This window comes from Congregibacter sp., assembly GCF_965660375.1.
GTDB lineage: Bacteria > Pseudomonadota > Gammaproteobacteria > Pseudomonadales > Halieaceae > Congregibacter.
This window is the reverse complement of record NZ_CBFHZO010000118.1, coordinates 114,316-161,096: the sequence shown is the minus strand read 5'-3', so window position 1 is coordinate 161,096 and position 46,781 is coordinate 114,316. Positions and strand designations below refer to the sequence as shown.

Genomic DNA, 46,781 nt, shown 5'->3' with positions numbered 1-46,781 from the left:
AAAGCAGCTTATCGGGTACCTCCTCGCGCACGTGTAGACGCAAACGCGTGAACTTTTTATGAATGAAGGGCAGCAGGGTCGGCAACAGATAGGGACCCAATGTAGGTGGCACACCCAACCTATACGTTGAGTAGGTATGGTCACCAAGCAAATGGGCAGACTCGATGAGATTACGCCATTGATTCAAGAGTTCCCGTGCATTGGGCAAAAGCTCGCGCCCTGCTGGCGTCAGATAAGTGGCACTGCGGCTTCGCTCCAGCAGTACAACGCCCAACGCTTCTTCTAAACTGCGAAGTTGAACGGTAAGAGTCGGCTGAGTAACCCCTAAGCGCGTAGCCGCCTGTCTCAACGAGCCCGCCTCGGAAACTTCAAGAAAATACTCTAGCTGTCGCAATGAACGCACGGCGGATTCCAAAGATATTCATGTGATAGATTAAATCTATACCCTATAGCGATTAATGTCTATATATTTTGCAACGCATTTAGATCATTGTATGCCCCAAACTTAAATGGAAGGGTGCCGTGTTGTCTGCTTTTAAATTTGACCTATCCCATCTACGCGGTGACATCTACGGGGGCCTCACGGCCGGTGTAGTGGCAATCCCTCTTGCACTCGCCTTCGGTTTAGCCTCGGGCCTAGGCCCCATTGCGGGTATGTACGGCGCAATTATAGTAGGATTTTTTGCCGCCTGGTTCGGGGGAACACCTACTAACGTATCCGGACCAACAGGCCCCATGGTCGTGGTACTCGCGGGATTGTTCGCGAGTCTCTCTGGAGATGTTGGGCTTATCTTGACTGCGGTCATGCTCGCAGGTCTCATACAGATTGCTCTCGGGGTTTTTAAACTCGGCGACTTGATCCGCTTGGTACCCTACCCCGTTGTATCCGGCTTTATGAGCGGAATTGGAGTGATCATTATTATCCTCCAGCTTGATGCGACGTTAGGGCATGCAGCACCTGCAGGCACCGTTCCAGGACTGGCCTATCTACCCACTGCCCTGGCAAGTATCAACTGGTCTGCGCTGTCCGTTGCTGCACTAACGCTTGTGGTTGTCTACAGCTGGCCCACCGCTTGGGGCAAATACCTCCCTGCGCCGCTGGCAGCACTCACAGCCGGTACTGTTCTATCGCTGTTTGTTGGCGCCATGCCAATTCTTGGCGATATACCCAGTGGCTTACCCTCATTGCATCTACCGGTCTTTGACCAATCGGCATTCGCGCTGGTCTTAGAAGCCGCGGTTATATTGGCAGTTCTTGGCTCGATCGATAGTTTATTGACCTCACTTGTTGCCGACAACATGACACGCACGCGTCACGATTCTAACCAAGAGCTCATAGGCCAAGGTATTGGTAACGCGGTCGCGGGCTTATTTGGAGGCATTGCCGGCGCAGGTGCCACTATGCGTACGGTTGTTAATGTCCGCTCAGGTGGTGTCACTAGACTCTCCGGAATGATCCACTCACTGGTGCTCGCAGCCGTTGTTCTAGGTGTCGGACCCGTGGCCGCATATATACCCCACGCTGCACTCGCGGGTGTTCTCATCAAAGTGGGACTAGACATTATTGATTTTAGCTACCTCAAGAATGCCCATCGCGGACCTCGCTGGGATCTAGCCTTGATGGTTATGGTTCTCGGCTTGACCGTGTTTATTGACCTCATAACCGCTGTAGCGGCCGGGGTAGTACTTGCCGCTTTAGCCTACGTACGCCAAGTGGCTGCAAGTCAGCTCGATGACTTGCTATCTCGACCGCTTACACCAACAAGCGAAGAAGAGCGCGAATTACTACATGATATTAAAGATCGAGTCACCATTTTCGAATTCGGGGGTCCCTTGAGTTTTGGTGCCGCTGCTGATGTTGGCCATCATGTCCGAGAGCGCTACCGCGATGGCATGCGCGCTATTGTGCTCGACTTCCAGCGAGTACCCTTTCTCGATGTTTCCGCGGCACGGGCCGTCGAGACAATCGCCTGTGATGCGAAACGTGCGGGCAAGCGAACTTTTGTTACAGGGATGTCCGATGAGATCGCTGAAACACTCGTTGGGCTAGAAGCGGACTGCTGCTTTGACATCGAAAAAGACCGCTATAAAGAACGCATAGAGATATTGCGGATGCTTAAGCAAGAATTCCCTGCCCATTGACGTCTCCAACCGATCCCGCGGCAATCGGGAGTGGGCGCAACGACAACCAGTAACACATTGTCAGGAAACGCAGTTCCGATCTTCGTAAAGGAATGCCACAGACAAACCGTTACTCAAACGCTAAGTATTGGAACCTCGCTCAAGCGGGGTTTTTTTATTCTCCGCGTTCCGGTTGCTGACTACTAGCAAGCAGTCACCGCGAGACGAATTGTACTCGTCTATCCGAGATATGATGGAGCATGCTCTTAGGGTTAAACTAGCCCTTGACTACCGGTGGACTACTCACATGCACCTTGCCCTACTCGCCCTTTTTGGATGCCAACTAGCTGGCGATCTCCTTGCAGCGCAATTTGGCATACCCATTCCTGGGCCCGTGATGGGGATGATGCTAATGCTTGCCTACCTTGTGTTGACCGGCGGCGTATCGGAAAGCATGCAGACAATCGCGAGCCCGCTTCTTCGACATATGTCGCTACTCTTCATTCCGGCAGGTTCGGGGATACTGCTCTATCTCGAGTTAATCAAGGACGAATGGCTACCGATCGCCGTGGCCATTTCTGTCAGTACGCTAGTCACCCTGTTAGTGAGTGCAAGTGTCATGCGCTTGGGCCTGTCCGACCATGACATAGAGCAGCGAGAGCCGTGAGCATGCTCGTCGATAATCTAGCGGGGCTCCCAGAGCTGGCGGCGCTCGCGCAAAATGCTGCTTGGAGTGTTCCTCTAACGGTGGCGTTTTACCTTATAGCGCTTTGGTTATTTAGGCGTTCGGGGCAGTCCCCGCTTGTCAACCCAGTGTTGCTCGGCATGGCCGGCGTGATGACAACGCTCCACCTAACAGATACGCGCTATGAGGACTATTTTAACGGTTCTCAAGCTCTACACTTTTTGTTGGGAACCGCCACGGTTGCCTTAGCAATTCCTCTCCATCAACAGTTACAGCATCTGCGACGCACCGCGCTACCGCTCATATTGAGCGTTGGCGCAGGTTCACTCACTGCAGCCCTGAGCACCTTATTCTGCATTAGCTGGCTTGGCGGTTCAGAGCTGACAATGCGCTCGCTGGCCGCTAAGTCTACGACCACCCCTGTTGCTATGGCTATCGCCGAGCAGCTAGAAGGGCTGCCGGCGCTTGCGGCTGTTACTGTCATCATTACTGGGATTTTGGGTGCCATCTTTGGTTTGGGCATCCTCCGCCTAACGGGCATTGTCGATCCACGTGCGCAGGGAATAGCTATAGGTATTGCTGCGCACGGCATCGGTACAGCCCGTGCTTTGCAAGTCAGTCACGCTTTGGGAGCCTATGCGGGGCTCGGGATGGGCTTGAGCGCATTGTTCACCGCGATATTAGTGCCGCCAGTGTGGTATGTATTGGGGCCTTATTTAGTCACAGGATAATAAAGAAGAGGGTTACGACTTCGACACTCGCTGATTGACTTAGTGTCGAAGTCGATTCAGCTAAAACTCACACGGAACATTTCAGCTGCGTTTCCAGGGTGATTAGCCTTTCATTTTGACCATCATATCGATCATCTTATTAGCGAAATTGCTGTAAGGCGGCGTCATAAATTTCATCGCCGTAGTTTTGGCTTGATAAAACACGGGCCGCATTTTGGAGCACGCCGTAAAGCCCTCATAGCCGTGGTAATGCCCCATACCCGAGGGTCCGACACCACCAAAAGGCAAGTCGTGCTGCGCAACGTGGAATAACGCATCATTCACCGTTACACCACCCGACATAATATTCTCGATATAACGGTCAACCAATGCGCTGTCATTACTAAACGGATACAGTGCGAGCGGGCGGTCATGGCTATTTACATAATCAATAACTTCTTGGGGCTGCTCATAAGGCAAAACCATCAGCAAAGGACCAAAGGTCTCCCGCTGGCGGATGATCATCTCAGGCTGCGTATCGAGTACCAAATGCAAAGGCATTTTGCGTGCTGCGGGGTTGGCTTCTTGCTCACTCAACTTAACAATGCGCGCGCCTTTTTCTTGGCAATCTACTAGCGTGTCTTGCAATCGCTTAAATGACAGGTCGTCAATAATCGACGTGTAATCATCGGCATTGATATCGGCACAGTGCTTAGCTGCCCACTCCTTACAGAGGGTAACAAACTCCTCGATCTGCGTTTTGTGCACAAACACATAATCGACGTTAGTGCAGATTTGACCGGCGTTGAAGCGCTTAACAAATAAAATGCGTTCTACTGCTTTTTGCAGCGAGAACGACTTGTCGATGACCGCAGGCGCTTTACCGCCTAGCTCGAGAATGACGGGCGTCAGATTCTGTGCCGCGGAAGCCATGACTTTACGACCCGTTTGGCCCGAGCCTGTGAAAATAATGAGATCGAAAGGAATCTGTGAAAACTCGATCCCTACACCGCCTGTCTCCTCAAAAAACTCGAGTTTTTCCAACGGGAAATAGTTTGGCGAAATTTTGCGTAAGACGCGGGTAAGCGCAACCGAGTTCTCCGACATTTTAACCATGGCGCGATTACCGGCAGCAAAAGCGGCAACGAGCTGAGTGACGGAGAGCATGATCGGAAAATTCCAAGGCACGATAAGGCCCGTAACACCCAAGGGCTGAGGAATCACCCGATTTTTGGCCCCGAAATACATCGTCAAGTCGATGCTTCGACGCTGGGGCTTCATCCATCCCTTTAACTGCTTAATAGTGTGCCCGATGGTGTCAGTCGCAGTAACGATTTCAGCAAATTTACTCTCAAAGCTGGAGCGATTGCCATAGTCTTCACAGATAGCCTGAATAATCTCATCTCGGTTTTCAGAGATCATACGTTTTAGCGCCAGTAAATCTTGCTTGCGCTGAGCAAAATCGGGATAGGGGTTTGCTAGATACGCAGCGCGTTGGCGCTGAAAAGCAGCGTTTAGCTCAAGTTTCGTCGCTTCGACAGATGCAGCCAACTGTCCTGCATCTAGGGTTGCAGCCTGATTCATTATGGGTACTCTCCTTGGGCAACGCCCAAACTAATGTCGCTATTTGCTTTGAAACTACCACAACGAGTGCACGAGATCACTCAGCGACTACATTGCTTTGAAGCGCTATTTGGGCGTGTAGTACGAGAAACTGGCCTGTAACTGACCTGTAAAAGAGCACCGTAATGCCTAATGTAACTCTACTATTAACCGCTCAGCCTCACGGCGAACCTCGTCCGCATCCGGACCAATTAACGTAAGGTGACCCAACTTGCGCCCTTTGCGTATGCCTTTTCCGTAGGTCTGAATGAGCGTCCGAATCGGGCCTTCCGGCATCGTTTTAGGAAGCGCGTCATCGAGAAGATTAACCATTGCCGCGCCCCCTTGCAGTACAGGCTCCACCACGGGCGCACCCAGTACCAAGCGCACATGCTGAATGAATTGGTCTGCGCCTAAGGCACCCATCGACCAGTGCCCGGTATTGTGGACCCTAGGAGCGATTTCATTGACGATTAGTTGCCCTTCAGTGACGAAGAATTCAATCGCGAGCACACCAACGTAACCCATACGTTCAACGAGGCGCCGCGCGTACTCTTGCGCTTGCGCTGCCATTTCCTCATCCACCCTTGCAGGCACAAAACTGCCGATCAGAATACCGTCGCGCATTGCGTTCTCAGTCATGGGGTAACACTGAATAGCACCTTGCTCATCGCGACCCACAATGATCGCGAGCTCGCGCTCAATCGCAATCTCAGCCTCCGCGATCAGCGGGTAGCCGCCTTCCGGTATAGCGTCAATCGAATACTCCCCACCGACACGCCACTGACCGCCACCGTCATAACCCCCCAAAATTCGCTTGCAACGAACATGCGCGCTGGGGAACGTCGCTAGGAGTTGTGCGAGAGCGTCCGAGTCTGGCGCTGTTCCCCAGGGAGATGTGGGAATAGCCAGTTCGTCGAGCATCGCTTTCTGCGTATCTCGCTGGCGTAATATAACGAGCGCTTCATAGCTCGGCGCCAAACCGACTTCATTGGCTGCTCGACGAAGAATAGGATCAGGAATGCTTTCACGTTCAACGGTAATCGCATCGCAGGCAGCGAGAAAGGTATCCAATTCATCTTCAGAGTAAACTCGTCCCAGTCCCGCAACAACGGGCGTCTCATCGAGACAAAGAAATGAGACCTGTATCCCAAGACGGTTGGCCGCTTCACCCAGCATCTGACTGAGCTGACCACACCCAATTATTCCAAGACGCTGCTTCACCGTGCTCTCCTTAATTTTTAATCAAAGGGGGTTCTCTGGGACTTCGTCGGTTTGCGCAGCGCGAAAGCTATCGAGAGCCTTGCGTATATCACGGTCATCATTGGCAAGCATCGCCGCTGCAAACAAGGCCGCATTGACCGCGCCAGGCTTACCCACTGCAAACGTGGCCACTGGCACGCCTTTGGGCATTTGCACAATAGACATTAGCGCATCAATACCATTCAGCACGGTGGCATCCACAGGCACACCCAGCACTGGCACAGGCGTCATAGCCGCCGTCATACCGGGCAGATGGGCCGCACCGCCGGCACCAGCAATAATCGCCTTCAAGCCGCGGTCACGCGCACTGCGCGCGTAGTCATAGAGTCGATCAGGCGTTCGGTGAGCTGAAACAACCTTCGCCTCGTAGGGTATGCCCAGCTGCTCAAGCATGAGAGCGGCACCTTCCATTACGTCCCAATCGGAACGTGATCCCATGATAATTCCAACCGCGATGTCTGACATAGCCACCTCCAGTGGCGGAGAGCAGATCGTATCATTCTCTGCCCGGAACCTTGAATGAAAAAGGGCCCCTTCAGGGCCCCTCTAAAACGCGTTTAGTTTACCACCTAATTCCCTTTTCCGCGTCGAACGCAGACGGGAAAAAATGGCGGAGAAGGAGGGATTCGAACCCTCGATACGCTATTAACGTATACGCCCTTAGCAGGGGCGCGCCTTCAGCCACTCGGCCACTTCTCCATAAGGCGCGGGATGATACCACCGTCTTCTAGCGGGTCAAACCCGTATTACCCGTCTCCGGGGAGTCTTCGCTCCCATCCACAAAAAAACTCGCGATTTCTTCAAGCGGCTTTTTTTGAAGCGCTGCTGCCGGCACCGTGGCATCTTCTGCAGGATGCCCCACCACAATCAGCATGTAGGGACGCTCGGTAGCCGGCCGCTTCAGGATGTTGCTGAGAAACTTCATAGGGTTGGGTGTATGCGTCAGGGTGCCCAATCCAGCGCTGTGCAGCGCATTCAACAGAAAGCCCGTAGCGATACCCACGGACTCTGACATGTAATAGTTCTTACGTTTCTTACCCTTTTCGTCCGTGCCCTGACGCTCCACAAAAATCGCGATAAGCCAGGGGGCGGTCTCCAGAAACGGCTTGAACTGATCCGTACCGAGTTTGCTAAGGTTTTTAAGCCACTCATCTCCGCCACGGCCGCCGTAAAACTCGGCCTCCTCAATTTCTGCGGCCTCCCGAATCTCACGTTTGACACGGGGGTCGCTAATGCAGGCAAAGTGCCAGGGTTGGTGGTTGGCGCCGCTCGGAGCTGTGCCCGCCGCGCGAACGCAGGCTTCTATGATGTCTTTAGGGACCGGTGTGGCAGCAAAGTCACGCACCGAGTGCCTCTTGCGGACATGCTCAAGATAACTTAAGGCATGCTCCCGCGATTCTTTGTCTGACAGTTTCTGAACATGGGGCAACGGTATCGCTTCGTAATCATCGCTCATGAGAGATACCGGCGCACTCCAGACTAGCTATTGTCGCTAACGGGGGACTCGGTGCCGGCGTCGCCTCCAGCGATCTTGTCGTAGATCTCCTCGCGATGCACCGCCAGATCGCGGGGGGCGTTGATACCAATGCGTACATTACCGCCTTTCACGCTGACCACGGTGACCGTGATGTCGTCACCCAGCCTCAACGATTCGCCCTCTTTCCGTGTCAGGATTAGCATGTATTCCGTCCTATGTTGGCGCCGGCCTTACGCTGCGCTCCCAGAACTTAGGCAGCGGACTCTTCCTGAGGTTCCGCATCCAGTCCAAAGGATGAGTGGAGGGCACGCACGGCAAGTTCCAGAAACTTCTCTTCGATAATCACCGAGATTTTAATCTCCGAGGTGGTAATCATCTGGATATTGATTCCCACGTCGGCCAAAGCCTCAAACATCTGACTGGCCACACCGGCGTGAGATCGCATGCCGACCCCCACGACAGAAATTTTCGCGATGCGGCTGTCGGAACGGACTTCCCGGGCACCCAGTTCCGCAGCGATCTGTTTGAGAATCTCTTCACCCCGCGCCAACTCACTGCGGGACACGGTAAAGGTAAAGTCCGTGCTGTTGTCCTCGGCGACGTTCTGAACAATTACGTCGACCTCAATGTTTGCATGACCAATGGGGCCCAGAATCTTGAAAGCGACCCCGGGCATATCGGGTACGCCGAGAATAGTGAGCTTGGCCTCGTCACGATTGAATGCGATGCCGGCGATTGTAGGGGTTTCCATAGGGTCTTCCTCTTCTTCAAGGCTGATAAGGGTGCCCGGCCCATCCTGAAAGCTGTGCAGCACCCGCAGGGGCACGTTGTACTTCCCCGCGAATTCCACAGCCCGAATCTGCAACACCTTGGATCCCATGCTGGCCATTTCCAGCATTTCTTCAAAGGTGATTTTGTCCAGACGCTTTGCACCGTCCACGACCCGGGGATCCGTGGTGTAAACCCCATCCACATCGGTGTAGATCTGACACTCATCGGCCTTTAAAGCCGCTGCCAGGGCCACGGCCGTCGTATCTGAACCACCCCGACCCAGGGTTGTGATATTGCCGTGCTCATCCACACCCTGGAACCCGGCAACCACCACGACGTTACCGGCGTCGAGATCCGCGTGGAGCCTGACGTCGTCGATTTCCCGAATTCGCGCCTTGGTATGCGCGTCATCCGTGAGAATGCGTACCTGGGAACCGTTGTAGCTTTTTGCCGCCTTGCCGCGCTTTTGCAGCGCCATCGCCAGGAGAGCGGTGGTCACCTGCTCGCCCGTGGACACAAGCACGTCCATTTCCCGGGGCACGGGCTGATCCTGTATCTGCTGCGCCAGGTCGATGAGACGGTTGGTCTCGCCACTCATCGCCGAGACCACAACTACAATGTCATGACCCTGATCCCGAAAACGGGCCACCTTGTCAGCCACCTGCTCGATACGTTCCACACAACCTACGGAGGTGCCGCCGAATTTTTGAACGATCAGCGCCATCTCAAGCCTTCAGGTTCTCAGACACCCACGCGGGCACCGCTTCCAGAGCGGCGGGCAACAAGGCGGGCTCGGTGCCGCCGCCCTGGGCCATATCGGGCCGACCGCCGCCCTTGCCGCCCAGGCGTCCTGCGAACTCCCGCATGAGATCGCCGGCGCGCACGCGGTCCGTGAGGTCTTTTGTCACTCCCGCCACCAGGGCCACCTTCTCGTCATTCACCGCGGCCAGCAGAATCACGCCGCTACCCAGCTTGTTCTTGCACTGATCCATAATCCCGCGTAACGCACCGGGATCGGCACCGTCGACTGCCGCCGCAAGGACCTTCACGCCGTCCACATCGATCGCCGAGGCGGTAATGTCGCTGCCCGCTGATGAGGCCAATTTCTGCTTCAGGCGCGCGAGTTCCTTTTCCAGGTCACGATTTTGGCTCCTTAGGGCCGCCACCTTGTCACTGACGTTGTCTGTGGTTGCGCGAATCACCTCACAAACCCCCGCGAGAGCGTCATCAACGGCACGTATTTCACGAAGGGCGTGCTCTCCCGTCACGGCTTCAATACGGCGGACACCGGAGGCAAGACCGCCCTCTGACACAATGCGAAACAGGCCGATGTCGCCGGTTCGCCCCACGTGGGTACCTCCACAGAGCTCTACAGAAAATTCGTTCTCGCCCATGGTCAGCACCCGAACTTCGTCGCCGTATTTCTCTCCGAATAGCGCCATGGCACCCGCGTCGCGGGCCTCATCCATGGACATGACCTGCGTAGTGACCTCGGCATTGGCACGGATTTGGGCGTTGACGCTGTCCTCCACCGCCCGCAGCTGCGCTGAAGTCATTGCCTCGGGGTTGGAGAAGTCAAAACGCAGGCGCTGCCCGTCCACCAAAGACCCCTTCTGGGCCACATGCTCTCCCAGTTCATAGCGCAAGGCGGCGTGGAGCAGATGCGTCGCCGAGTGATTCAGGCGTGTCTTGTGGCGCAGCGCGTTGTCGATTTCGCAGTGCAACGAGTCACCCACAGCGATGGTGCCCTCAAGCACCTCGCCGTGGTGGAGATGATGCCCCTGAGCTTTGGTGGTATCGCTCACTTCGAAGCGAAGTCCGTCGCTGCTGAGATATCCACTATCCCCGGCCTGTCCGCCGGACTCACCGTAAAAGGGTGTGCGATCAAGGATGACTACGCCGCTATCACCGGCATTCAGGGCCGTAACCTCCTCGCCGTCACGTAGCAGCGCAACAACTTCCCCGCTGCCGGTGCTTTGGTCATAACCGGTAAACAGCGTTTCCCCCGCCAAGGTAAGCGTGGTGTTGTAATCGACGGCAAAAGCACCGCCTTCTTTGGAGCGCGCGCGCTGAGCCTGCATGGCGGCTTCATAGCCCTGCATATCCAGACTGAAGTCACGCTCCCTGGCAATATCATTGGTGAGATCCACGGGGAATCCATAGGTGTCATAGAGCTTGAACACCACATCGCCGGGAATAACGGTCCCGTCCATGGCGGCCAATGCTTCATCGAGTATCACCATGCCCTGCTCGAGGGTGCGGGCAAATTGCTCTTCCTCACCCCGGATCACGTCTTCAATACGCGTCTTCTGCTCGCGCAGCTCGGGATAGAAATCGCCCATTTGTACGACCAGCGACGAAACAAGCTTGTGGAAAAACAGAGAGTCGGCACCCAGCTTGTTACCGTGGCGGATTGCCCGGCGCATGATGCGACGGAGCACGTAGGACCGGCCCTCGTTGCCCGGGAGCACGCCATCGATAATGAGGAAAGCACTGGATCGGATATGGTCCGCAATAACCCGTAGCGAGGATGCCTTCAGGTCATCGGTGCCCACCACCTCAGCGGCAGATTGAATCAGCGCCTGGAACAGATCGATCTCGTAGTTGCTGTGCACGCCCTGGAGAATCGCGGCAATACGCTCCAAACCCATCCCGGTGTCCACGGAGGGCTTGGGCAGCGGCGCCATCTCGCCGTCGGCACTGCGGTTGTACTGCATGAAGACCAGGTTCCAGATCTCAATGTAACGATCGAGATCATCATCGGCACTGCCGGGAGGCCCCCCGGGCACATCCTCACCATGGTCATAGAACACCTCGGAGCTCGGTCCGCAGGGTCCCGTATCCCCCATCTGCCAGAAATTGTCTTCATCCAGCCGGGAGATACGCTCAGCGGGAAAGCCGATATCCTCTATCCAGATTTTCTCAGCCTCGTCATCGGTGATATGCACCGTGACCCACAGCTTTTCCCTGGGAAGGCCCAACTGCACCGTAAGAAAGTCCCAGGCAAAGCGAATCGCCTCCCGTTTGAAGTAATCGCCAAAGCTGAAGTTGCCCAACATCTCGAAGAACGTGTGGTGTCGTGCGGTGTAGCCCACATTCTCCAGATCGTTGTGCTTTCCGCCCGCACGGACGCAGCGCTGGGCACTCACCGCCCGGCTGTAAGGTCGGGACTCAGCGCCCAGGAACACGTCCTTGAACTGGTTCATGCCCGCATTGGTAAACAGCAGCGTCGGGTCATCAGCGGGCACCAGAGAGCTACTGGGTACACGCTGGTGTTCGTGGGACTCAAAATAGGCGAGAAACGCCTCGCGGATTTCTCCGGTTTTCATGACTTGCTCTCTCTGATAGCACTCCGGGGCTGCCGGATGGCAAATGTAGTATTAGTTGTCGGTGCGATTGCTTGCGCCGACTCAGGAACAAAGGTGTGGCGGATTCAACCCACCATTTTACCTTCACTGAGGGTGCTGCCTGCAATAATGTGCATATGGAGATGGTGTACCGTCATCCCCACGCCCTCACCGTTGTTGATGATCAGTCGGAAAGCATCAGCGACGCCCAACTGTCGGGCCACGTTCCCCGCCGCCAGCATCAGGTGTCCCAGAAGTGCCTGATCAGAATCTTCAGCGTCAGACAGCTTTTCGATAATCTTTTTAGGGATGAGCAGCACGTGTACCGGCGCCTGGGGATTGATGTCGTAGATGGCGATGCAGTGTTCATCCTCGTAGATTTTTTCTGCGGGAATCTCACCGTTGATGATTTTTGTGAAAATACTGTCCGCCATAACTAATATCTACCTCCTTCCATAGGGTACTTTCGTGAAAATGTAGAAAATGTAATAGCCGCGCAACTCGGCGCGAGTGGGCCTGCACCCGCGCTTCCCCGGGCCCTTATCTCAACCGAGTTTTTCGTCTGCGGTGAGTTGACGCGCTTCCTCTTCGAGCATGACAGGTATGCCATCACGTACCGGATAAGCCAGACCGCTGGCTTTGCAAAACAGCTCCTCGCTTGCCTCGTTGTACTCCAGAGGAGCCTTGCTCACGGGGCATACCAGGATGCTCAAAAGCTTCTTGTCGAGCACGGGGATTTTTCCTTCTGGATAAAAAAGCGCCAGTATACGGTTTTTTGGGCGCTTACTGGAGTACCGAAGAGGGTTTCTCTTGTGTTTGCCGGCGGGTTGCAGGACATTTTTCGTCCTTTCAAACCCTGCGAGTAAAGACCACGTCAATCAACAAGATGATCTCCGCCGTGTTCCTGGCTGGGAGCCTCGCAACTGCGCCCTTTGCGAGGGCCGGAAGGCTATAGCGGGCAAGTCAACATCGCGCTCTCTCGGGGTTTCCTCTGCAAGATAGCGTTACTTGGCTGCGGGAGTCTCGTCGTCCAGGGCCATGGGCGGCACCAGTCTCTGGGGATCCACCCGCCGGTCCTGCCAGCTCATACGCCAGTCCAGATGGGGCCCCGTTGCCCGACCCGTGGCCCCGACCTCTCCGATCTTGTCGCCCTGGGCAAGTTCGTCACCTACCTTTGCGGTCACCGCGCTCATGTGCAGGAAAGACGAGGAGAGACCGTAACCGTGATCGAGAATGACGGTGCCCCCTGAGTAAAAGAGATCGGCCTCGGCCAGTGTCACCTGTCCCGCCGCCGGCGCATAGACCGCGGTCCCTGTCGGTACAGCAATGTCCACGCCATAGTGAGGACTCCCCGGCTTACCGTTGTATACACGCTGGCTCCCGTAAACGCCGGAAATCGGTCCTTCGACGGGCCACACAAAGCCCCCATCGATCTGCATGAGCCAATCGGGGCGTTCCACAAGCTTCGCTTTCGCAGCGGCCACGCGCTGACGCTCCCTTCGAATACGCTCCAATTGCTCTTTTGGCGGCGTTACGGTGCGCTGGGGAACGCCTTCCACTCTTTGTATGCGGTACTCGCGTTGCGCGACGCGCAGCTCAAGCTCGCAGTCTGCGCCCACTTTCAAAACGCTGAGCGCCGGTGAATCACGATGAAATCCCGCGACCACGTAACCATTGGGAAGCACGGGCAGGGACCTATCATCAAGCCTGACTGTTTCACCCGGGCTCACCTTTGCCCAGATCAGCCCCCCCTCCACCGGGTCTCCCTGCACCGTAACGCACTGTCCCCAGGCCGACGCGTTCAGTGATAATGCAGCCGCGGCTGCAATAGCCCCTGGCATTGTTCTGTATTTTTTCATTGAGTCAGTTTAGTGCGCCCTCAATACCGCGGGCAATAGATAGCGCCTTCTTAACGCTGACGGGGCCTCGCAGCCGCCTTCCCTAACCGCCAGAGCATTCAGGCGCGTTAGAATAAGGCTCATGGGACGCTATAGAGCACCACGCCCGAAAGGGACGCCACTGATCACTGCTGCCGGTGAGGCGCGGCTGCGGGCGGAGCTTGATCGGCTATGGCGCCAGGAGCGCCCGGTGGTTGCCCTGGCGGTGCAGGATGCCGCCAGGAACGGCGACCGCTCAGAAAACGGTGACTACATCTATGGCAAGAAGCGACTTCGGGAGATCGACGGGCGCGTGCGTTTTATCTCCAAGCGCCTCGAAGTGCTGCAGGTAGTGCGGGAGCCCCCGGCGGACACCGCGCGCGTTTTCTTTGGCGCCACGGTCGAGGTCGAAGATCAACATGCCATCTCCCAGACCGTTACGATCCTGGGACCCGACGAATTTGAATCCGCCCGCGGCGAGGTGTCCATCGACTCCCCCATTGCCCGTGCGCTGCTGGGAAAGAGCGCAGGCGACTGCGTCAACCTTGAGAGTCCCGGAGGGCTCAGGGAACTCGAGATACTGGATGTGCGCTATTCCCGGGACTGACTAATCCCTAGTTCAGCGCCGCATATACCAGGGCTTCCAGCTGCCCCCGAAAATTGAAGGTACTTGAAGGTATGAGCTGCGTCATGAAGACCACGGCAAGCTCTTCGGCGGGATCCACCCAGAAGAGCGTGCTGGCCATGCCCCCCCAGTAGTAACTACCCCGGGAGGCAGGATAACCATTCTTTACCGGGTCAACTTTGGACGCAAAGCCCAACCCGAAACCAACGCCCTCGTGGTCCGTCTCGGTAAAGCCTGCCATGGCAACGCTGGCCAGGTCGGCACCGCCCGGCAAATGATTCGCCACCATGAGCTCCAGTGTTTTGCGGCCAATGATTCGCTGACCGTTCGCCGCACCGCCGCCAAGGAGCATCTGACAGAAACGCAGATAGTCCTCAACCGTGGATACCAAACCGCCGCCTCCGGAATAAAAACTTCTATCCATGTAGCGGGACGCCTGGGCATCGTCCTGAAGCACCACGCGCTTTTGCGCATCTCGCGTATAGCAGGAAGCGAAGCGGTCCAATTGATCCTCCCGGGGACTGAAGGCCGTATCGCGCATTCCCAGGGGTTCAAAAATCACCGCGCGAAGATACTCCGGCAGACTTTGTCCGCTGATGCGCTCAATGAGGAAACCCACCACATCGGTGGCAACAGAATAGTTCCAGCGTTCCCCGGGGGAGAATTCCAGCGGCAGCGTCGCCAGCTGTTCGATCATGTCATCCAGCGTGTAATTTTTGCTCGGCCATGCCACCTTCATCTTTCGATAGGCGCGATCGATTTCCGTGGTCTGCATAAAATCATAGGTAAGACCTGACTGATGGGTCAGCAGATCGCGGATACGCATGGGACGATCGACCTGCCGCGTTTGAAACTCGGGCCAGGCGCCCCCTTCACGGACCCGAAGGTCTTTCCAGGCGGGGATAAAGCGATGGACGGGATCATCGAGGGTGAATAGCCCCCGCTCCCACAGGGTCATCAGCGCCAGCGAGACAATGGGCTTGGTCATGGAATAAATGCGGAACAGCGTGTCTGTGGTCATGGGAAGCTGACGCTCCCTGTCACGGTCACCCAGGCCCTGTAGGTAGGCGAGCTGCCCTCCCCGCAATACCGCGGTCAGACAGCCAGTAATCTTTCCTGGCTTAACGTAGCTACGATCAAGATGTTCGCCGACACGCGCCAGCCGCTTTTCACACAGTCCCGCCGCTACGGCATCAATGTTCCCCAGATCCATCCGCTATTGCTCCAAAGTCACTCCTGTCAGCAGTCCGAAAGTGTAATGGAGCCTCGTAATAAGATATACAAAACTGCCACGTGAATTGCTGCCCTGTTGGCGACGCTGCTAAAATGACCAGCTTTTCTGCCACGCTTCTCCCCCAACTCCGGAAACCCGATATGAGCATGGATCGCCTGACAAATCTTGAAGGTCACGATGAATTCATCGCGCGGCACATAGGCCCCAACGAAGCGCAGCAAAGCGAAATGGCGCTGGCGGTGGGTTATGCCAGCGTTGACGCGCTCATCGATGCCACGGTCCCCACGAACATTCGCCTGAACGCTGCCATGAACCTGGACGGCCCGCAGCGGGAGGTAGATGTTATTGCCCGACTGAAAGCCATGGCGGAGAAAAACCACCTCTGCAAGAATTTTATCGGCATGGGTTATTACGGGACGCACACGCCGGCGGTCATTCAAAGAAACGTTCTCGAGAATCCAGGCTGGTACACCGCTTACACACCCTATCAGGCAGAAATATCCCAGGGTCGTCTGGAAGCACTGCTCAGCTACCAACAGGTCATCATGGACCTCACCGGTATGGAGCTGGCCAACGCCTCCATGCTGGACGAGGCAAGCGCAGCCGCAGAGGCCATGACGCTCACTCAACGGGTAAACAAAAAGAACAAAAGCACACGTTTTATCGTGGACAGCGATTGTCACCCGCAGACCCTGGCGGTACTAAAAACCAGAGCGGAACCCCTGGGTATAGAAATTGTGCATGGCGACGCAGAGTCCGAATTGCAGGAGGGCGACGCATTCGGACTGTTTGTGCAGTATCCGGGCAGCAGTGGGCAGGTGAGAGATCCCAGCGCATTGATCGAAAGCGCCCACGCAAAAAACACCCTCGTTGTGGTCGCCAGTGATCTTCTAGCGTTGTTATTGCTCAAAGCACCGGGAGAATTGGGAGCCGATGTTGTTGTAGGCAACAGCCAGCGCTTTGGTGTGCCCATGGGCTATGGAGGCCCTCACGCTGCATTTTTTGCTACGCGGGATGCCTACAAGCGCTCCACCCCCGGGCGCATTATCGGCGTGTCGGTAGATCGCGACGGCCGCCCGGCCCTGCGCATGGCCATGCAAACCCGAGAGCAACACATACGCCGGGAAAAGGCCACGAGCAACATTTGCACCGCGCAGGCCCTGCTGGCGGTGATGGCCGCCTTCTATGCCATGTATCACGGTCCGGAAGGTTTGCGTCGCATTGCCGAACGCGTGCAACTATTGACTGCAGGTCTTGCGAGCGCCCTGCGCGAAAGCGGTATCTCTGTTGAGAACAGCCATTTCATCGACACCCTGACCATCAACCCCAAAGACCAGCGAGAGGCCATCCTCGCCCGTGCTGCAGCGAACGACGTCAATCTCCGTTGCGACAAGGATGACACTCTGGGGATTTCCCTGGACGAGACCACCACCCGGGCGGACCTCGCACTGCTGATTGACGTCATTACAGGTGAGTCAGTAAACGTGGACGCGCTCGGCACCGAGAGCGGCATACCCGCTGATTTACAGCGGGATGTGGATTACCTCCAGCATCCCCTGTTCAACGAATACCACTCAGAAACAGAGATGCTGCGCTACATGCGTCGCCTGGAGAGCAAGGACATTGCCCTCAATCGCTCCATGATTGCTCTGGGTAGCTGCACTATGAAGCTCAATGCCACGACGGAAATGCTGCCAGTCACCTGGGAAGGCTTTGGGGCCATGCATCCCTTCGCCCCCGCTGATCAAGCCAAGGGCTATGGACAATTACTCACCGATCTGGAGCGCATGCTCACCGAGTGTACTGGTTATGACGCAGTGTCGCTGCAACCTAACGCCGGCTCCCAGGGGGAATATGCGGGTTTGCTGGTGATCAAGCGCTACCACGAAAGCCGCGGTGATCATGATCGCAATATCTGCCTGATACCCTCCTCCGCCCACGGTACAAACCCGGCTAGCGCTGTACTTGCCGGCATGCGCGTGGTGATCGTGGAGTGCGATGCGCTGGGCAATGTGGATATCGCTGACCTGCGCCAAAAGGCAGAAAAGCACAGCACAGAATTGGCGGCGATCATGGTCACCTATCCCTCTACCCACGGCGTATTTGAAGAGGGCATCGTCGAAGTCTGCACCATCGTTCACGAGCATGGCGGACAGGTATACGTCGACGGCGCCAATCTCAATGCCCTGGTCGGGCTCGCCGCCCCCGGTAAGTTTGGTGCTGACGTTTCACACTTGAACCTGCACAAAACCTTCTGCATACCCCACGGTGGTGGCGGGCCGGGCATGGGGCCCATCGGCGTAGGAGCTCATCTCCAACCTTTCCTTCCCTCCAACCCTGTAATGCCCGTGCCGGGCCTGTCCGCCGACAACGACGTAGTCTGTGCTACGCCTTATGGAAGTGCATCCATCCTGCCGATATCCTGGGCTTATATTGCGCTCATGGGTGCCTACGGTCTGACCCATGCGAGCAAGGTTGCCATCGTGTCGGCCAACTACATTGCCCATCGCCTGCGCGATCATTACGCCGTGCTCTACACCGGTAGCAGCGGCACCGTGGCCCATGAGTGCATTATTGATATCAGGCCCATCAAGGAAGGGAGCGGTATCGGCGAAGAAGACATCGCAAAGCGCCTTATGGATTTTGGCTTCCATGCGCCGACCATGTCCTTCCCCGTGGCGGGCACCCTGATGATCGAGCCCACAGAGTCGGAGTCCCTCGCAGAAATCGATCGCTTCTGTGACGCCCTGATTACGATTCGGGAGGAGATCCGCGAAGTGGAAAACGGCCGCTGGTCTCTTGAAGACAACCCACTGGTAAACGCTCCGCACACGCTTCGGGACCTCACCGCCGAAGAATGGCTCCATAGTTACAGCCGCCAACAGGCCGCCTTCGCCATGGATTCCTTACAGCAGGATAAATACTGGCCGCCCGTCAGTCGTATTGACAACGTCTATGGCGACCGCAATCTGTTCTGCGCCTGCCCATCCATCGACAGCTTCCGGGAAAGCAGCAGGGATGATGTGAAAGACAAAACAAGTTAGTAAAAGGGAAAACCAGTTAGTCACTTGCACCGCCGATCGACAAAGCCATTTGTAAAATTCTCAACGCATCTTCTGTAGTCGTCATGTGTTTGGAGATGGGGAGTAAACTCCGGTCGCTTCGAAGGACCTTCGACATAAACTGCACCCTGCGGCACGGCCCAAGTCAACCGGGGTAGTAAAGCCAGCGCCGAAGAGCGCTGTCGAGTCCTTGGACCCCGCCGGGGTAGCCGGCGGGCGACCAGCGCTGTTTTGCATTGCTTGGTGCACATCGTGCTTTCTGGGCCCTCTGCGCCAGTGCCATCAACCCGTCACGCCCTGGATCCGTAGTCATCATAAATGCGACGAGAGCACCGGCAGTCAGGTAACGCGACTGGATGTCACCCGCAAACCATCGCCTGGAATCAAGCGCAATGAGCTGTGGAAGCGGCATGACCCCACTACGCTCTGCACGCTCACTCCATTCACTGCGCGTTCGAAATTTCGCGGACTGCCATTGCACCTGCATAGACTCAAAATATTCAGCCAGACCTTCTCCGTACCAAGGCGGTAGTACACCGACCTGCCAGGTCGATATTAGGTGTGCAACTTCGTGAAAGATTACTTCAAGCAAACGGGCTTCGCTCATCTTGCGAGGATCATAAAATGCTACGGCCTCGTTTCGCGCAAGGCTATAAAAACCTGACGGCATTGGTCCATTGGCATCACCGCCCCAAGCGTCAAGAAAGCGTTTGCGATCACCGGTGATACGCAGGGCCACTTGGCTACGCACCAGACGATCTCGGCCGATCCATTGACCCCATTGTTCGTAGATGCGCATTGCGCCTCCGCGTAATCGCCCCTCAAGCGCACGATTGGGCGTCACGCCATCCCAGATCACCTGAGTCTCAAAGTCACGGTTGCCCTCATCCACACCCAACGTATCAGCGGTGAGTTCGGAGGGTGGCTCATCGCCAAAATTCCGAACACCGGTCTCGTCCACCCAGGTATAAGTGGTGCGGGCAGACCAGACTGGAACCGTGGATACATCCGGTGCTCCGCAGAGGAGGCTCATATCGTCGGCTGGCTGGTGCCATGCGCCTCGGCCAGCCTTAGCGACGGCATTCTGTACGGTCTGGATTCCACTCCGATCAACCAAATCGCTCAGTCCCTTCTCCGTCATTCGTTCAATAAACGCTGGCAATGGAGGCAGTAGGGATACAGCTCTATCGACCACCGGCCGCAGCGGGCTATCGACCCCCAGGTAAGTGTTGATTAGGCCCACCGTGGTCACCGCGATGAAGAACGCTGAGGTAAGGTAAAGGACGAGGAGCTTCAGGAGCCGCAGCTTCATACTAGTCTTGACTCCGACTGCTACTGCAATATGTGAAGATCATATCGATAGGGATCGTGATGGTTTGTTCGATTATCAATATTACAAATTGACCCACTGGGTCGATTTTGAATGCAATTTAACATCATCTATAAAGGACGAAACCACGATCGAATAGCCTCGGCGGCGGACGGCCCGCTCCCTGCGCCCCGTGTAACAAAACTGTCATACGCGCAAATGGCGCTCCCCTCAAAAGGCATCTACACTCGACAGTGTGAATTCTGACGAGGCGGTAGCGGTGGTAAGCACAACGCACCTATTGCCCCAGAGCGAGGCGGTATTTCTGGAGGCCGGCATTGGCACCTGGCGCTGGGATGCGACCAGCGGGGCATTTCAGCTGTCGGACGATGGCATTGAGATGCTCCAGGTGCGCGATGATGAGTTACCCCTCAGCATCGACACCATCATCACACAGATTCTCAATGAGGACGCTGCCGAGTTTCAGGCGGCAATGAGCGAGCTTGTAAGCGCCCCGGGACTCATCAAGGTCGATTTTCGTGCTCTATTGGAGGACGGCGGCATTCGCTGGTACCGCGCCATTGGGCAGAGCTACGCGTCCGCTGACGCTACTGTCACCCACGCCGCGGGTGTGTTGCTTGACGTGACCTCCCAGCGCAGCGCCGAGCAGTACTATGACGCTTTTTTCCAACAACCGAATGGCCTGCATCTGGTGGCCTCCATTGACGGAGAGATACGCCTGACCAACAGCGCCTGGCAGCTGGTGCTGGGCTACACCGAAGCCGAGCTAAGAGCCAAAAAAATTCTTGATCTTGTCCACCCTCAGGACCTGGAAGTCACCTTCAAGGAAATGGGCAAGCTCTCGAAGGGAATGAACGTCCTGTACTTTGAGAATCGCGTGCGACACAAGGATGGCAGCTATCGCGTTATCGCCTGGTCCGCGGCTACCGCAGAGCGTGAATCCGTTATCTGTGCGCTAGGGCAGGATATTTCTCAGGAGCACGCCGCCCGGCGCGGACTGTTCCAAGCGGCTGCGGTGTTCAAGAACAGCGGAGAAGGCATCCTCATCTCTGATACGGACGGGCGTATCCGTGACGTTAATGTCGCGTTTTCTCGCATTACCGGTTACAGCCGTGAAGAAGCCATTGGTCAATCGACAAACCTCCTTCGTTCTGGTCGCCACGATGCAGACTTTTACGCGGACATGTGGCGGACCATGCAAAAAGACGGCGTGTGGCGAGGAGAGATATGGAACCGTCGAAAATCTGGCACCGTCTTCCCCGAGCTTCTCACCATCAGCAAAATCGATGGACCCGACGGGGGCTACATGGCGATTTTCACAGACATCAGTCAGCTCAAGGAAACGGAAGAACAGTTGCAGAAGCTGGCGCATTACGACCCGCTCACCAACCTCCCCAATCGTTTCCTCATTAATGAACGGCTGGAGCACGGCGTCCGTAGAGCCCAGAGACGCTCAGACCGTCTCGCGGTTTTTTTCCTGGACATCGACGGATTCAAGAACATCAATGACAGCCTGGGTCACCTCGCGGGCGACAGACTTCTGCGGGCAACCGCCGATCGCCTACGGAATGTGCTGCGGGACGACGACAGTGTGGGGCGCATCGGCGGCGATGAATTCCTCATGGTACTGGACGATATTAGAACTTACGACGACGCCACTACTATTGCCGAGAAAATTATAGGTGTCCTGCGCAAACCCATGATTTTGGAAGGTCGCAGCATCTCCGTGAGCGCCAGCATAGGTATCAGCATTTATCCCGATGACGGGCAAACCGCTGAAACGCTCATGAGTAACGCCGATGCAGCCATGTACAACGCCAAGGATCAGGGGCGGGACACCTTTCGCTTTTACTCCGAGCACCTCACCCGTCAGGCGTTTCAGAATGTGCTCATTGACTCCGCGCTACGTGAAGCTATCGCTCGCAAGGAGTTCCGTCTCGCATTCCAGCCCCAGGTCAACACGGAGGATCAGTCGCTCCTGGGTCTCGAAGTACTCCTGCGCTGGCATCACCCCCCGCTTGGCACTGTCTCCCCCACACAGTTTATTCCCCAGGCGGAACGCACAGGACTTATCCGGGATATCGGTCATTGGGTGCTCGAGCAATCCTGCAAGCAAGGCAGCCAGTGGATTGCCGACGGACTGCAGTTCGGTCACCTGGCGGTTAACGTCTCAGCGCCGCAGTTTCGCGAAGAGGATTTTGTGGACCGGGTTCATCAAGTTCTCGCAGACACGGGGTTCCCCCCGGAAAAACTCGAGCTTGAGCTCACCGAAAGCGTATTGGTAAGAGACACGGAGAGACTCATTGAGAGCATGCACAAATTGCGCGCCCTCGGCGTGATGTTTGCCATCGACGACTTCGGCACGGGCTATTCCTCTCTCTCCTACCTCAAGCGCATGCCCATTGATCGACTCAAGCTGGACAAATCCTTCGTGGATCACATCACCAGCGACGACAGCGATCGCAGCATTGCCGGCGCTGTTCTCGCTCTGGGCGAGGCCATGGGCCTACCAGTCATTGCCGAAGGTATCGAACATGAGGAACAGGCGCGTGTTCTGCAAAGCCTTGGCTGCAAGCAATTTCAGGGCTATCTATACGGCATGCCCATGTATGGCCCGCGTGTTGAGGTGTTGCTCCGCGCCCACAAAGAAGGCGACAACTAGTCAGGCGGAAAACACCCCGCAAAAAAAAGGCGCCCGCAGGCGCCTTATCACTGTTGAATCACTACAGCTGCAGCTAGAAGCTGTAGCGGAAGTCTACCCCGTAGCTTCGCAGGGCCGAGGGATGCAAAAAGCTGCCCCCGAACTCTGGCGTAGGAATGACTTCCTGCAGATATTCCTCGTCGGTAATGTTACGACCCCACGCGGTCACCGCCCAGTTATCACCCTCAAGTCCTACCCGCAAGTCCACGGTGCTGAAGGCATCGCGGGAGGACTTGGAGAAGTTCTGGTTGAACCCGGGACCGAAGAAGGCGTTCCAGATCGTCGGCGTTTCTTCACCCTGGAGCGTGTGGAACCACATCTCTCCGGTGTATTGCCAGTCGACACGGCTCACCAGTTGCATATTGCCGCCCACGGGGAAGCTCAGCTCGGCACCCAGATTTCCCGTGGTCTCCGGCGCCTGGGGCACATCATTGCCCTCAGACAGGGGACGGTGCTCGTTCTTCTCGATCTCCGAGTCCATGAAGCCAACACCGCCATAAACGGTGAGGTATTCGGTGGCCACAAAGGTGAAGTCTGCCTCGATGCCCTGAATATACAGATCATCGATGGTCGTTACCGTTCGCAGAATACCGAAGGGACCTGCGTAGAACTCGAAGAACTGATTGTCCTCGACATCGGTGCGGAATGCAGCAGCATTCAAACGAAGACGTCTATCCATCCACTCGGACTTGAAGCCCACTTCGAAGGCCGTGGAGACTTCCTTGTCGTAATCATCGGTAACCTGAAGCTGAGCATCCACCACCTCACCCGGGCCGCCAAAGCCGGCGTTAAACCAGAAATTGAGAAGGTCCTCGGTACCGATGGCATTAAAACCACCACTGCGGAATCCCAGACCATAGCTAGCGTAAACATTCACCGCATCGCTAGCAGCCCAGTTCCAGGTCGCTTTGGGCTGAAACTGGCTGAAGTCCCGGGCACGATCCGGTATGCCGTTGGGGTTGTTGCCAAAGGCAGGGTTGATCGGCAGGGGCGCACCGGTTGCAGGGTCAAGAAGGTTAACGTTCAGACCGGAGTTGAGAACGTTGGGCACCTTGTTACTGACTTCCCGCTCTTCCCGGTCGTAGCGCAGGGCAAAGGCCAGCTCCATGGTGTCAGAGAGATCAAACTCCAGCTGACCATAAATAGCATAAACCTCAGTGTTGAATTCATCCCAAAACAGGAGGTCCGTAGGGTTCGGCCCGGTAGGATCGACGTAGGGCTGCTTGAGGAAGCCCTGTCCCTGATCTGCTCCGTAGCCCACCAGCGATTCCCGATCGATATCCGCGTAGTACACACCGGCAATCCAGCGAATAGCATCATCCTCAGGTCCCACCAGGCGGGCATCGATGCTGATGTCTTCCTGGTTCCGCTCCTGGTATTGATAGCCATCGCAGGTAAGGGGATTGTAGGGACCGTAGACGCCCAGGAAGTCGGCGCCGGGCGGCAGTACACCAAAGGGATTGAAAGGCTCGCCGAAAAGATCGGGGCGGGTAGAACTGTTCAGTTCTCCCCGACCGGCCTGACAGGAGGGTGTCAGCTCGTAGCCATAGAACGTGGCGGCGGTTCCGTCAGAAAGCAACGATTCCTCGAGGTCGCTGTAAGCGACATTGGCCACCAGGTCTGCAAAATCGAGGGCCCAATCGAGCTTGACGGCAAAGTCGGTAGTGGTCTGCTCGTTCTCACCGGGCGTGTTAAAGACAAAACGGAAATCAACATCGTTAACATCCTGGTTGTAGTTAGGCGCACCAAAAGCCTCTACGAAGGCAGGTATGGCGAAACCCGCATTGAAGTTAATAGCCCCCGCTGAGACATCAGAGTAACCACCGCGGAAGTCCAGACTCAGGTTATCCGTCACGTTCCACTTGAGACGGCCGCGGACACTGGTGTCTTCCAGGTAATCCACCACATCGTCCTGATTGGTGAATATGTTCTCGTAGAACCCGTCGGTTTCGCTGGTGCTGATGGCAATACGACCGAGCAACTTGTCCTCTACGATGGGGCCGCTGAACATGGCATTTGCCCGCACGGTACCGACATTACCAACGGTGCCACCCACCCGCGCTTCAAATTCGTTGGTGGGCTCTTTGGTGGTTACCAGGATGGCGCCGGCAACCGCGTTGCGACCATAGAGCGCGCCCTGGGGACCTTTGAGCACTTCAATCTGCTGTACATCAAAGAGCTCTTCGTTAAAACTGTTGGGGTTTGTGCTGAGTACGCCGTCCACCACATAGGCAAAGGTCGATTCGGCATCACGCGTTGAAATGATGCCGCGAATGCTCAACTGGGTATCACCCACGTTGGCTGAATCCACGAGGGTCACGTTGGGCACCAGCCCGACATAATCACCGGCGCGTTGAATACCCGCCCGCTGTATCGTGTCCTCATCGATAGCAGAAATCGCAATGGGCACTTCCTGAAGGTTCTCAGAACGTTTCCGCGCGGTCACCACAACCTCTTCAATGGACAGGTTATTACCCTGCGCCATCACCCATTGCGTCGCTGGTAGCAACAGTGTCGCTGCCAGAGCCTGCACTAGCGGTTTCTTCATGCTTTGCATTGCTGTTCTCCTACCCTCGTGAGTAATATTTGCCTTTTTTATTGCCGACGCCATCGGCGTCAATACCTTCGCTCCAGTCCATTTCCTTGAGGCGTCGCCACAAGGTGGTAGGACTGATACCTAACTCTTTACTGACCGCCGTTTTGTCACCGCCCCGGCGTCGCATGGCGTCAGCGATAGCCCGACATTCCTGCTCCTTAAGCAATCCCGCGGGCATAGCCTCTCCCGGCTGGGGCTGAGACAGCTCCGGAAGCAATTCATCGAGGCTGAGCTCGTCTATGGCAGTGTTGTGGGCTGCATTCACCGCAAGGCGCTCTGCGAAATTTTGCAGCTCACGAACGTTACCCGGCCATCGGTAGTGCTTGAACGGAGTTTTAAGCTTCGCCATGAGCGCCGGGATATCAAGCTCTACCGCGTATTGTCGCGCGTACTCCATTAGATAATGCGCGGCAATGGCAGACACATCCTCGGGCCGCTCGCGCAGGGGAGGAAGTCGTAAGGTAAATACGTTGAGACGGTAGTAAAGATCATCTCGAAACTGCCCGGCCTCAACGGCCTCCTGCAAATCGCTGTTGGTGGCCGCTATCACCTTAAAATCCAGCGGCAGTTCCCGGGTCCCTCCCACGGGACGCACGCTGTGCTCCTGCAGCACCCGCAGCAGTTTGACCTGCTGGGAAAGAGGCATTTCTCCCACCTCATCCAGATACAGCACGCCGCCGTTAGCCTGCTCCACAAGGCCGACGCGTCCGCCGCGCCGGGAGCTGGTAAAGGCGCCATCAACGTAGCCAAAGAGTTCGCTTTCAAACAGTTCGTTGGGAATACTTCCGCAGTTGATGGCCACCAACGCGCCATCACGGTAATCCGAGGCCTGATGGATTTCCCGGGCGATATGCTCCTTACCCGTGCCACTCTCTCCCTGAAGCAACACCGCCGCACTCCCTCGGGCGTAGGTGCGCGCCAGCTCGGCAACACGGGACATCTGCGGCGAGTCGATCACAAAGCGCCCGGGAGAACCGACGGACTCTCTCTCCACGGAGCGCGCTCGTGCCTGTTGCAGCGCCTCATCCAGCATCGCTCGTGCCGACTCCCGACTATAAATCAGTACCGCCGGCAAGCCGCGACGGCTGGCCAATTCGCAAATATAGCTGGGCCCCACAACGACGTCGGTGTTCCCCGCCGAGACCATGGCCAGCAGCTTTTCTGATGCCTCGTCGGTCGTTGTGTAGCTCTCGTGTTGCAAGCTCTCTCCCAGCAGGGAGGGCAGCGCACTGAAGAGGCGTCCCTCGGATTCCGCTTTAGCGGCATAGGTAAACACGTGGACACGTTCGCCGATGCGCCGAGCCCGGGCGACGGCATCCACGACATCAGTATCGGTGACGGGCTGGGCGATAACCGGCAGCTTGAGTGAGTTTTGCAAAAATGCCGCATTGGAGCCCGCACTGGCCACCACATCCGGGTTGTGCTCTTTCACCAGAGCGTGATAATCCACGCTGCCCGAGGCCACCGACTCTACAATGATAATCTCCGCCTCATCCTGATAATCAGGAAGCACGGCATTAATAAGCTCACTGAATTTGCGGTAACCGATAAGGAGGATGCGGGCTTTGTTACTCATGATGGGCCTTTGAGTGCATTGACCACATCAGCGACCGAAACCACCTCAGCATACTTGGCGTGCATGTCATGAAGATTTGCGGCGTGGGCTTCGCTGTTGCGGTCACCTACCGCCTCCCGGGGCACCCAGACCACGAAGTCGTGTTGCAGCCCATCAACAACCGAGGCGCGGACGCAGCCGCTAGTGGTCAGTCCCACGACCACCAGTGAGTCGACGGATTGATCCTTCAGCCATTCGTCCAACCCGGTACCAAAGAAGGCACTGGCGTGGTGCTTCGCAAAAACCGGCTCCGACCCCTGGGGGCGCAGCCGCTCGTCCACTGTCGATGCAGCACTGCCCTCGACCAGCATGTTCAGCGTCGGCAAGCGCGCGCGAAAGACCGCGGCCTGCGCATCATCTGAATACGCCACGGTGGTGAAACACACAGGCAACCGCCGTTCCCGAAAGGACTCCTGGAGCTTTGCACAGGCCTGCACCACCGCATCGCTTTCTGAACCCAAAGGGCTGGCAGCATCCGTGAATGCGTTGATCATATCGATCAACAGCAATGCCGGACGCGCTCCCAGGGGCTGCGATTGACGGGCGAGATCAGCCATGAATCAGGCGTGGGAGTCCGAAGGAAACTGCGGCGCAATGGGCGGCGGCAGATGAGTCTCCTCCTCGCAGCGGGCCTTGATTTCCTCAATGGTGCCGCCGCGGTTGAAAAGCGGCTGCTCATCACTGCGTGCGGCCCGAAGCTCTCTGCGAAGCGCTTCTGTGGCATCGCTATCTACACTGCCGTCGGCCGCGATCACCACGCCGTAGCGCCTGGCGCCTTCAACACTGACCAGGCGCCGCGCAACATCGGCGCGCACCAGCTCCGGATCCCGGGCGAAGGGATCACCCCAGCCACCGCCACCCCAGGTGTTGAAGTAAAGCAAGTCACCCGCTTTCACCTTGATGCCCTCGACCTTGGCAGGAAGCCACTGTTCGCTCCCATCCACACGCACCAGACGCTTGGTGGAGCGCTGCCCTGTATCGCCGCCGAGCACTCCCCAGGGGTGGGTCAACCAGCGCTCATCGTGGATACCGATCTCGCCGTCGGCCAGAAAACGATAGGCGACGGAGAGCCCGTTGCCGCCGCGGTGTAAGCCCGCGCCCCCGGAGTCCCGAATAGTCTCGTAACGTTCAATACGCAGGGGGAAGTAAGACTCGATGAATTCATTGGGTACATTGGTAAAGCCCGGCCACAGGGAGTGACCATCGGGGCCGTCACCGACGGGACGGCCGGGGATACCACCAAAGCCAATCTGGAACAGCTGAAACCATTCGCCGTCCTTGCCCGGGCGATGATCATAGCCCGAGTAAAACAGGTGGGGTGAGTCAGAAAAGCCAGCCGCGTTGAGCATCTGCTCCGGCGCGCCCATCCCCAGCAATGCGCCCAGAAGATCAAAGATGCGGCCTAGAGCGTGCGTTCGTCCGGACAGCGCCGCGGGAAACCTGGGCTTGAGGAGCGTGCCCTCGGGAATGCGCACATCCACCAGATCGTAGAACCCATCGTTGAACACGATCTGGGGGTCCACGACGTTAATAGTGAAGGACCCGAAGAACATCTTGAACATGTCTTCGTTGAGGAAAAAATTCACCGAGCTTTGGGCCTGGGGATCCGTACCATCAAAATCAAAAATCGCGGTAGACCCCTCGCGCCACATGCGGCACTTGATGCGATAGGGCCCCATGCCCATACCGTCATCACAGAGATAATCCTCAAACTCCCGGGGTTCTTCCGGGATAAACATTTCAATGATGTGCTTCATCGCGGCATGGTTACGATCAAGCATCACATCCATAGTGGACGAGAGAATATCGTCGCCAAATCGTTCTGCCAGTTCCACACAGCGTTTGGCTGCGGTGTTGCAGGCCGCCACCAGGGCATTGAGATCGAAGCGATTCCACTGGGGCGTGCGCACGTTGTGCAGGATCAGTTCCAGAAGATCCGTTTGGAGCTCTCCCCGCTTATACAACTTGGTCGGCGGTATGCGGATACCTTCCTGATAAATGGTGGTGGCCTCGATGGGGATGGAACCCGGCACCATGCCACCATTGTCTGACATATGACCGAACATGGCGGACCAGGCGATGTGACGCCCGCCCTTGAAGACCGGTACCAGCACTACCCAGTCCGGTAGATGCGATACCGCAGCATTACACATGTAGGGATCATTGGTAAGAATAATGTCCCCTTCCTCGATCTCGGCGTCATAGGCTTCCAGGAAGGGGCCAATGAAAGATCCAAACTGCCCCACCACCATTTTGCCTTCCCGGTTGGCGATCATGGGGAAGCAATCGCCCTGCTCGCGAATACCCGGTGACATGGCGGTTCGAAACAATACCGCGTCCATTTCTTCGCGGGCGTTGCGCAGGGCGTTTTCAATAATATCGACAGTGACGCCATCGACCTCGACGCTCTGAAGCGCGGCGCTGTTACTCTCTTTAATTGTCGCGGGCATATCAGGCGCCTCCCTCTGTAGACTTGCTTGAGCTGGGATTGATTAACAGGTTACCGACGGCATCGACCCTGGCTGTGTAGCCCGGTAGGACTACGGTCGTGGAGTCCATCTCGGCGACGACGCAGGGCCCTGCCACATCCAGGCTTTCATGAAGGCCACCGCGATCGTAGATCGGCGCCGGATGCCAGGCCCCCTCAAAGTAAAATCGGCTGTCGTGGATCTTGCACTGCTCAAGAGAGTTTTCGCTCACGCCGATGCGCTTGTCCGCAATCTTGCGCGCCGCCGCTTTCACCACAGCGCGAATCATGAGTATTTCGTGGCCGTCACCCAGCTTGAAGGTGAAGAGCTGCTCATGCTCGGCATCAAAGGCTTCCGTGAGCAGCGACACGCCTTTGTCCACCAAATCTTTCTCGTCAAAATCCACGGTGATCTGGAAAGCCTGTCCCGCGTAGCGCAGATCGGCCTGGTAAGATACTTCCTGCTCGTCGTCCGGTATGCCATCGGCGCGGAGGGACTCCCCGGCGCGATCGCGCAGTTCGTGCAGGTCAATGAGCATCTGCTCATCACTAAGGTCACCGGCCATCATGAGATAAGTCCGCGCCGCTTCGTCCTGCACCTGGGTGGTGGCGTCACCATAGGCGCAGAGCACACCGGGGCCGGGAGGGACGATCACCGGCCAGGCATCCGTGAGAATCCCCAGCGCATTGGCATGGAGAGGACCCGCGCCGCCAAAACCCACAAGGGCAAAATCCCGCGGGTCATAGCCCTGCTCCACCGATACCAATCGCAGGGCACCGAACATGGATTCGTTGACGATCTTGATAATCCCTTCGGCCGCCTCCATGAGATCAATACCCATGGCGTCAGCAACCTTCTGCACCGCTTTTTCCGAGGCATCGCGGTTGATGTCCATCTTCCCGCCGAGCTGTACGTCCGAAGGGAGATAACCCAGGACCACGTTAGCATCGCAGACCGTTGGCTCCTCACCACCCTTCATGTAGCAGGCAGGACCGGGTACCGCACCCGCGGACTCGGGCCCCACGCGCAGGGCTTTGGTCAATTCCGGTACGAAGGCGATGGAACCGCCACCGGCACCCACGGTACGCACATCCACGGAGGGCGCACGGACACGCACATCACCCACAATGGTCTCCCGGCGAACTCGCGCCCGAGCGTCCTGAATCAACGCCACGTCCGTGGAGGTGCCGCCCATGTCAAAGGTGAGAATATCCCGGTAACCCGCCCGCTCGCAGAAGTAAATAGCACCCGCCACACCGCCGGCAGGTCCACTCATCAGAAGATTCACCGGTGAATCCGCGGCGGCACGCGCTGAAGCCAGGCCGCCGTCTGAGCGCAAGATAGAGAGCTGCGCGCCTTCCCCAAGCCGCTCATCCAGGGCCCCCTGGAGATTGTTGACGTAGCGCGCCACCTCGGGTCGCACATAGGAGTTAACGACAGTGGTTTCCGTGCGCTCATACTCCTGCATCTCTGGCACGACATCGCTGGACACTGAAATGGGCGTGTCGCCAAAAATCTCCGCCGCTATCTTGGCCACCTGACGCTCGTGCTCTGAATTGATGTAAGCGTTGATGAGGCAGATGGTGAGAGCTTCGACTTCACCGCGATCACGCAGAGTTTGAAGATCCCGTCGCAGCGCATCCTCATCCACGGGCTCCACTACCGCGCCGTCGGCAGCGATGCGTCCTGTGGCACCAATGGTCAGTTCCAGCGGTGCCAGCAGCGGACTTTTTACAAAGCTGACCCAGCCACCGAGCCCCCCGGGGCAATAGGACCTCGCAACCTGCAAGGTGTCCTCAAAACCGGCGGTGGTCACCAGGCCTACGCGAGCGCCCCGCCCGGTGAGCACCGCATTGGTGGCAACGGTCGTGCCGTGCATCACCAATTCTATTTCCCGGGGGTCCACACCGGACTCCTCGCAGATACGCGCGATGCCGTTGAGCACACCGATGGACGAATCCTCCGGCGTTGATGGAACTTTCGCCGTAAAAGTTTCGCCGCTCTCTTCATTGAGCAGCAGAAAATCTGTGAAGGTTCCGCCTACATCTACGCCTAATCGGTAACTCATTCCTCGTCCTTCTTCCACTGTCTGCCTGTTAAAATTTGCTGTCGGACTCGCCGACCATCGTCACCTACCTGAACCGTACTCAAGCCGCATTGCGACTGAGCCAGTAGTGTGCCCTTCCACCCTGGGGCCGGCCGAGCATATCGCTCACTAGATCCACCACGCCCAAAAGCGCCGACATATCCACCCCCGTCGGACACCCCATTTGCTCACACATCATCACCACGTCTTCCGTCGCTACATTGCCCTTTGCGCCTGGCGCAAAGGGACAGCCACCGAGTCCGCCGACAGACGCGTCAAAGCGCCGAATTCCACTCTCCATCGCTGCGAAGACGTTGGCCAGACCCAGAGCCCGGGTGTCATGAAAATGACAGGCAAGCTGTGCGCTGTCGTGCTCCTGACAAAGGGCAGACATCAAAGCTTTGACCTGTGCGGGGTTGGCCGCGCCGATGGTATCGGCGATGACCAGCTCAGTTGCGCCCGCCTCCAAGAGCTGTGCCGCCAGGCTGCGGACATAGCCCGGATCCACCGGCCCCTCAAAGGGACACTCGAAGGCCACCGCCAGGTAGGCCTGCACCCGATTGCCGTCACCATCGCCACGGTCAATCACCGCCCGGGCCACCTCCATGGTCTGGTCCATGCTCAGATTGATGTTCTTCTGATTCATAGTCTCCGTGGCCGACACCACCACGGCCATGGTTTCTACCCCCGCATCACGGGCCAGTTCGTAGCCTTTCATGTTGGGTACCAGAGCACTGAGCTCCACACCCTCACGATGTCCCAGCCGACGCGCGAGATCTCCGGTACCGGCCATCTGCGGAACCGCTTTGGGTGATACAAAACTGCCCATCTCCACATGCCGGATGCCGGCATCGAGCACTGCCTCAACAAAAGCAAAGCGCTGATCCAGAGTCAGCGATCCCTCCTGACTCTGCAGCCCGTCGCGGGGTCCTACCTCGTTAATGATGATGCGATCGTTCATGCCACGGCTCCCGTCTGGCGCAGATCCGCCAGCTGACCGTCGCTGTATCCAAGGAGGTCTTTCAGAACCGTCTCCGTATGCTGTCCAAGGAGCGGCGCTGGAGAAAAGCTTTCCTCGTCGGTACGTGAAAGCTTGATGGGGTTACCCGGGCCACGAGTGCTTCCACCCTCGGGATGCTTGAGTTCCACCACCATGTTTCTAGACAGTACCTGCTCATCTGCCAGTGCCTCATCGAGAGTGTTTACGCGAGCGCAGGGAATGCGTTTTTCTGTAAGCCGTTCAAGCCAGTACTCGGAGTCCCGGGTAATGAGAATCTCGCTCAGGCGTCGGTCGATAAACTCCTTGTCCGCCAGGCGCGCCGGCTGGGTTCGATACTTCTCTTCCCGAAACGCCGGCTCGTCAATGACGTCCAGAAGATTGTCCCAGAAGCTATCGAAGATCACCGCGATAATGATATGACCGGTGGCCGTGGGATAGCTGTTGTAGGGCACATGGACAAAATGACTGTTGCCGATAGGATGGGGGACCTCGCCGGAAAGAAAATACATGGTGGCCATGTAATTGAGCATGGAAATCTGGCAATCAAGCATGGAGATATCGACATGCTGACCAATACCACTCTGCTCTCGCTCGTAGAGCGCTGCGAGGACACCCATGACGCCGAACATGCCCCCCCCGAGATCACCGATGGGGATGCCGGCCCGGGTCGGCTGCCCCGCGTCCTGCCCGGTGATGGACATGCCGCCACCAATGGCCTGTACAACCTGATCAAAGGCGGGTCGCTGATAATTGGGGCCGCCGGAACCGAACCCCGATATGGAGCAGGTGATGATGCGCGGATTGATTTCTTTCAGGTGGGCAAAATCGATTTTCAACTTCGCCGCAACACCGGCGCTAAAATTCTCCACAACGATGTCGCTGTTGCGAACGAGATCGTAAAACACTTCAAGGCCCGCCTCGCTCTTGAGGTCCAGCGCTACGCTCTGTTTGTTGCGGTTCAGGGTCACGTAATAGGCGCCCTGCCCCTTGAGCGAATTCCTGGGGTCACTCGCCAGTAGCTTGCGCGTCCCCTCACCCTTGAGAGGCTCTACCTTGATCGTTTCGGCACCCAGGTCCGCAAGAATCATCGCGCCATAGGGTCCCGACAGCATGTGCGTGAGATCCAGCACTCTTACGCCTCGAAGGGGTTTTGCCATACGGTCGCTCCTCTTGTTCTTCTTCGGTGGTACACGCCCAAGGTTCGCGGCTGCTTTGCAGCACTTGCGACCTTTCCACTTGCTGTTGTCACTTTTCCTATTCTTCTATCGCAAGAATTAGTCCAACACCGCTCTAAAGACCAGAGTTATTGAGAATTCACATATTTTTCAATGCGTTAAGTACGCGAACGTCACTTCCGTGGGCTAAGCTAAGCGTCCAGTTGCCAGCAAATTTCATTTAAAACGAAACAGTATTTCATTTTGAAAAATAGTGCGAGACCTTTGATGGTCGGGCATTGCGACCAAGCGACGGCGTACAGCGATAGACCGCGTTGCCAGATCCTCGCTATCGCAAGATACTGTGCACGCGTTTTTACCTACTGCACTTTTTAACTAGTGCATCTTTTACCATTGCATCAGGGGAATATAATGAGGGCAAAACTGCTGAAGTTGAGCGGACCCGTACTGGTACTCGCAACCGCCGTCGGTGTTGTTTTGCTCCTCAAGGCGACCGCGCCAGAGCCTCAGACCGACGAAGCGCCCCCTCGCCCGGTAACGGTTTATACCCATCTCGCAGAGCGCAGTGATGCGGTGCTGAATGTGCAGACTCAGGGTGAAGTTCGGGCCCGCACTATGATTAATCTCACAGCGCAGGTGGGCGGACGTGTTATCTCCGTTTCACCGGAGTACGTCGAAGGAGGACGTTTTGATCCCGAGACCGTACTGCTAAAAATAGATGACAGCGATTATCGCCTCGCCCTGCGGGAAGCCGAGGCAGCGGTGGCGGCGGCGGAGCTCTCCGTAGAGCAGGCGCTCGCCGACGCCGACGTAGCTCGAAAACAACTGCGCGACATCCCAAACGCCTCCAGCCTGTCCCTCAAAAAACCGCAAATTGCCGAAGCAAAAGCCCGCCGGGAAGCGGCGCTTGCCGCACTGGAACTGGCCAGACTGAACCTGGAGCGCACGAATATCCGCCTGCCCTTCGAGGGCCGGGTCGCAAGCACGAGTGTGCATATCGGCGAGGTGATTACCAAGGGCTCGATGCTGGCCGAGGTATTTTCCACGGACCGCGTGCAGGTTCGCCTGCCGCTGAACAATCGTCAGCTTTCGGCGCTGGGTTTACCCATCGGTTTTGCCGCAGCTGTGGATGCTGCACCCAAGGTAGCGTTCACTGCCGACGTCGCGGGTACCACCCAACACTGGACCGGTCACCTGCGGCGCATAGACGCCGCGGTGGATCCGGGCACCCGCCTGATCTACGCCACCGCAGAGGTGGAAGACCCCTACGGTCTTGGGCGGTCTGAGGAGGGTATGCCTCTCGCCGTGGGACTGTTTGTCGAGGCAGAGGTCGTGGGACGAAGCCTTGAGAAAACCGTACGCATACCCAGTAAGGGCCTCCGTCCGGGCAATCAGCTGTTCGTTGTGGACTCCAGCGGACTGCTGGACATTCGCACTGCGGAAGTCGCCCACAGCAGCTCCGAGTACGCGATCATCAGTAAAGGCCTTCGCCCCGGGGAGCGCCTCGTGGTTTCCGCTCTCCGAAATCCCATTTCAGGCATGGCATTGTCGACCATCGATGAGCGCCGGTTCGCGGCCCGGGAAGACTGATTATGGAACGCCTTATCTCCTGGTGGGTACACAACCCCGTCGCCTCGAACCTGCTCATGGTCGGCATTTTGCTGGCCGGACTCATCGGTTTTATCTCCATGGAGCGGGAGGCGTTCCCCCAGGTAAAGCCCTACCAGGCCAATATCGAGGTCATCTGGCCCGGCGCAGCGCCCCAGGAAGTGGAAGAGCAAATCATCTCGCGCATCGAGGACAGGCTCAAAGATCTCGATCAAATCAACCACATTTATTCCACGGCCGTGGAGAGCATGGCTGAGATCACCGTCTCTACTTTCCCGGGCGTAGACATTAACGGTTTTCTCAATGACGTGAAGAATGCCGTGGATTCGGTCACCTCCCTACCTCGGGACATTGAGAATCCCCGCGTACGGCGCAGCCAGTTCAAACAGGAAATGCTGCGGGTTGCGGTCCACGGTGATGTCAGTGAACGGGAGCTGACGCGTCTTTCTGAAGATCTGCGCCGCGAGGTTGCCACCCTCCCCTGGGTGTCGACCATCGAGCTTTTCGGCACCCGTCGGGAAGAGGTCACCATTGAGCTCTCCGAGGCCAGTCTGCGGCAGTATGCCCTGTCTTTTGCAGAGGTCGCCGCTGCGATCCGTGCCAGCTCCATCAACCTCTCCTCAGGGCAGGTACGCACCGCCACCGGTGACGTACAGATTCGCGCTCGCAACCTGGCGGACACTGAGCAGGACTTCTCTCGGATTATTGTTCGCCAAAATGCTGACGGCGGCACCATCAGAGTCGGTGACGTGGCACGGGTGATCGATGGCTTTGAGGACAATGAAATCCTCGCCACCATGAACGGTCAACCAGCGGTGTTACTGCAGGTGCAGAGCACTGACAACATGCAGGTGGTGAAAGCCAGTGAGGCCGTGCATGCCTGGATGGAGGAGCGGCGCAATAGTCTTCCCAAGGGTATCGAGCTGTCCATGTGGTTTGATACGGCAGATATCTACAGTGAACGCATGGAGCTTATCGGGAAGTCCTCCTATCTTGGTCTGGCTCTGGTCTTTCTGGTGCTCATCCTGACCTTGCGACCCCGGGTCGCCCTCTGGGTGACTGCCGGCATCGGCGTGGCATTTCTCGGCACTTTTTCCATACTCCCCATCAACGATGTTTCCCTGAACGTGATGTCCACCTTTGCTTTTTTGCTGGTGCTGGGTATCGTGGTAGACGATGCAATTGTGGTGGGCGAAAGCATTCATCACCACGCCCATGAAATGGGCGGCGGCAGTGAGGCTGCTGTACAGGGCGCCTTTGCCGTGTCCAGGCCGGTAATCTTCGCTGTACTCACCACCATGATCGCCTTCGCGCCCTGGCTTTTTGTGTCTGGCGAAGCGGCTCAGGTGACCCGTCAGCTGTCTATCGTCATCACCGCTGCGCTGACCATCTCGTTGATCGAGGCCTTCTTCATACTCCCCTCACACCTCCGCGACCTGTCGCATCGCAAAGATCTGAAGGGACTGGCGCTGCGCCAGCAGAAAATCGAGCACAGCATCTCGAACTTCGCGCAGCGGGTTTACCAGCCGATTCTGCGCTGGGCGCTAGAGCGACGCTATCTGACGGCCAGTGCATTTGTGGGCGCTTTTATGATCGCCATAGGCCTCTTCAGCACCGGCTGGGTAAAGTTTTACTTCATGCCCCAGGTAGAAAGCTCGCAAATTGTCGTGGATGTAAAACTGCCCCCGGGCACTTCCTACGAACGCGCCCTCAGCGTCCTTGATCAGCTCCAGGCAGCAGAGCGCTCACTGGTAGAGGAAGTGGACGAAGCTGCGCGTACTACCGGCGAAGGCACGGGACAACTCATTGAGGGCTGGTATACCCGCTCTCGTCGCGACAGCGTGATTGCCATCGTGAAACTTGCACCACCGGAAGTTCGGGATTTGTCGGCCCGGGAAACAGCCGAACGCTTGCGAGCCCTGGTTGGCGACATTCCAGATGCCGATGAGATACAAGTGAATTACACACTTAACGATAACGGTGCGGACATCACCTATTTACTCCGACATCGTGATGGCGAAGCACTCACTGCAGCGTCGAAAGAACTGCAGACAAAGATCAGCAGCTATAACGGGGTGCTCGATGTCCGTGACAGCCAGCAGGGCGAGACCGACGAGATTGTGCTCAGTCTCAAACCCGGCGCAGAGACACTGGGCATCCGCCTCGCCGACGTCTCCCGTCAGGTCCGCCAGGCCTATTTCGGGGAAGAGGTGCAGCGCCTTCCCCGTGCCAATGGCGATGTAAAAGTGATGGTCCGCTACCCCACGGAAGCCAGGCGCACCCTGTCCAGTCTCAATGATTTCCGGGTGCGTACCGCCGATGGCCGAGAGGTGCCCCTTTTCGCCATCGCCGATGTGGAGCTCCAGGGCGGTGTACAGCGAATCCAGCGGCGCGATGGCAATCGCGTAGTGTATGTCCGGGCAGATCTTGAGCAGGACCTTATCAGCGATATCAAACGGGACATCGATGATAATTACCTTCAGGAACTGCAGGCCGAGTATCCAGGGCTGGTGATCCTCAAGGGGGGAGCTCAGGAAGAAGAAGATCAGTTTATCGGTGAAATCACGTCGCTTTACGCCATCGCGCTGTTTGCCATGTATGCACTCATAGCCATCGCATTCCGCTCCTACTGGCTACCCCTGCTGATAATGACTGCGATCCCCTTCGGCTTTATGGGCGCGATCTTCGGTCACCTGATTTTTGCGACTCCTCTCGCACTCTTCTCCTACTTCGGTATCGGTGCTGCCGCCGGCGTCGTGGTCAATGACAACCTTGTGCTGGTGGACTACATAGGCCGCTTGCGAGAGAGAGGCCGCGATACCTTCGATGCGGTGGTAGAGGCCGGAGTGAACCGCTTTCGGCCAATCCTTCTGACCACAGTTACCACCTTCGTGGGTCTCATCCCCATCATGGCGGAGCGCAGCACCAACGCACAGTTTCTCAAGCCCGCCGTGCTATCCCTGTCCTTCGGCGTATTGTTTGCGCTCTTTGTTACCCTGCTCCTGGTACCATCGCTCTATCTCATAGGTGAAGACGTGGCAAAAGCGATGGGCATTGCCCGCCAGCGTTTCTGGCCGGGAGGAAACCCGTCGGCAATCACCGATAGCGGCTCCTGATTTGGAACAAAAAAACCGCGCTGCGAGGCGCGGTTTTTTTGTGCTTCAGAACTACCTTACTCAAACTTTAAATAAGCCTCGGTAAGCTTATCAATCCCCCAGGAGTCCGCACGCTGACTCGGCGGGTATTTCTCGAAAGTCATCAGGAACTGCTGCATCACAGCACCTCCCATGTACATCTGGGCAGCTTTATCCACATACCAGTCCCAATAGGTATTGGAGTTGTGATCCGCGCGCTCAAAAGGGTCCCGACGGAGGTGAAACAGTTTCGGTAGTCGCAGCGTTACAAAAGGCTCCGCCCACAATGCCAGGGTCTTCGCCCGATTCTCGGCGTAGACCGACTTCCAGTCGCCGAAGCGCACGGCAACGGGAGCACCAATATCATTGATATAGATAAAGCTCTTGCGGGGGCCTTTCTCCGCTTCGCCCGTGAGATACGGGAGAAAATTGTAGCCATCCAGATGCAGGGTCGCATTCTTGTTGCCTACACGTTTACCCTCCAACAGCTCTTGCTTGAGCTGCGACTCACCGGCGGCCGCAGCGAGGGTGGGCATCCAGTCAAGATGCGACATAATCTCAGTAGACACCTGACCTGAGGAGATTTTGGCCGGCCATCGGACCATGGCCGGCACCCGGTAGGCTCCCTCCCAGTTGGAGTTCTTTTCACTGCGAAACGGCGTAACCCCCGCATCGGGCCAGGTGTTGAAGTGGACACCGTTATCCGTGGAGTAGAAAACAAGGGTGTTTTCTGCAATACCCAGCTTGTCGAGCTGATCCAGCAGCGACCCTACGAGCTCGTCGTGCGCCACCATGACGTCATTGTAAAAACCCTGGCCGGACTTACCCTTGTGCTTGTCAGCCCGGTGCGTCCTGAAATGCATACCGGTGGTATTGACCCAGACAAAAAATGGTTTGTCCTCTGCCACACTTTTATCAATGAATGTGCTGGCGGCGTCGACAAACTCCTCGTCCGCGGTCTCCATACGTTTGCGTGTAAGAGGCCCCGTATCTTCGATGCGACCGTCGGCGTAAGAATGAATTACCCCCCGGGGACTGAAGCGTTGCTGAAACCAGGCCTCCTGGGGATAGTCCTCATCCTCGGGCTCCTCCTCCGCGTTCAGGTGATACAGGTTGCCGTAGAACTCATCGAAGCCATGATTGGTGGGAAGGAACTTGTCCTTGTCGCCCAGATGATTTTTACCGAACTGCCCCGTGGCATAGCCTTTGGTTTTAAGCACCTCCGCGATAGTGATGTCCCGGTCCTGGAGCCCCAGCTCAGCACCCGGCTGACCGACCTTAGACAGACCCGTGCGTAGCGGCGACTGTCCGGTGATGAAGCTTGAGCGTCCCGCGGTGCAGCTCTGATCGCCGTAATAGTCGGTAAAGCGCACTCCCTCATCCGCAATGCGATCGATGTTCGGCGTGCGGTAGCCCATGATGCCGTCACCGTAGGCGCTGATGTTGGTGATCCCGATATCGTCACCCCAGATAACCAGGATATTAGGCTCATCTGCGGCCTGACCGGTGATGGCAACGCCGGCGAAAGCCGCTGCCCCCAACAAGGTTCGGAACTTGGTTGTAATCCCCATGACGCGTCTCCTAGCGCTTTCCATGACACTTTTCACAGCATCTTTCATAGCACCTTTCATAACAACTTCCTTTTTTATTAGATTACCAGGACAACAGCCGCTCTACCGTCGCTGCCCTGGCCTCACGAAATTTGCTTACTGCTGTTGCTGCGCCTGAAACTGCGCCAGTTGCTCGGCGGTCGCTTCCTTCTGGTGCTGGCTCTTCCAATTTCCGTAGGGCATGCCATAAACCCGTTCCCGGGCCGCCTCGTAGTCCACGCTGACTCCTCGCTCTTCCGCCGCAGCAACATACCACTTGGACAAGCAATTCCTGCAGAAACTAGCAAGGTTCATGAGTTCGATATTCTGCACCTCCTTGTGCTCATCCAGATGCTTGAGGAGCCGACGAAACACGGCGGCCTCCACATCGTTTCGCAAACTCTCATCGTCATTCAAAGGGGCGTTCTGTGCGTCGCTCAATGCTGTTCTCCCGCGGTTAACTGTTGATCAAAAGCAAGTTTAACCCTATCCCCTCCAAGCTCCCTTCGCAATTCCTCGAGGAGTTCTTCGCTGGGCGATACCCGCCACTGCTGACCCAGCATCAGCGATGCGCTCTGCCGACCCTGGTGATAGCGAAGCCTCACGGGGCATGCTCCCGGGGCCGTGGCCAAAAGCTCACGAAGAAAATCCCGAAATTTGTCAGTCACCTCGGCGGCGTCCACATGAAGGGTCAGACCCGAAGCCAGACGGGCACGTTCCTCAGCGAGGCTGTGCAGCGCTGACACGCGCATGACCGTGGCCCCGCTGCGGTCATCCTGCGAGAGGCGGCCCTCCGCAATGACAATCTGATCTTTTACCAGCAGCTCCCGATACTGCTGATAAACCTCGGAAAAAGCAGTGGCCTCCAGGCGTGCACTGCGGTCGTCCAACACAAACACCGCCATCGCACCCCGGGCGCTTTTCATGGCCCGCATGCTGAGAATCAAGCCCGCTACGCGACAGTTTCCACGACTGTCGGTGCGCAGGTCTGCCAAACGCTGGGGGGCAAAGCGACGCAGCTCTTCTTCGCAGCCGTCGATAGGATGACCGGTCACATATAAACCCAGGGTGTCACGCTCCCCCTGGAGACGCTCCCGGTCTGTCCAGGGACGAACGTGACGCAGGGAGCCATAGGGGTCACCCTGCTCCTGGCTCGCCTCGACGGTTTCACCAAAGAGATCGACCATACCCGCGTCTCGGTTTGCCGCATTCTGCTCCGCAGCGCGCAGGGCATCATCAATACCCGCGAGGAGAACCCAGCGTTCCGTGCCCAGGGAATCAAAGGCGCCGCTGCGCACCAGGGCCTCCAGGGCTTTGCGGTTGAGCTTGCGCGGGTCCGTCCGGGCACAGAAATCAAAGAGATCGCGGAAAGGTCCCTGAGCTTCACGACTCTCAAGGAGTCCCGAGACCGGCCCCTCTCCCAGGCCTTTGATCGCACCCAGACCGTAGACGATTTCCCCAGCCTCGCTAACGGTAAACATGTAGCGGCCTTCGTTCACGTCCGGCAGGCGCACCGTGAGCCCCATGCGTCGGCACTCCTCGATAAACACCACAATCTTGTCGGTGTTATCCAGTTCCGAACTCATCACCGCTGCCATAAACGCGGCGGGATGATGCGCCTTGAGCCAGGCCGTCTGATAGGACACCAGGGCGTAGGCGGCAGAGTGGGATTTGTTGAATCCGTAGCCGGCGAACTTTTCCACAAGGTCAAAAATCTTTGTGGCCAAATCAGCATCGACGCCCTTGGACGCCGCTCCCGCTGCAAACACCGAGCGCTGCTTGGCCATTTCTTCGGGTTTCTTTTTACCCATGGCACGGCGCAGCAGATCAGCACCACCGAGGGTGTAGCCCGCCAGAATTTGCGCTATCTGCATCACCTGCTCCTGATACAGAATGATGCCGTAGGTAGGCTCCAGCACCGGTTGTAAAAGCTCGTGCTGATAATCCGCATCGGGGTAGGAGACCTTCTCACGACCGTGCTTGCGATCGATAAAGTTGTCCACCATTCCCGACTGCAGAGGTCCCGGGCGGTAAAGGGCAACGAGCGCGATAATGTCCTCGAAACAATCCGGCCTCAGGCGGGCGATCAACTCCTTCATACCCCGGGATTCCAGCTGGAATACCGCGGTGGTTTCCGCCGATCGCAGGAGGTCAAAGGATGCCGGATCATCCAGGGGTATCTGATTGATATCCAGCGGCGCCTCATTGTTCCGGGCGCGTATTTCGTTGATCATCCCCTGGGCCCAGTCGATGATGGTCAGGGTGCGAAGCCCCAGAAAGTCGAACTTAACAAGACCTGCGTCTTCCACATCATTCTTGTCGAACTGGGTGACCAGGCCTGCGCCCTCGTCATCGCAATACAGCGCTGAAAAGTCCGTGAGCTCCGAGGGCGCGATGACAACACCCCCCGCGTGCTTACCGACGTTTCGCGTTACACCCTCGAGCTGTACCGCCATGTCCCAGATTTCCTGGGCTTCGCCATCATCGCGAAGAAACTGCTGCAGGCTCTCTTCCTGCTCCAGAGCTTTTTCCAGCGTCATCCCCACTTCAAAGGGAATCATTTTGGACAATCTGTCGCCGAGCCCGTAGGACTTGCCCTGCACTCTTGCGACATCGCGAACCACCGCTTTTGCGGCCAGGGTACCGAAGGTGATGATCTGGGAGACCGCCTCGCGGCCATAGGTCTCAGCGACGTAATCGATGACCTCGTCTCTTCGCTCCATGCAAAAATCAACATCGAAGTCAGGCATGGAGACCCGCTCGGGATTCAAAAATCGCTCGAAGAGCAACTCATATTCCATGGGATCGAGGTCGGTAATGGACAGGCAGTAGGCAACCAGAGAACCCGCACCGGAACCTCGGCCCGGGCCTACGGGAATGCCCCGTTCCTTGGCCCAGCGGATGAAATCCATAACGATCAGAAAGTAGCCGGGGAATCCCATATCGATGATCGTGTCCAGCTCAAAGTCCAGACGGGCACGGTAGTCCTGCTCCAGCGCCTCTGCGTTTTCCCGCTGATGAATCTGCAGTGTTTTCAGACGCTCATCCAGGCCCCGATGAGACAGCTCGCGAAAGTAGGCATCCATGGTCATGCCCTCGGGCACCGGATAATCCGGTAAACACACGCGCCCCAGCTCAATTTCCATGGAGCAGCGTCGGGCAATGGCGACGGTGTTTTCCAGGGCCTCGGGAATATCCTCGAAGAGTTCCTGCATTTCTTCGGCGCTGCGCAGATACTGCTCTTCGCTGTAGCGCCGCTGCCGGCGGGGGTCATCCAGCACCCGGCTTTCGGCAATGCAAACCCTTGCTTCGTGGGCCTCAAATTCGCTGGCGTCAATAAAACGCACGTCGTTGCTGGCCACCACCGGACAGCTGTAGTGCTCCGCGAGGGCAAGCGCCGCGTGCACGTGTTCCTCGTCACCGACCCGCCCCGTGCGCTGCAGTTCGAGATAGAAGCGACCGGGAAAAAGATTCAGACAGCGTTCCAGACGCTGCTTGGCCAAGTCGGTTTTGTCGTTCACCAGTGCCTGGCCAACCTCCCCGGCGGCTCCACAGGACAAGGCCAGCAGGCCTTCCGCGCCCTCCGCAAGCCACTCCCACAGTACCCTTGGGCCCTCATGGGTCTGCCCCTCCCGATAGGCCCGGGACAGAAGACGCGTCAGATTGAGGTAGCCCGTGGAGTTCATCACCAGTAAACACAGTGGGTGTGCCTCATCGGATTTGAGGGATTCCGTTACCCACACATCGGCTCCAAAGATAGGCTTGATCCCTGCGCTTACGGCCGCTTTATGAAACTTGATAAGACCGTAAAAATTGCACACGTCAGTAACGGCAATCGCCGGCATGCCGAGCTCTGCCGTACGTTGTGCGAGGGCCTTGATCCTCACAAGACCATCGCTGAGGGAATATTCGCTGTGTACTCGTAAATGAACAAAATCCGACAAGGATCAGTCTCCTTCGATAACGGCGCGCACCGGTGCAAAGCTGCGACGGTGCAAGGGGGTGACCCCGTAAGTTTTCAGTGCGGCCATGTGTGCGGCCGTGGGATAGCCCTTGTGACTGTCAAAGCCATACTGGGGCCAGAGAAGATGCTGTTCACACATGTAATTGTCCCGCGCCACCTTGGCGACGATGGATGCCGCGGCAATTTCCGGGACCAGGGCATCGCCCTTTACCACGGCGATGCTGGGATATTCCCAGCGGGGCAGCTGTCTACCATCAACAAGCACCAGGTCCGGGTCCAGACCGAGGGCGTCCACCGCTCGCCACATCGCCAGCAGGCTGGCCTGCAAAATATTCAGAGTATCAATTTCCTCCGGGGAGGCTCGCCCCAGGGCAACCCCCCGAGCGCGAGCCAGCAGCTGTTCACTGAGGGCTTCGCGACGTTTGGCTGTGAGCTTTTTGGAGTCGGTAAGGCCGACAATGGCATCGGCAGGATCCAGCACTGCTGCCGCGGCGACAACATCCCCCGCCAGAGGACCTCGGCCCACCTCATCGACCCCGACGATGCAGGCATCATCGGGCAGTTTCGCGATCGCTGATTCCCAGTCGCCCAAGACCATCAGCCGAGCTTAGCCCCCGCTTTACCACCGGTACCGTCAACAGCACTTGCCCCGCTCACCAAAGCCTCCATGGCGGGTCCCAATGCGGTATCAAAGTCACGCTCCATGGCCGCTACAAAGGGACGCAGAGCCAGCACCTGGGCGTCGCCCTGGGCGAGGAGTATTTCCGCTTCCAGCGCGAGCGCCGAGGGGGTCAGCGCATCCTGCAGGAGCTCGGGGACCACGGGGCTCTTCGCCAGTATGTTAGGAAGTGCCACAAAGGACGTCACCGCCAGCCGGGACATCAGCGCCCAGGAGGTTTTGGCCACGCGATAGGCAACTACCATAGGTCGCTGGAGCAGCATCGCCTCCAGGGTCGCCGTCCCCGAAGCCAGCACCACGACATCGGCAGCAATCATCGCATCACGGGACTGCCCCTCGAGCAGGCGCACCTCTCCTTCCGCGCTGCTAATCTTCAATAGCTCCCGGCATTGCTGCAAACGCTCACCATTTGCGGCGGGCATGAGCAGCTGTCGACGGGAGTCCCGGGCACGAAGCATGCGGCCCGCATCGATGAGGCATTGACCCAGCTGCGCAACCTCGCTGCCGCGACTCCCGGGAAGCAGTGCCACCACCGGCACATTCTGATCAATGCCCAGCTTCCGGCGGACTGATTCCCGCGTCGGTGCCTGCTGGAGCTCCGCAACCAGGGGATGCCCCACAAAGGTGGTGGACAGGGCCACCTCGTTGTACAGCGGCGGTTCAAAGGGAAAAAGGCACAGGAGACTGTCGACGGACCTGGCGACGGTGTGTATCCGACCCTGACGCCAGGCCCACACCGTAGGACTTACCAGCTGAGCTGTGCGAAGCCCCCCTTTACGGAGTCGTCGCGCCAGGGCCAGGTTGAAGTCTGGCGCATCAATCCCCAGAAAAAAGGCCGGCGGTGCGGCACTCCATCGCCTGTACAGTTCACGGCGCATACGCAGGAGTTCCGGCAATCGCCCCAGGGGCTCCATGAGCCCCATAACCGCCAGGCGCTCCATGGGATACAGACTGTGAAAACCCTCCGCTTCCATGGCCTGCCCCCCCACACCTTCGAGATGCAGGCTGCGACCGGGAAACTGGGCCCGGAGCGCTCGAATCACCCGGCTCCCCAAAACATCACCGGAGCTCTCTCCCGCGATCATAGCGATACGCAGGCTGTTTCCTGAGTCCTGGGGGGCGTCTGAACGGGAACCGTTCAGAGCGTCAGCGAACGATGCCGCGCTCGGACGCGCGAATCGAGTCGATAAGCACTTTGACCTCGGGAGTATCGCTCAGCATGGTTTCGAGACGCTGAATAGCAATATCCAAGGTCAGGTTCTGACGATAAAGAATCTTGAACGCCCGACGCAGCTGACTCACCGCGGAATCCGAAAATCCCCGCCGGCGCAAACCTTCGGTGTTAATAGTCTTTGCCTCCGCCGGAGATCCGGAGACGGTAACGTAGGCAGGAACATCCTTGCCGATGGCGGTCTGCATACCACTGAAACTGTGCTGCCCGATGCGGCAAAACTGATGAACCAGGGTATAGCCGCTCAGTATCGCCCAGTCATCAACGTACACATGCCCGGCCAGGGCAACATTATTGACCAGAATCGTATGGTTACCGATGACGCTGTCATGGCCGATGTGTGCATAGGCCATGATCAGATTGTCGTTGCCAATAATGGTCTCGCCACGATCCTGCACGGTCCCGCGGTGAATGGTGACACCCTCGCGGATGGTATTGCGATCACCAATGGTGAGGCGCGTGGGCTCATCCTGATATTTGAGATCCGGGGTCGCTTCACCCACGGAGGCGAACTGATAAATATGATTGCCCTCGCCGATACTCGTAGGCCCCTTGATCACTACATGGGACTCAATGACGGAATCACGGTCGATCTCTACGCCGTCACCGATATAGGACCAGGGTCCGATACGGACACCATCGGCGATCTTCGCCCCAGGCTCAACGATAGCCTGTGGATGAATCATGCGGGACGGTCAGCACAGAGTATGGTCGCGGAAGCGCAGCGCTGGCCGTCCACTTCGGACTGCACGGCGAATTTCCAGATCCCGCGCTTTTCTCCGAGAATCTGCGCCTTGAGGTGCACGCAGTCACCGGGCACACAGGGACGCT

The 46,781-nt window shown here is 57.2% G+C and carries 35 protein-coding genes and 1 tRNA gene (1 of these 36 running past the window's edge); 8 read left to right on the top strand and 28 right to left on the bottom strand.

All coding sequences use genetic code 11. The features are described 5' to 3' along the window. A partial coding sequence (locus ACTG3T_RS12360) for a LysR family transcriptional regulator (RefSeq protein ID WP_439102578.1) occupies positions 1-403 on the bottom strand: 403 nt, incomplete at its 3' end. A gap of 119 nt (positions 404-522) precedes the next feature. Here ACTG3T_RS12360 and ACTG3T_RS12355 point away from each other — a divergent pair. The 3 genes from ACTG3T_RS12355 to ACTG3T_RS12345 all read left to right on the top strand — a co-directional run bounded on the left by ACTG3T_RS12355 (position 523) and on the right by ACTG3T_RS12345 (position 3,537). Then, positions 523-2,142, top strand: a complete 1,620-nt coding sequence (locus tag ACTG3T_RS12355; protein WP_439102577.1) for a SulP family inorganic anion transporter — start codon at positions 523-525, stop codon at positions 2,140-2,142. Between the two features lie 286 nt (positions 2,143-2,428). Further along, the gene (locus tag ACTG3T_RS12350; RefSeq protein WP_439102576.1) at positions 2,429-2,788 is read left to right on the top strand and encodes a CidA/LrgA family protein; all 360 of its coding nucleotides are present in this window, start codon (positions 2,429-2,431) and stop codon (positions 2,786-2,788) included. A gap of 2 nt (positions 2,789-2,790) precedes the next feature. Next, positions 2,791-3,537 carry an LrgB family protein gene (locus ACTG3T_RS12345; protein ID WP_439102586.1) on the top strand — a complete coding sequence of 249 codons (747 nt, stop codon included), beginning with the start codon at positions 2,791-2,793 and terminating at the stop codon, positions 3,535-3,537. 102 nt (positions 3,538-3,639) lie between these two features. Here the strand turns inward: ACTG3T_RS12345 and ACTG3T_RS12340 are convergent, their stop codons facing one another. The 11 genes from ACTG3T_RS12340 to ACTG3T_RS12290 all read right to left on the bottom strand — a co-directional run bounded on the left by ACTG3T_RS12340 (position 3,640) and on the right by ACTG3T_RS12290 (position 13,817). Next, complete coding sequence (locus tag ACTG3T_RS12340; RefSeq protein WP_439102575.1) at positions 3,640-5,100, bottom strand: coniferyl aldehyde dehydrogenase; 1,461 nt, start codon at positions 5,098-5,100, stop codon at positions 3,640-3,642. Between the two features lie 168 nt (positions 5,101-5,268). Next, a complete protein-coding gene (locus ACTG3T_RS12335; RefSeq protein ID WP_439102574.1) occupies positions 5,269-6,342 on the bottom strand; it encodes an ATP-grasp domain-containing protein in 1,074 nt (357 codons plus the stop codon). Between the two features lie 21 nt (positions 6,343-6,363). After that, positions 6,364-6,819 carry a 5-(carboxyamino)imidazole ribonucleotide mutase gene (gene purE, locus ACTG3T_RS12330; protein ID WP_439102573.1) on the bottom strand — a complete coding sequence of 152 codons (456 nt, stop codon included), beginning with the start codon at positions 6,817-6,819 and terminating at the stop codon, positions 6,364-6,366. Between the two features lie 170 nt (positions 6,820-6,989). Next, positions 6,990-7,080 (bottom strand) — tRNA-Ser (locus ACTG3T_RS12325). Positions 7,081-7,108: 28 nt separating this feature from the next. Further along, positions 7,109-7,837, bottom strand: coding sequence for a nitroreductase family protein (locus tag ACTG3T_RS12320; RefSeq protein ID WP_439102572.1), 729 nt, complete (start codon positions 7,835-7,837; stop codon positions 7,109-7,111). Between the two features lie 23 nt (positions 7,838-7,860). Further along, entirely contained in the window at positions 7,861-8,061 is a 201-nt protein-coding gene (gene csrA, locus ACTG3T_RS12315; protein ID WP_439102571.1) for a carbon storage regulator CsrA, read from the bottom strand. Between the two features lie 47 nt (positions 8,062-8,108). Beyond that, positions 8,109-9,353: an aspartate kinase gene (locus ACTG3T_RS12310; RefSeq protein ID WP_439102570.1), complete on the bottom strand. Its 1,245-nt coding sequence runs from the start codon at positions 9,351-9,353 to the stop codon at positions 8,109-8,111. 1 nt (position 9,354) lies between these two features. After that, on the bottom strand, positions 9,355-11,958 hold the full coding sequence (gene alaS / locus ACTG3T_RS12305) for an alanine--tRNA ligase (protein WP_439102569.1): 2,604 nt from the start codon (positions 11,956-11,958) through the stop codon (positions 9,355-9,357). Positions 11,959-12,062: 104 nt separating this feature from the next. After that, on the bottom strand, positions 12,063-12,410 hold the full coding sequence (locus ACTG3T_RS12300; RefSeq protein WP_439102568.1) for a histidine triad nucleotide-binding protein: 348 nt from the start codon (positions 12,408-12,410) through the stop codon (positions 12,063-12,065). 111 nt (positions 12,411-12,521) lie between these two features. Then, positions 12,522-12,707, bottom strand: a complete 186-nt coding sequence (locus ACTG3T_RS12295; protein ID WP_439102567.1) for a Trm112 family protein — start codon at positions 12,705-12,707, stop codon at positions 12,522-12,524. A gap of 273 nt (positions 12,708-12,980) precedes the next feature. Further along, positions 12,981-13,817 (bottom strand): M23 family metallopeptidase, encoded by an 837-nt coding sequence (locus ACTG3T_RS12290; protein ID WP_439102566.1) that lies wholly within the window; start codon positions 13,815-13,817, stop codon positions 12,981-12,983. 139 nt (positions 13,818-13,956) lie between these two features. Here ACTG3T_RS12290 and greB point away from each other — a divergent pair, with 139 nt between their 5' ends. Beyond that, on the top strand, positions 13,957-14,460 hold the full coding sequence (gene greB / locus ACTG3T_RS12285; RefSeq protein ID WP_439102565.1) for a transcription elongation factor GreB: 504 nt from the start codon (positions 13,957-13,959) through the stop codon (positions 14,458-14,460). A 7-nt stretch (positions 14,461-14,467) separates the two neighbouring features. Here greB and ACTG3T_RS12280 read toward each other — a convergent pair whose 3' ends face one another. Next, positions 14,468-15,691, bottom strand: coding sequence for a serine hydrolase domain-containing protein (locus ACTG3T_RS12280; RefSeq protein WP_439102564.1), 1,224 nt, complete (start codon positions 15,689-15,691; stop codon positions 14,468-14,470). A 161-nt stretch (positions 15,692-15,852) separates the two neighbouring features. Between ACTG3T_RS12280 and gcvP the strand changes: the two genes are divergently transcribed. Next, positions 15,853-18,756, top strand: a complete 2,904-nt coding sequence (gcvP, locus tag ACTG3T_RS12275) for an aminomethyl-transferring glycine dehydrogenase (RefSeq protein ID WP_439102563.1) — start codon at positions 15,853-15,855, stop codon at positions 18,754-18,756. Positions 18,757-18,919: 163 nt separating this feature from the next. On the opposite strand, the gene ACTG3T_RS12270 is transcribed toward gcvP, so the two are convergent. Further along, the gene (locus ACTG3T_RS12270) at positions 18,920-20,086 is read right to left on the bottom strand and encodes a DUF4124 domain-containing protein (protein WP_439102562.1); all 1,167 of its coding nucleotides are present in this window, start codon (positions 20,084-20,086) and stop codon (positions 18,920-18,922) included. A 253-nt stretch (positions 20,087-20,339) separates the two neighbouring features. On the opposite strand from ACTG3T_RS12270, the gene ACTG3T_RS12265 reads away from it, so the two are divergent. Next, positions 20,340-22,766 (top strand): sensor domain-containing protein, encoded by a 2,427-nt coding sequence (locus tag ACTG3T_RS12265; protein WP_439102561.1) that lies wholly within the window; start codon positions 20,340-20,342, stop codon positions 22,764-22,766. A gap of 73 nt (positions 22,767-22,839) precedes the next feature. On the opposite strand, the gene ACTG3T_RS12260 is transcribed toward ACTG3T_RS12265, so the two are convergent. From ACTG3T_RS12260 to ACTG3T_RS12230, 7 genes are all read right to left on the bottom strand, one after another. Beyond that, positions 22,840-25,353: a TonB-dependent receptor gene (locus ACTG3T_RS12260; protein WP_439102560.1), complete on the bottom strand. Its 2,514-nt coding sequence runs from the start codon at positions 25,351-25,353 to the stop codon at positions 22,840-22,842. 19 nt (positions 25,354-25,372) lie between these two features. Then, complete coding sequence (locus tag ACTG3T_RS12255) at positions 25,373-26,977, bottom strand: sigma 54-interacting transcriptional regulator (protein ID WP_439102559.1); 1,605 nt, start codon at positions 26,975-26,977, stop codon at positions 25,373-25,375. Next, positions 26,974-27,573, bottom strand: coding sequence for an isochorismatase family protein (locus ACTG3T_RS12250; RefSeq protein ID WP_439102558.1), 600 nt, complete (start codon positions 27,571-27,573; stop codon positions 26,974-26,976). Before ACTG3T_RS12250 ends, ACTG3T_RS12255 begins: the two co-directional genes overlap by 4 nt. A gap of 3 nt (positions 27,574-27,576) precedes the next feature. Next, positions 27,577-29,466 carry a hydantoinase B/oxoprolinase family protein gene (locus ACTG3T_RS12245; RefSeq protein ID WP_439102557.1) on the bottom strand — a complete coding sequence of 630 codons (1,890 nt, stop codon included), beginning with the start codon at positions 29,464-29,466 and terminating at the stop codon, positions 27,577-27,579. 1 nt (position 29,467) lies between these two features. Next, the gene (locus ACTG3T_RS12240) at positions 29,468-31,552 is read right to left on the bottom strand and encodes a hydantoinase/oxoprolinase family protein (RefSeq protein ID WP_439102556.1); all 2,085 of its coding nucleotides are present in this window, start codon (positions 31,550-31,552) and stop codon (positions 29,468-29,470) included. Positions 31,553-31,631: 79 nt separating this feature from the next. Next, positions 31,632-32,531, bottom strand: coding sequence for a hydroxymethylglutaryl-CoA lyase (locus ACTG3T_RS12235; RefSeq protein ID WP_439102555.1), 900 nt, complete (start codon positions 32,529-32,531; stop codon positions 31,632-31,634). Next, positions 32,528-33,727 (bottom strand): CaiB/BaiF CoA transferase family protein, encoded by a 1,200-nt coding sequence (locus ACTG3T_RS12230; RefSeq protein WP_439102554.1) that lies wholly within the window; start codon positions 33,725-33,727, stop codon positions 32,528-32,530. The genes ACTG3T_RS12235 and ACTG3T_RS12230 overlap by 4 nt, the downstream gene beginning before the upstream one ends. A gap of 429 nt (positions 33,728-34,156) precedes the next feature. Between ACTG3T_RS12230 and ACTG3T_RS12225 the strand changes: the two genes are divergently transcribed. After that, a complete protein-coding gene (locus ACTG3T_RS12225) occupies positions 34,157-35,335 on the top strand; it encodes an efflux RND transporter periplasmic adaptor subunit (RefSeq protein ID WP_439102553.1) in 1,179 nt (392 codons plus the stop codon). A gap of 2 nt (positions 35,336-35,337) precedes the next feature. Continuing rightward, positions 35,338-38,469: an efflux RND transporter permease subunit gene (locus ACTG3T_RS12220; protein WP_439102552.1), complete on the top strand. Its 3,132-nt coding sequence runs from the start codon at positions 35,338-35,340 to the stop codon at positions 38,467-38,469. A 56-nt stretch (positions 38,470-38,525) separates the two neighbouring features. Here ACTG3T_RS12220 and ACTG3T_RS12215 read toward each other — a convergent pair whose 3' ends face one another. The 7 genes from ACTG3T_RS12215 to fabZ all read right to left on the bottom strand — a co-directional run. Next, the gene (locus ACTG3T_RS12215) at positions 38,526-40,058 is read right to left on the bottom strand and encodes an arylsulfatase (protein WP_439102551.1); all 1,533 of its coding nucleotides are present in this window, start codon (positions 40,056-40,058) and stop codon (positions 38,526-38,528) included. Positions 40,059-40,193: 135 nt separating this feature from the next. Beyond that, entirely contained in the window at positions 40,194-40,517 is a 324-nt protein-coding gene (locus ACTG3T_RS12210; RefSeq protein WP_439102550.1) for a DUF1244 domain-containing protein, read from the bottom strand. After that, positions 40,514-44,020 (bottom strand): DNA polymerase III subunit alpha, encoded by a 3,507-nt coding sequence (gene dnaE / locus ACTG3T_RS12205; protein ID WP_439102549.1) that lies wholly within the window; start codon positions 44,018-44,020, stop codon positions 40,514-40,516. The genes ACTG3T_RS12210 and dnaE overlap by 4 nt, the downstream gene beginning before the upstream one ends. Positions 44,021-44,023: 3 nt before the next feature. After that, complete coding sequence (rnhB, locus tag ACTG3T_RS12200) at positions 44,024-44,638, bottom strand: ribonuclease HII (protein WP_439102548.1); 615 nt, start codon at positions 44,636-44,638, stop codon at positions 44,024-44,026. Next, positions 44,638-45,810: a lipid-A-disaccharide synthase gene (gene lpxB / locus ACTG3T_RS12195; protein ID WP_439102585.1), complete on the bottom strand. Its 1,173-nt coding sequence runs from the start codon at positions 45,808-45,810 to the stop codon at positions 44,638-44,640. Before lpxB ends, rnhB begins: the two co-directional genes overlap by 1 nt. Before the next feature lie 55 nt (positions 45,811-45,865). Next, complete coding sequence (lpxA, locus tag ACTG3T_RS12190) at positions 45,866-46,636, bottom strand: acyl-ACP--UDP-N-acetylglucosamine O-acyltransferase (protein WP_439102547.1); 771 nt, start codon at positions 46,634-46,636, stop codon at positions 45,866-45,868. Then, positions 46,633-46,781: the 3' end of a 3-hydroxyacyl-ACP dehydratase FabZ gene (fabZ, locus tag ACTG3T_RS12185; protein ID WP_439102584.1), read on the bottom strand. Its footprint extends 286 nt past the window's final position; the window shows 149 of its 435 coding nt (coding positions 287-435); its start codon lies off the right edge, out of view; the stop codon is at positions 46,633-46,635. Before fabZ ends, lpxA begins: the two co-directional genes overlap by 4 nt.

Bases quoted from the DNA above. Each gene is read 5' to 3' on its own strand.
- ACTG3T_RS12350 (WP_439102576.1), top strand. From the start codon at position 2,429: ATGCACCTTGCCCTACTCGCCCTTTTTGGATGCCAACTAGCTGGCGAT.
- ACTG3T_RS12345 (WP_439102586.1), top strand. From the start codon at position 2,791: ATGCTCGTCGATAATCTAGCGGGGCTCCCAGAGCTGGCGGCGCTCGCG.
- ACTG3T_RS12340 (WP_439102575.1), bottom strand. From the start codon at position 5,100: ATGAATCAGGCTGCAACCCTAGATGCAGGACAGTTGGCTGCATCTGTC.
- purE (WP_439102573.1), bottom strand. From the start codon at position 6,819: ATGGGATCACGTTCCGATTGGGACGTAATGGAAGGTGCCGCTCTCATG.
- ACTG3T_RS12320 (WP_439102572.1), bottom strand. From the start codon at position 7,837: ATGAGCGATGATTACGAAGCGATACCGTTGCCCCATGTTCAGAAACTG.
- csrA (WP_439102571.1), bottom strand. From the start codon at position 8,061: ATGCTAATCCTGACACGGAAAGAGGGCGAATCGTTGAGGCTGGGTGAC.
- ACTG3T_RS12310 (WP_439102570.1), bottom strand. From the start codon at position 9,353: ATGGCGCTGATCGTTCAAAAATTCGGCGGCACCTCCGTAGGTTGTGTG.
- alaS (WP_439102569.1), bottom strand. From the start codon at position 11,958: ATGAAAACCGGAGAAATCCGCGAGGCGTTTCTCGCCTATTTTGAGTCC.
- ACTG3T_RS12300 (WP_439102568.1), bottom strand. From the start codon at position 12,410: ATGGCGGACAGTATTTTCACAAAAATCATCAACGGTGAGATTCCCGCA.
- ACTG3T_RS12290 (WP_439102566.1), bottom strand. From the start codon at position 13,817: ATGCCAGGGGCTATTGCAGCCGCGGCTGCATTATCACTGAACGCGTCG.
- greB (WP_439102565.1), top strand. From the start codon at position 13,957: ATGGGACGCTATAGAGCACCACGCCCGAAAGGGACGCCACTGATCACT.
- ACTG3T_RS12280 (WP_439102564.1), bottom strand. From the start codon at position 15,691: ATGGATCTGGGGAACATTGATGCCGTAGCGGCGGGACTGTGTGAAAAG.
- gcvP (WP_439102563.1), top strand. From the start codon at position 15,853: ATGAGCATGGATCGCCTGACAAATCTTGAAGGTCACGATGAATTCATC.
- ACTG3T_RS12270 (WP_439102562.1), bottom strand. From the start codon at position 20,086: ATGAAGCTGCGGCTCCTGAAGCTCCTCGTCCTTTACCTTACCTCAGCG.
- ACTG3T_RS12260 (WP_439102560.1), bottom strand. From the start codon at position 25,353: ATGAAGAAACCGCTAGTGCAGGCTCTGGCAGCGACACTGTTGCTACCA.
- ACTG3T_RS12255 (WP_439102559.1), bottom strand. From the start codon at position 26,977: ATGAGTAACAAAGCCCGCATCCTCCTTATCGGTTACCGCAAATTCAGT.
- ACTG3T_RS12250 (WP_439102558.1), bottom strand. From the start codon at position 27,573: ATGGCTGATCTCGCCCGTCAATCGCAGCCCCTGGGAGCGCGTCCGGCA.
- ACTG3T_RS12245 (WP_439102557.1), bottom strand. From the start codon at position 29,466: ATGCCCGCGACAATTAAAGAGAGTAACAGCGCCGCGCTTCAGAGCGTC.
- ACTG3T_RS12240 (WP_439102556.1), bottom strand. From the start codon at position 31,552: ATGAGTTACCGATTAGGCGTAGATGTAGGCGGAACCTTCACAGATTTT.
- ACTG3T_RS12235 (WP_439102555.1), bottom strand. From the start codon at position 32,531: ATGAACGATCGCATCATCATTAACGAGGTAGGACCCCGCGACGGGCTG.
- ACTG3T_RS12230 (WP_439102554.1), bottom strand. From the start codon at position 33,727: ATGGCAAAACCCCTTCGAGGCGTAAGAGTGCTGGATCTCACGCACATG.
- ACTG3T_RS12225 (WP_439102553.1), top strand. From the start codon at position 34,157: ATGAGGGCAAAACTGCTGAAGTTGAGCGGACCCGTACTGGTACTCGCA.
- ACTG3T_RS12220 (WP_439102552.1), top strand. From the start codon at position 35,338: ATGGAACGCCTTATCTCCTGGTGGGTACACAACCCCGTCGCCTCGAAC.
- ACTG3T_RS12215 (WP_439102551.1), bottom strand. From the start codon at position 40,058: ATGGGGATTACAACCAAGTTCCGAACCTTGTTGGGGGCAGCGGCTTTC.
- rnhB (WP_439102548.1), bottom strand. From the start codon at position 44,638: ATGGTCTTGGGCGACTGGGAATCAGCGATCGCGAAACTGCCCGATGAT.
- lpxA (WP_439102547.1), bottom strand. From the start codon at position 46,636: ATGATTCATCCACAGGCTATCGTTGAGCCTGGGGCGAAGATCGCCGAT.